General features: G+C 68.5%; 53 protein-coding genes and 1 tRNA gene. 33 read left to right on the top strand and 21 right to left on the bottom strand.

The window, feature by feature from the left end; genetic code table 11:
- The 4 genes from VGB75_01920 to VGB75_01905 form a co-directional block, all read right to left on the bottom strand.
- Positions 1-439 (bottom strand): hypothetical protein (locus VGB75_01920; GenBank protein HEY0165775.1); only part of this gene is annotated, 439 nt, incomplete at its 3' end.
- Positions 440-457: 18 nt separating this feature from the next.
- Positions 458-1,513, bottom strand: coding sequence for an NAD(P)-dependent oxidoreductase (locus VGB75_01915; GenBank protein HEY0165774.1), 1,056 nt, complete (start codon positions 1,511-1,513; stop codon positions 458-460).
- On the bottom strand, positions 1,510-2,289 hold the full coding sequence (locus VGB75_01910; GenBank protein HEY0165773.1) for a glycosyltransferase family 2 protein: 780 nt from the start codon (positions 2,287-2,289) through the stop codon (positions 1,510-1,512). The genes VGB75_01915 and VGB75_01910 overlap by 4 nt, the downstream gene beginning before the upstream one ends.
- Positions 2,290-2,459: 170 nt before the next feature.
- A complete protein-coding gene (locus tag VGB75_01905) occupies positions 2,460-3,674 on the bottom strand; it encodes a nucleotide sugar dehydrogenase (protein ID HEY0165772.1) in 1,215 nt (404 codons plus the stop codon).
- A 232-nt stretch (positions 3,675-3,906) separates the two neighbouring features.
- On the opposite strand from VGB75_01905, the gene VGB75_01900 reads away from it, so the two are divergent.
- From VGB75_01900 to VGB75_01885, 4 genes are all read left to right on the top strand, one after another.
- Positions 3,907-5,337, top strand: coding sequence for a gamma-aminobutyraldehyde dehydrogenase (locus tag VGB75_01900; protein HEY0165771.1), 1,431 nt, complete (start codon positions 3,907-3,909; stop codon positions 5,335-5,337).
- Between the two features lie 55 nt (positions 5,338-5,392).
- Positions 5,393-6,742 (top strand): 4-aminobutyrate--2-oxoglutarate transaminase, encoded by a 1,350-nt coding sequence (gene gabT / locus VGB75_01895; protein HEY0165770.1) that lies wholly within the window; start codon positions 5,393-5,395, stop codon positions 6,740-6,742.
- A 130-nt stretch (positions 6,743-6,872) separates the two neighbouring features.
- Positions 6,873-8,141, top strand: coding sequence for an aspartate kinase (locus tag VGB75_01890; protein ID HEY0165769.1), 1,269 nt, complete (start codon positions 6,873-6,875; stop codon positions 8,139-8,141).
- Positions 8,138-9,226, top strand: a complete 1,089-nt coding sequence (locus VGB75_01885; protein HEY0165768.1) for an aspartate-semialdehyde dehydrogenase — start codon at positions 8,138-8,140, stop codon at positions 9,224-9,226. The genes VGB75_01890 and VGB75_01885 overlap by 4 nt, the downstream gene beginning before the upstream one ends.
- Before the next feature lie 28 nt (positions 9,227-9,254).
- Here the strand turns inward: VGB75_01885 and def are convergent, their stop codons facing one another.
- A complete protein-coding gene (def, locus tag VGB75_01880) occupies positions 9,255-9,794 on the bottom strand; it encodes a peptide deformylase (GenBank protein HEY0165767.1) in 540 nt (179 codons plus the stop codon).
- Between the two features lie 199 nt (positions 9,795-9,993).
- Between def and VGB75_01875 the strand changes: the two genes are divergently transcribed.
- The 7 genes from VGB75_01875 to VGB75_01845 all read left to right on the top strand — a co-directional run bounded on the left by VGB75_01875 (position 9,994) and on the right by VGB75_01845 (position 17,923).
- Positions 9,994-10,701, top strand: a complete 708-nt coding sequence (locus VGB75_01875; protein ID HEY0165766.1) for an RraA family protein — start codon at positions 9,994-9,996, stop codon at positions 10,699-10,701.
- Positions 10,702-11,057: 356 nt separating this feature from the next.
- Positions 11,058-11,768 carry an iron-containing redox enzyme family protein gene (locus VGB75_01870; protein HEY0165765.1) on the top strand — a complete coding sequence of 237 codons (711 nt, stop codon included), beginning with the start codon at positions 11,058-11,060 and terminating at the stop codon, positions 11,766-11,768.
- Between the two features lie 60 nt (positions 11,769-11,828).
- Positions 11,829-13,073, top strand: a complete 1,245-nt coding sequence (locus VGB75_01865) for an ATP-grasp domain-containing protein (GenBank protein HEY0165764.1) — start codon at positions 11,829-11,831, stop codon at positions 13,071-13,073.
- Complete coding sequence (locus tag VGB75_01860) at positions 13,073-14,305, top strand: ATP-grasp domain-containing protein (protein ID HEY0165763.1); 1,233 nt, start codon at positions 13,073-13,075, stop codon at positions 14,303-14,305. Before VGB75_01865 ends, VGB75_01860 begins: the two co-directional genes overlap by 1 nt.
- Before the next feature lie 38 nt (positions 14,306-14,343).
- A complete protein-coding gene (locus tag VGB75_01855; GenBank protein HEY0165762.1) occupies positions 14,344-15,372 on the top strand; it encodes an arginine deiminase family protein in 1,029 nt (342 codons plus the stop codon).
- Between the two features lie 9 nt (positions 15,373-15,381).
- Positions 15,382-16,647, top strand: a complete 1,266-nt coding sequence (locus tag VGB75_01850) for an MFS transporter (protein HEY0165761.1) — start codon at positions 15,382-15,384, stop codon at positions 16,645-16,647.
- Between the two features lie 40 nt (positions 16,648-16,687).
- A complete protein-coding gene (locus VGB75_01845; protein HEY0165760.1) occupies positions 16,688-17,923 on the top strand; it encodes an ATP-grasp domain-containing protein in 1,236 nt (411 codons plus the stop codon).
- A gap of 42 nt (positions 17,924-17,965) precedes the next feature.
- Here the strand turns inward: VGB75_01845 and VGB75_01840 are convergent, their stop codons facing one another.
- Positions 17,966-18,616: a DUF899 family protein gene (locus tag VGB75_01840; GenBank protein ID HEY0165759.1), complete on the bottom strand. Its 651-nt coding sequence runs from the start codon at positions 18,614-18,616 to the stop codon at positions 17,966-17,968.
- 594 nt (positions 18,617-19,210) lie between these two features.
- Between VGB75_01840 and VGB75_01835 the strand changes: the two genes are divergently transcribed.
- Both VGB75_01835 and VGB75_01830 read left to right on the top strand, forming a co-directional pair.
- Positions 19,211-19,483: an AMP-binding protein gene (locus tag VGB75_01835; protein ID HEY0165758.1), complete on the top strand. Its 273-nt coding sequence runs from the start codon at positions 19,211-19,213 to the stop codon at positions 19,481-19,483.
- A gap of 399 nt (positions 19,484-19,882) precedes the next feature.
- On the top strand, positions 19,883-20,899 hold the full coding sequence (locus tag VGB75_01830; protein HEY0165757.1) for a DMT family transporter: 1,017 nt from the start codon (positions 19,883-19,885) through the stop codon (positions 20,897-20,899).
- An 8-nt stretch (positions 20,900-20,907) separates the two neighbouring features.
- On the opposite strand, the gene VGB75_01825 is transcribed toward VGB75_01830, so the two are convergent.
- Both VGB75_01825 and VGB75_01820 read right to left on the bottom strand, forming a co-directional pair.
- Positions 20,908-20,984, bottom strand: a tRNA-Pro gene (locus VGB75_01825).
- 71 nt (positions 20,985-21,055) lie between these two features.
- A complete protein-coding gene (locus tag VGB75_01820) occupies positions 21,056-21,961 on the bottom strand; it encodes a metallophosphoesterase (protein HEY0165756.1) in 906 nt (301 codons plus the stop codon).
- A 41-nt stretch (positions 21,962-22,002) separates the two neighbouring features.
- Here VGB75_01820 and VGB75_01815 point away from each other — a divergent pair, with 41 nt between their 5' ends.
- Positions 22,003-22,455 carry a GatB/YqeY domain-containing protein gene (locus VGB75_01815; protein HEY0165755.1) on the top strand — a complete coding sequence of 151 codons (453 nt, stop codon included), beginning with the start codon at positions 22,003-22,005 and terminating at the stop codon, positions 22,453-22,455.
- A 1-nt stretch (position 22,456) separates the two neighbouring features.
- Here VGB75_01815 and VGB75_01810 read toward each other — a convergent pair whose 3' ends face one another.
- Positions 22,457-24,979: a transglycosylase domain-containing protein gene (locus VGB75_01810; protein HEY0165754.1), complete on the bottom strand. Its 2,523-nt coding sequence runs from the start codon at positions 24,977-24,979 to the stop codon at positions 22,457-22,459.
- Positions 24,980-25,269: 290 nt separating this feature from the next.
- On the opposite strand from VGB75_01810, the gene VGB75_01805 reads away from it, so the two are divergent.
- Positions 25,270-25,614 (top strand): WhiB family transcriptional regulator, encoded by a 345-nt coding sequence (locus tag VGB75_01805; protein ID HEY0165753.1) that lies wholly within the window; start codon positions 25,270-25,272, stop codon positions 25,612-25,614.
- Between the two features lie 90 nt (positions 25,615-25,704).
- Here the strand turns inward: VGB75_01805 and VGB75_01800 are convergent, their stop codons facing one another.
- Together VGB75_01800 and VGB75_01795 are read right to left on the bottom strand one after the other, a co-directional pair.
- Positions 25,705-26,874, bottom strand: a complete 1,170-nt coding sequence (locus tag VGB75_01800; protein ID HEY0165752.1) for an ArsA-related P-loop ATPase — start codon at positions 26,872-26,874, stop codon at positions 25,705-25,707.
- Complete coding sequence (locus tag VGB75_01795; protein HEY0165751.1) at positions 26,871-27,824, bottom strand: ArsA-related P-loop ATPase; 954 nt, start codon at positions 27,822-27,824, stop codon at positions 26,871-26,873. Before VGB75_01795 ends, VGB75_01800 begins: the two co-directional genes overlap by 4 nt.
- 40 nt (positions 27,825-27,864) lie before the next feature.
- On the opposite strand from VGB75_01795, the gene VGB75_01790 reads away from it, so the two are divergent.
- The 3 genes from VGB75_01790 to VGB75_01780 are packed head-to-tail and all read left to right on the top strand — an operon-like array spanning position 27,865 to position 29,875.
- Positions 27,865-28,323, top strand: coding sequence for a RidA family protein (locus VGB75_01790; GenBank protein HEY0165750.1), 459 nt, complete (start codon positions 27,865-27,867; stop codon positions 28,321-28,323).
- A 2-nt stretch (positions 28,324-28,325) separates the two neighbouring features.
- Positions 28,326-29,072 (top strand): NUDIX hydrolase, encoded by a 747-nt coding sequence (locus VGB75_01785; protein HEY0165749.1) that lies wholly within the window; start codon positions 28,326-28,328, stop codon positions 29,070-29,072.
- Entirely contained in the window at positions 29,069-29,875 is an 807-nt protein-coding gene (locus VGB75_01780) for an MBL fold metallo-hydrolase (GenBank protein ID HEY0165748.1), read from the top strand. The genes VGB75_01785 and VGB75_01780 overlap by 4 nt, the downstream gene beginning before the upstream one ends.
- Positions 29,876-29,909: 34 nt before the next feature.
- Here the strand turns inward: VGB75_01780 and VGB75_01775 are convergent, their stop codons facing one another.
- Together VGB75_01775 and VGB75_01770 are read right to left on the bottom strand one after the other, a co-directional pair.
- Positions 29,910-30,584: a Crp/Fnr family transcriptional regulator gene (locus VGB75_01775; protein ID HEY0165747.1), complete on the bottom strand. Its 675-nt coding sequence runs from the start codon at positions 30,582-30,584 to the stop codon at positions 29,910-29,912.
- A gap of 165 nt (positions 30,585-30,749) precedes the next feature.
- Complete coding sequence (locus VGB75_01770) at positions 30,750-30,989, bottom strand: hypothetical protein (protein ID HEY0165746.1); 240 nt, start codon at positions 30,987-30,989, stop codon at positions 30,750-30,752.
- A gap of 34 nt (positions 30,990-31,023) precedes the next feature.
- On the opposite strand from VGB75_01770, the gene nth reads away from it, so the two are divergent.
- The 4 genes from nth to VGB75_01750 all read left to right on the top strand — a co-directional run bounded on the left by nth (position 31,024) and on the right by VGB75_01750 (position 34,109).
- A complete protein-coding gene (gene nth / locus VGB75_01765; GenBank protein HEY0165745.1) occupies positions 31,024-31,767 on the top strand; it encodes an endonuclease III in 744 nt (247 codons plus the stop codon).
- Entirely contained in the window at positions 31,764-32,441 is a 678-nt protein-coding gene (locus tag VGB75_01760; protein HEY0165744.1) for a CoA pyrophosphatase, read from the top strand. The genes nth and VGB75_01760 overlap by 4 nt, the downstream gene beginning before the upstream one ends.
- Positions 32,442-32,533: 92 nt before the next feature.
- Positions 32,534-32,908: a cupredoxin domain-containing protein gene (locus tag VGB75_01755; GenBank protein ID HEY0165743.1), complete on the top strand. Its 375-nt coding sequence runs from the start codon at positions 32,534-32,536 to the stop codon at positions 32,906-32,908.
- Positions 32,909-32,924: 16 nt separating this feature from the next.
- On the top strand, positions 32,925-34,109 hold the full coding sequence (locus VGB75_01750) for a MarP family serine protease (GenBank protein HEY0165742.1): 1,185 nt from the start codon (positions 32,925-32,927) through the stop codon (positions 34,107-34,109).
- A gap of 53 nt (positions 34,110-34,162) precedes the next feature.
- Here VGB75_01750 and VGB75_01745 read toward each other — a convergent pair whose 3' ends face one another.
- Both VGB75_01745 and VGB75_01740 read right to left on the bottom strand, forming a co-directional pair.
- On the bottom strand, positions 34,163-35,086 hold the full coding sequence (locus VGB75_01745; GenBank protein HEY0165741.1) for an alpha/beta hydrolase: 924 nt from the start codon (positions 35,084-35,086) through the stop codon (positions 34,163-34,165).
- A 9-nt stretch (positions 35,087-35,095) separates the two neighbouring features.
- Positions 35,096-35,527, bottom strand: coding sequence for a phage holin family protein (locus VGB75_01740; protein ID HEY0165740.1), 432 nt, complete (start codon positions 35,525-35,527; stop codon positions 35,096-35,098).
- 164 nt (positions 35,528-35,691) lie between these two features.
- Here VGB75_01740 and VGB75_01735 point away from each other — a divergent pair, with 164 nt between their 5' ends.
- Entirely contained in the window at positions 35,692-36,438 is a 747-nt protein-coding gene (locus tag VGB75_01735; GenBank protein HEY0165739.1) for an SDR family NAD(P)-dependent oxidoreductase, read from the top strand.
- A gap of 134 nt (positions 36,439-36,572) precedes the next feature.
- Here the strand turns inward: VGB75_01735 and VGB75_01730 are convergent, their stop codons facing one another.
- The 3 genes from VGB75_01730 to acs form a co-directional block, all read right to left on the bottom strand.
- A complete protein-coding gene (locus VGB75_01730) occupies positions 36,573-36,854 on the bottom strand; it encodes a type II toxin-antitoxin system RelE/ParE family toxin (GenBank protein HEY0165738.1) in 282 nt (93 codons plus the stop codon).
- On the bottom strand, positions 36,851-37,117 hold the full coding sequence (locus VGB75_01725; GenBank protein ID HEY0165737.1) for a type II toxin-antitoxin system Phd/YefM family antitoxin: 267 nt from the start codon (positions 37,115-37,117) through the stop codon (positions 36,851-36,853). The genes VGB75_01730 and VGB75_01725 overlap by 4 nt, the downstream gene beginning before the upstream one ends.
- 82 nt (positions 37,118-37,199) lie before the next feature.
- Positions 37,200-39,191: an acetate--CoA ligase gene (acs, locus tag VGB75_01720; protein HEY0165736.1), complete on the bottom strand. Its 1,992-nt coding sequence runs from the start codon at positions 39,189-39,191 to the stop codon at positions 37,200-37,202.
- Positions 39,192-39,555: 364 nt separating this feature from the next.
- Between acs and VGB75_01715 the strand changes: the two genes are divergently transcribed.
- From VGB75_01715 to VGB75_01695, 5 genes are all read left to right on the top strand, one after another.
- Positions 39,556-40,806: an extracellular solute-binding protein gene (locus VGB75_01715; protein HEY0165735.1), complete on the top strand. Its 1,251-nt coding sequence runs from the start codon at positions 39,556-39,558 to the stop codon at positions 40,804-40,806.
- Between the two features lie 72 nt (positions 40,807-40,878).
- Positions 40,879-41,826 (top strand): sugar ABC transporter permease, encoded by a 948-nt coding sequence (locus VGB75_01710; protein ID HEY0165734.1) that lies wholly within the window; start codon positions 40,879-40,881, stop codon positions 41,824-41,826.
- Position 41,827: 1 nt separating this feature from the next.
- Positions 41,828-42,718, top strand: a complete 891-nt coding sequence (locus VGB75_01705; protein HEY0165733.1) for a carbohydrate ABC transporter permease — start codon at positions 41,828-41,830, stop codon at positions 42,716-42,718.
- Positions 42,715-42,900 carry a hypothetical protein gene (locus VGB75_01700; GenBank protein HEY0165732.1) on the top strand — a complete coding sequence of 62 codons (186 nt, stop codon included), beginning with the start codon at positions 42,715-42,717 and terminating at the stop codon, positions 42,898-42,900. Before VGB75_01705 ends, VGB75_01700 begins: the two co-directional genes overlap by 4 nt.
- The gene (locus VGB75_01695) at positions 42,897-43,844 is read left to right on the top strand and encodes an ROK family protein (GenBank protein HEY0165731.1); all 948 of its coding nucleotides are present in this window, start codon (positions 42,897-42,899) and stop codon (positions 43,842-43,844) included. The genes VGB75_01700 and VGB75_01695 overlap by 4 nt, the downstream gene beginning before the upstream one ends.
- Here the strand turns inward: VGB75_01695 and nagA are convergent.
- Both nagA and VGB75_01685 read right to left on the bottom strand, forming a co-directional pair.
- On the bottom strand, positions 43,807-44,988 hold the full coding sequence (nagA, locus tag VGB75_01690) for an N-acetylglucosamine-6-phosphate deacetylase (GenBank protein HEY0165730.1): 1,182 nt from the start codon (positions 44,986-44,988) through the stop codon (positions 43,807-43,809). The two genes, VGB75_01695 and nagA, sit on opposite strands and share 38 nt — an antisense overlap.
- Entirely contained in the window at positions 44,985-45,719 is a 735-nt protein-coding gene (locus tag VGB75_01685; GenBank protein ID HEY0165729.1) for a GntR family transcriptional regulator, read from the bottom strand. Before VGB75_01685 ends, nagA begins: the two co-directional genes overlap by 4 nt.
- A 269-nt stretch (positions 45,720-45,988) precedes the next feature.
- Here VGB75_01685 and VGB75_01680 point away from each other — a divergent pair, with 269 nt between their 5' ends.
- From VGB75_01680 to VGB75_01665, 4 genes are all read left to right on the top strand, one after another.
- Positions 45,989-46,975 (top strand): SIS domain-containing protein, encoded by a 987-nt coding sequence (locus tag VGB75_01680; protein HEY0165728.1) that lies wholly within the window; start codon positions 45,989-45,991, stop codon positions 46,973-46,975.
- Positions 46,975-47,862, top strand: coding sequence for an N-acetylmuramic acid 6-phosphate etherase (locus VGB75_01675; protein HEY0165727.1), 888 nt, complete (start codon positions 46,975-46,977; stop codon positions 47,860-47,862). Before VGB75_01680 ends, VGB75_01675 begins: the two co-directional genes overlap by 1 nt.
- A 102-nt stretch (positions 47,863-47,964) precedes the next feature.
- Complete coding sequence (locus tag VGB75_01670) at positions 47,965-48,705, top strand: oxidoreductase (protein ID HEY0165726.1); 741 nt, start codon at positions 47,965-47,967, stop codon at positions 48,703-48,705.
- Positions 48,698-49,357: a DUF402 domain-containing protein gene (locus VGB75_01665; protein ID HEY0165725.1), complete on the top strand. Its 660-nt coding sequence runs from the start codon at positions 48,698-48,700 to the stop codon at positions 49,355-49,357. The genes VGB75_01670 and VGB75_01665 overlap by 8 nt, the downstream gene beginning before the upstream one ends.
- Before the next feature lie 329 nt (positions 49,358-49,686).
- On the opposite strand, the gene VGB75_01660 is transcribed toward VGB75_01665, so the two are convergent.
- On the bottom strand, positions 49,687-50,484 hold the full coding sequence (locus VGB75_01660; GenBank protein HEY0165724.1) for an HAD family hydrolase: 798 nt from the start codon (positions 50,482-50,484) through the stop codon (positions 49,687-49,689).
- A 142-nt stretch (positions 50,485-50,626) separates the two neighbouring features.
- On the opposite strand from VGB75_01660, the gene ssd reads away from it, so the two are divergent.
- Complete coding sequence (ssd, locus tag VGB75_01655; GenBank protein ID HEY0165723.1) at positions 50,627-51,379, top strand: septum site-determining protein Ssd; 753 nt, start codon at positions 50,627-50,629, stop codon at positions 51,377-51,379.
- Positions 51,380-51,474 lie beyond the last annotated feature (95 nt).

The following is a 51,474-nucleotide window of genomic DNA, read 5'->3' as shown; positions in this document are numbered from 1 at the left end:
GCAGCCAGTAGTCGAAGGCGTAGTGGCGCAGCGGGGTGTCGGGCACCAGGAAGTGCCACACGTAGTCGATGTTCGGGCCGCGTCCGGCGTGAATGCTCTGGGCCACCCCGAAGGTGAAGGCCGGGTCGGCGTGGCCCGGGTAGCGGGCGGTGCGCGCCACCGACACCCGGTAACCGCACACCAGCGCGGTGAATATCAACGCGCCGAGGGCTGCCAGCAGCTCGATGTGGCGGTGCGACAGCCGCGGTCGCCGCCGGCCGGACGCCGACCCGCCGGCATCGGCCTGAGCCGGTCGATCAGCCTCGACCGGCTTCAGATCCGCAGTTCCCACCAGCTGCGGATCGACCGGCTGCGGATCGACCGGCTGCGGCTCGGCCGGCTCGGCTTTCTCCGGATCAGCTGGGCGGCCTAACCGACCCGGAGCGTCGGCCGGGGGCACGACGGGGTGCGCGGGCGGTTACAGCCGGCCGTCATTTACGGCTTCGGTGACCCATGGGATGACCTCGTCCAGCATCACGTCCAGGCTGGTGGTGCACTCGAAACCGAGCACCTCCTTGGCCTTGGTCACGTCCGGAACCCGCTTCTGCACGTCGTACTCGTAGGCCTCGTCGCAGACCAGGTTCAGCGGGACGTCGCCCTTGATCTTCTTCCAGATCACCGCGGCCAACTCCCGGACACTGGTGCTCTCGGGAGTCGAGATGTTGAAGTCGTTGTTGAGCGCGGCGTCGGAGGACATGCACTCGACGATTCCCTTGGCCAGGTCGCCGCCGTAGGTGTAGTGCCTGATCTGGTTGCCCTCACCCAGGATGTGCAGCGGGTCCTGGCCCTTGACGATCTTCTGCACGAGGTCGGGGACCACGTGGCTCATCGCCAGCTTGACGTTGCCCGAGGCGATCTCGACGTCACCGAGCGCGCGGCCCTCGCCGATGCCCACGCAGTTGAACGGGCGGATCACCGTGTAAGGCAGCTGGTACTGGTCCCAGGCGGCCTTGGCGAAGTACTCCACGGCCAGCTTCTGGAAGCCGTAGGAGGACAGCGGCGGTGGGATCTTGCGCTCGTCGCCTTCCTTGGACGGCCAGTGCTCGGTGGACTCGAACACCATCGACGACGACAGGTAGGTGACCTTCTTGAGCTTGCCGTTCTGGTGGGCGGCGATCGCGGCGTCGCAGGAGGAGGCCATGATCCGCTCATTGGTCGCCAGCAGGTCATAGGCGTAGGCGTGGAAGTAGGAGATGCCGCCGATCAGGGCCGCTCCGGCGATAAAATGGTCGCAGTCAGACAGCAGCTCGGTCATCAACTCGACGTCGCGAGCGTCGCCCTCGACGAAGTGGTAGTCGGGGTGGTCGTCGTAGGACTTCTTCACCGGACCGTACTTGGAGTAGTTGTCGATACCGACCACCGAGTAGCCGCGGCGGAGCAGCTCCTCGACCACGTAACCACCGATGAATCCGGCTGAGCCGGAGACCATGACCTTCTGTTGTGCTGCCTGGTCCTGCGAGGAATTCGCGCTCACGAGTTCTGCTTTCCCTTTGTCGGTTTGTTGTTCTGCTGGGCGATGGCTGCCGCGGCGCGCGCGACCTGCTCCTTGGTCAGCGGCGGTCCGAAGGCGAACCGGTACCACCGCAGGTATCGCGGTATCCAGGCGGCCAGTTTGAAGTTCGACTCGCCGAGCGTCCGGTCGAGCCAGATGGTGGGCACCTCGGCGACCGGGCGGCGCAGCCTGCGGGCCTTGGCGGTCAACTCCAGGCCGATCTCGAAGCCGCTGCGGCTGTCGATGCCGACCTCGCGGATGAACTCGGTGGAGAAGGCCTTGAAGCTGTTGGTGGCGTCTCGGGTGCCGACCCGGCCCAGGGCGCCCAAGGACCGACCGGCGGTCTTGGACAGCAGCGACTTGAACATCGGGCCGCCGACCTGCTGTCCACCGGCGGAGTACCGGGAGGCCGCCGCCACCACCACGCCACGGTCCACCAGCCGAGCCAGCTCGTCGATCTGGCGGGGGTCGTCGCTGCCGTCGGCCATGGTGACCACCACGACGGGGGTCTTGACCTGGTCGATGCCGTAGCGGATCGCGTTCGCCGGCCCGCGGCCGTAGTCGCTGATCAGGGTGTGCAGCCGCGGCTCGCGCTCGGCGTAGTCCCGCAGCACCGGCACCGTGGTGTCCTCTTCGAAGTCGACCACGACCAGGATCTCGCACTCGGACTCGACCGCGTCGAAGATCCGGTCCAGCACCGGGATGATGTTCTCACCCTCGTTGTAGGCGGGGATGACAACCGAGATCGCCAAACTCATGCTTGCTCGCTCATGCTTGCCTGCTCTTCGCGCGAGCGCTCATCGCTGTCTTCGCTCCGCTCCTCGGCGCTGCGCGCCTGCGATGCTCGCTCATGCTTGCCTGCTCTTCGCGCGAGCGCTCATCGCTGTATTCGCTCCGCTCCTCGGCGCTGCGCGCCTGCGATGCTCGCTCATACGACGGTGCCCTGTCCGAGCAGGTTCCAGACGTCGGCCACCGGCAGGCTGGTGTCCAGGTCGCGGTACTGCTTGTGCGGCGCGCCGATGATCAACAGGTCGACATTGGCCAGCACATGCTCCAGCGACTCCAGGTTGGCGTCGACGGTGACGTACGGGTCGGTGCACAGCACCTGCTTGGCCCGGAACTCCAGGATCCGCTTGAGCTTGTAGGACAGGCTCGACCGGATGTCGTCGCTCTCGCCCTTGAACGCCATGCCCAGGATGCCGACCCGCAGGTTGTCCAGGTCGTACTTGGCCTCCAGCTTCGACACCAGGTAGAGCGGCAGGCCCTCATTCACCAGCATCGCCGAGTGGCCGAGGATGAAGGAGTTGTCGGTGAAGGCCGCCAGCTGCATGGTGTCCTTGAACAGGCACGGCCCGGCGGCGAAACCTGCGCCGGGCATGTCCGAGGCCCGCGGGTAGTCGTGCGCCAGCGCGCCGCGGATCCGGTCGAAGTCCAGTCCCTGGTCGTTGGCCATCACGTAGAACTGGTTCGCCGCGGCGAACTTGATGTAGCGCCAGGTGTTGGTGAACAGCTTGGCCAGCTCCGCCTCCTCCGGCGTGAGCTCGACGATGCTGCTGGTCAGGTTGGCGAACAGCGCGCCGGCCCGGGTGAGCACCTCGGGAGTGCGCGCCGAGACGATCTGGGGCAGTGAGAACAGCTCTTCCATCGCCTTGCCCTCGGCGATGCGCTCGGGGCAGAAGGCGACGTCGACGTCGATGCCCTCGGCGGCCAGCAACTTCTCGACCCGCTGGGTGACGCCGGGGTAGACGGTGCTGCGCAGCACCAGCAGCTGACCGGGCCGAAAGTGCTGCTTGCACTCGTCCAGCGCCCGCGGCACCGCATGCGGGTCGGGGTTCAGGTGCTCGTCGACCGGCGTGCCGATCACCACCACGATGTGCTCGCCGCGGCTGACCACGCTGGCGTCGACGGTGGCTTCGAGCCGGCCGGCCGCCAGCACCCGCTGCAGCACCTCGGTGGCGCCGTCCTCACGGAAGGGCAGCTCTCCGGAGAGGATGGTCTTGACCGCCAGCTCGTTCAGGTCGTAGATGCCGACTCGCAACCCCCGGTCGGCGAAGGCGATCGCGAGTGGCAGGCCCACGTGGCCGCCGCCGCCGACGACGACGACATCGAAGTCGAAGGCGCTGACGGGAGAGTCGGTTGACATTCGATAGATCCGATCCGGAGCAGTCTGGGCACATTCTTGGCGCCGTTTTTGCGGCGCTGTCGCCGACGAAGTGTATCCGGGCGGCGCGGCTGCGCCCTAAAGCGCGCCCGGTATGCCCTGCGCCGAGTGTCTGAGCCCGACCGCCACACCACTTGGCGTTCTCGTCGTGAAAAGGTAGAACAGGTACTGAAATCGTTGTCTCGCACGCTGGAAAGCCCTGGAAAGGTACGCAATGACGCGCTCGCTAACCAACTTCATCAACGGCGAGCAGGTTCCGGCCGCCGACGGACGCACCCTGGACGTGACCAATCCCGCCACCGGGCAGGTCTACCTCAACTCGCCGCTGTCGGGGCCTGAGGACGTCGACCGGGCCTACCGGGCGGCCGCCACGGCGTTTGAGACCTGGCGCGACACCACGCCCAGCGAGCGGCAGCAGGCGCTGCTGAAGTTCGCCGACGCGATCGAGTCGCGGGCCGAGGAGATCATCGCGGTGGAGAGCGAGAACACCGGCAAGCCCATCGCGATGACGCGTACCGAGGAGGTCCCGCCGATGGTGGACCAGATCCGGTTCTTCGCCGGCGCGGCCCGGGTGCTGGAGGGCCGCTCGGCGGGGGAGTACATGGCCGGCCACACCTCCTACGTCCGGCGCGAGCCGGTCGGGGTGTGCGGTCAGGTGGTCCCCTGGAACTACCCGATGATGATGGCGGTGTGGAAGTTCGCGCCGGCGCTGGCCGCGGGCAACACCGTGGTCCTCAAGCCGTCGGACACCACGCCGGCCTCGGCGGTGTTGATGGCCGAGATCGCGGCGGAGTTCTTCCCGCCCGGCGTGTTCAACGTCTTGTGCGGCGACCGGGACACCGGCCGGGCGCTGTTCTCACACCCCACGCCGGCGATGGTGTCGATCACCGGGTCGGTCCGGGCCGGCATCCAGGTCGCCGAGGAGGCGGCCCGCGACCTCAAGCGGGTGCACCTGGAGCTGGGCGGCAAGGCCCCGGTGCTGGTCTTCGACGACGTCGACGTCGAGGCCGCCGCCGAGGCGATCGCGATGGCCGGTTACTTCAACGCCGGCCAGGACTGCACGGCCGCGACCCGGGTGCTGGCCAGGGCCGGCTTCGCCGAGGAGTTCGCCGCGGCGCTGGCCGAGCAGGCCAAGTCGACCAAGACCGGCGCCGCCGATGACTCCGACGTGCTGTACGGGCCGTTGAACAACGCCAACCAGCTCAGCCACGTGTCCGGGCTGGTCGACCGGCTGCCCGACCACGCCTCGGTGCTGACCGGCGGCAGCCGGCAGGGCGAGGCCGGCTACTTCTACTCCCCGACGGTGCTGTCGGGGCTGCGCCAGGACGACGAGCAGATCCAGACCGAGATCTTCGGCCCGGTCATCACGGTGCAGTCCTTCACCGACGAGGACGAGGCGATCCGGTGGGCCAACGGCGTCGAGTACGGCCTGGCGTCCTCGGTGTGGACCCGCGACCATGGCCGCGCGATGCGGGTCTCGCGCCGGCTGGACTTCGGCTGCGTCTGGGTGAACACCCACATCCCGCTGGTGGCCGAGATGCCGCACGGCGGTTTCAAGCACTCCGGCTACGGCAAGGACCTGTCGATGTACGGCCTGGAGGACTACACCCGGATCAAGCACGTCATGCACAACATCGATTTCTGACCGAGCCCTCACCGCGGTCCTAGAATCAGCTAAGCCTCACCACCTGGAGACCGCGATGACCGAAGGCCGCCCCATGATCGAGCAGCGGCGAGTGCTCAAGACCGCGATTCCAGGGCCCCGGTCGGCCGAGCTGCACCGGCGCAAGCTCAGCGCGGTGTCGGCCGGGGTCAGCACCGGGCTGCCTGTCTACGTCGAGCGGGCCGCCGGCGGCGTCCTGGTCGACGTCGACGGCAACCAGCTGATCGACTTCGGCTCCGGCATCGCGGTGACCACGGTCGGCAACTCCGCGCCGCGGGTCGTCGAGCAGATCCGGGCCCAGGCCGCCGACTTCACCCACACCTGCTTCATGGTCACCCCGTACGAGGAGTACCTGGCGGTCGCCGAGGCGCTCAACGAGCTGACTCCGGGCAGCCATGACAAGCGCTCGGCGCTGTTCAACTCCGGCGCCGAGGCGGTCGAGAACGCGGTGAAGGTGGCCCGCTCGTTCACCGGCCGCCAGGCGGTGGTGGCCTTCGACCACGCCTACCACGGCCGGACGAACCTGACGATGGCCCTGACCGCGAAGAACATGCCGTACAAGCACCGGTTCGGCCCCTTCGCCAACGAGATCTACCGGGTGCCGATGGCCTATCCGTTCCGGTGGCCGACCGGGCCGGAGAACTGCGCCGACGAGGCTTTCGAGCAGTTCGTCAGCCAGGTGCACGCCCAGATCGGCGAGGACAACACCGCCGCGGTGCTCCTGGAGCCGATCCAGGGCGAGGGCGGCTTCATCGTGCCGGCGCCCGGCTTCGTCCGCCGGGTCGCGGACTGGTGCTCCGAGCACGGCATCCTGTTCATCGCCGATGAGATCCAGACCGGGTTCTGCCGCACCGGGGACTGGTTCGCCTCTGAGTTCGAGGGCGTGGCGCCCGACCTGGTCACCACCGCCAAGGGCATCGCCGGCGGGCTGCCGCTGTCAGGGCTGACCGGCCGGGCCGAGGTGATGGACTCGGTGCATGCCGGGGGCCTGGGCGGCACCTACGGCGGCAACCCGGTGGCCTGCGCCGCAGCGCTGGGCGCCATCGAGACCATGAAGGCCGATGACCTCAACGCCCGGGCCAGGCAGATCCAGGCGCTGGTGATGCCCCGGTTGCAGCAGCTGGCGGCCAAGTACGAGCAGATCGGCGACATCCGCGGCCGGGGCGCGATGCTGGCGATCGAACTGGTCGCCGGGGCCGGCGACCTGACTCCTGACAGCGCCCTGACCGGCAAGGTCAACGCCCACTGCCACTCGCAGGGGCTGGTGACGCTGACGGCCGGCACCTATGGCAACGTGTTGCGGCTGCTGCCGCCCCTGGCCATCGGCGACGAGCTGCTGAGCGAGGGCCTGGACATCGTGGAGCAGGCTTTCGCCGCGGCTCTCTGATCCATCGCGGTCCGCCGGTTTGACCTGATCGCCCAGAAACTGAGGCGGCTCAACGGGGGCAGGCGCTGTCTGCGCCCGATTAGACTTGCCCGGTCACCGTTCGCCGGGGACGCCTGTCTGGAGGAAGACGTTGGGACTGGTCGTGCAGAAGTACGGCGGCTCGTCCGTCGCCGACGCCGAGCGGATCAAGCGAGTCGCCGAGCGGATCGTGGCCACCCGGCGCGAGGGCCACGACGTCGTGGTCGTCGTCTCGGCGATGGGCGACACCACCGACGAGCTGATCGCGCTGGCCGAGCAGGTCACGCCGGTTCCCTCGGGCCGTGAGTTCGACATGCTGCTCACCGCCGGCGAGCGGATCTCGATGGCGCTGCTGGCCATGGCGATCCACTCGCTGGGTTACTCCGCGGAGTCCTTCACCGGCTCGCAGGCGGGGGTGCTGACGACCGCGGTGCACGGCAAGGCCCGGATCCAGAGCATCACCCCGGCCCGGGTGCAGCAGTCGGTGGCCCAGGGCAAGGTCGCGATCGTGGCCGGCTTCCAGGGCGTCTCGCCTGACACCAAGGACATCACCACCCTGGGTCGCGGCGGCTCGGACACCACCGCGGTCGCGCTGGCCGCAGCTCTGGACGCCGAGGTCTGCGAGATCTACACCGATGTGGACGGCGTGTTCACCGCCGATCCTCGAATAGTGCCCAATGCCCGCAAGCTGAATACCATCACCTACGAAGAGATGCTCGAGCTGGCCGCGTGCGGGGCGAAGGTGCTGGTCCTTCGCTGCGTTGAGTACGCCAGGCGCTACGGCGTCGCCATCCACGTCCGTTCGTCGTTCTCGAACCTGGCAGGCACGCTTGTCACCGGAGCTTTGGAGGATCTCACCGTGGAGCAAGCGATCATCTCTGGCGTCGCTCACGACCGCAGCGAGGCCAAGGTCACGGTGGTGGGCGTGCCGGACAAGCCGGGCCAGGCTGCGGCGCTGTTCAGGGTGCTGGCCGAGGCCGAGCTGAACCTGGACATGATCGTGCAGAACATCTCCACCAAGGGCACCGGCCGCACCGACGTGTCGTTCACGCTGCCCAAGACCGACGGCACGCTCGCGGTGCAGGCCTTGACCAAGGTGCAGGAGCAGGTCGGCTTCGAAGAGCTGCTCTATGACGATCATGTCGGCAAGCTGTCGCTGATCGGCGCCGGGATGCGCTCGCATCCTGGCACGTCGGCGAAGTTCTTCGCCGCGCTGGCCGACGCCGGGGTGAATGTGGAGATGATCTCGACTTCGGAGATCCGGATCTCGGTGGTCACTCGCGACACCGACCTCGACGTCGCGGTGCGCGCAGTGCACGACGCGTTCGAGCTGGGCAGCGCTGAGGCCGAAGCCGTCGTCTACGGAGGGACCGGCCGATGAGCTCGACTGCCCACCACCCAGCTGCCACCGCCGCGCCGCGTGGCGGTCTGCGGGTCGGCGTCGTCGGGGCCACCGGCCAGGTAGGCGTCGTGGTGCGTCAGATCCTGGCCGAGCGGAACTTCCCGGTCGCCGATATCCGGTTCTTCGCCTCGGCCCGCTCGGCCGGCACGACGTTGCCCTGGCAGGGCCGCGACATCGTCGTCGAGGACGCTGCCCTCGCCGACCCGGCCGGGCTGGACATCGCGATCTTCTCGGCCGGCGCCGCGACCTCGAAGCTGCTGGCGCCGAAGTTCGCCGCCGCCGGCGTCACGGTGATCGACAACTCCTCGGCCTGGCGGATGGATCCCGACGTCCCGCTGGTGGTCAGCGAGGTCAACCCGCAGGCGATCGGCCAGGCCCGCAAGGGCATCATCGCCAACCCGAACTGCACCACTATGGCGGCGATGCCGGTGCTGCAGCCGCTGCACGCCGAGGCCGGCCTGGTCCGGCTGATCGCCTCGACCTACCAGGCTGTCTCGGGCAGCGGGGTGGCCGGCGTGGACGAGCTGGACTCGCAGGTGCAGAAAGCCGGCTCCGGGGTGGCGGCGTTCACCCACGACGGCTCCGCGCTCGACCTGGGCGCGCCGGTGACCTACGAGCGCCCGATCGCGTTCAACGTGGTGCCGCTGGCCGGCTCGATCGTCGACGACGGCTCGTTGGAGACCAACGAGGAGCAGAAGCTTCGTGACGAGAGCCGCAAGATCCTGGGCATCGAGGACCTGAAGGTGTCGGGCACCTGCGTGCGGGTGCCGGTCTTCACCGGGCACTCGCTGTCGATCAACGCCGAGTTCGCCGCGCCGCTCTCGGTGTCCCGGGCGATCGAGCTGCTCAGCGGCGCGCCGGGCGTCGAGCTGAGCGAGATCCCCACGCCGCTGCAGGCCGCCGGTCGGGACCCCAGTTTCGTCGGCCGGATCCGGCAGGACCACAGCGTGCCGGACGGCCGCGGGCTGGCGCTGTTCGTCTCGAATGACAACCTGCGCAAGGGCGCCGCGCTCAACACCGTGCAGATCGCGGAGCTGATCTACGCTCAGCGGTCCGAGGCCTAGCCAGGCCGCTGTCCGGGCGCGGCGGCGCTCAGGATGGCAGCACCTCGGGAAGCGGCCCGTTCCACGGGAACGGCTCGATCTCTTGCAGCAGCCGGTTGCGCCGGCGCCTGTTCAGGTGGTCGATGTAGAGGGTGCCGGCCAGGTGCTCGGTCTCGTGCATCAGGCAGCGGGCCAGAAAGCCGGTGCCGGTGACCACGCTCGGCTCACCACGCAAATCCTGCCCGGCGACCGTGACCTGAAAGGGCCGGGCCACCGGGGCGTACGGGCCGGGCACCGACAGGCAGCCCTCGTCACTCTTGTCCTCGGGGCCGGCGGTTGCGATGACGCGGGGGTTCACCAGGTGACCCTTGTGCTGGACGTCCTCGTGGTCGTGGCAGTCATAGACGAACACCGCCAGCCCGACGCCGATCTGGGTCGCGGCCAGCCCGACCCCCTCGGCCACGTACATGGTGGCGAACATGTCCTCGATGAGGGCCGCCAGCGCCTGGTCGAACTCGGTGACCTGAGCGGCGGGAGCGTGCAGAACCGGGTTGCCGACGATGACCACTGGGCGGGCGCGACCTGACATGGTCGCTGATTCTAGGCGGGGCCCGAGGTGTCGCTGCCCGACGATCCCCCTCGCCGGGCACGAGGTGAGCCAGACGTCGCGGTGGGCGCCAGACGTCGCGGTAGGCGTCGGTGAGCTGCTTCGAGCCGCTCGAGGGCTATCGTCCTGGATCGAGCTGGGACGCGGCCAGAGTGGTCGGGTCAGCGGCTAGGAGACGCGCATGGTTGGGCAAGAGCTTGAGCAGCGGTTCGCGGGCTTGACCACCGCCCATCTGGCTGACGCGTGTGTGCGCACTCAGGTGCCGGTGCGGTGCGCGCCCGCCGGGATGAAGGCCGTGGTGGCCGGTGACCGGCTCGCCGGCCGGGTGCTGCCTGCCCGGCACGTCGGCAGCGTCGACATCTTCCTGGAGGCGCTGGAGAGGGCTACGCCGGGGCAGGTGCTGGTGGTCGATGACGGCGGCCGCCTTGACGCCTCGTGCGTCGGCGACCTGGTGGTGCTCGAGGCGGCCTCGGCGGGCCTGGCAGGCGTGGTGATCTGGGGGCTGCACCGTGACACCGTCGACATCACGGCCATCGGCTTGCCGGTCTTCAGCCTGGGTGCGATCCCGACCGGGCCGTTGAGCCCGGGCGTCCGGGCGCCGAACGCCCTGGAGTCGGCCGAAGTCGGCGAGTGGACCGTGGGCCCGGACGATCTCGTGCTGGGCGATGAGGACGGCGTGCTGTTCGTTCCGCTCAGCCGGGCTGAGGACGTCTTCGTCGTCGCTGAAGCGATCCGTGACACCGAGCGTGGCCAGGCCGACCAGATGCGCGGCGGCCGCTCGCTGCGCGAGCAGGTGGGGTTCGGTGACTACCTCGCCGCACGCGAGCAGAACCCCGCGCTCACGTTCCGGGAGCACCTGCGCGCCGTGCGCGGCGCTATCGAAGAGTGACTGCGATTAGGCTGCAGTCAGCTGAATCCCTTTATGCAGACGCAGTCTGACGGTTGACATAAAGCGTTTATGATGCTTTTGTTGTCATGCTGGCATCTTGGTTCATCCACAACGCAGGATGGTGAGCGATCTACGAAAGGGTGGATGTGATTCGCCTCTGTAGCCCGCGCCGCACGAGAACCTCAGCATAGTCGCGGAATGCCTTTGCGCGACGTGCCGCTGGCTGTCGCCTGTAAACATCAGTCGTAGTTATTCGCGCGTTGAATTCAACGCCATAAGAAGCCCAGTGCGGCGCGGCGCCGCTTATTTGACCACGCAATTTTATGACCATTGATCCAACTCAGGGAGCGAATAAAATGAGCCTTCAACGATCCGACCTGGACAACCAACTCACTGTGTGCCTTGAACGCCAGTTCGAGCGGGTGCCGATGATGCGAGAATTCCACAGCGGGCAGTGGATGCACCGGGAGTACTACGTTCGGCACCTGGTTGAGACCGTGCTGCGGATCCGGCTCAACAACGAGGTCGACGGTTACGCGTTGTACCGAGTCGGCTCGACAGACGACCACCTGGCGGCCACCCTGGCTCAGTACCTCGCCGAGGAGTACGGGCACGAGCACATGTTCATGCGAGACATCAAGCAGCTGGGATGGACGCAGGAGCAGGTCAACGCGACCAAGCCGTTCTTCTCCACCGAGCTTCTGATGGGCTACCTGTACCTCTGTGTCAACAAGGAGGGCCCGGCTGCCACGACTGTGTGGAACTACTTCGTCGAGTGGTACTCCGACCAGTTCAACCAGGTCATCACCAACAACGCTCGGGGCCAGTACGGCGAGGACGCCCTTCGCGGCTCCCAGGCGCATCTGGACTTCGACGAGGGCCACGATCACGACGAGCTGATGTGGAAGGTCGTGGACCGGGCGGTCTCGCGCTGGAGCACGCCCGAGACCGCGCTCTCCTACGCCGAACATTTCGTCACGCTCATCGGTGACTACTTCATGGAGCTCTACGAGTCCACGGTCACCGTTGGCGCCGACGAGACCGCGTCAGCCAGCACGGCTAGTTGATGCGCGGGGTGGGCCAGCGGCCCGGCGCCATGCCCCGCGCACGGCGTTAGCGATCACGCGATGATCCGGCCCAGTGTGGTGATCGTCGAGCCCTCATCCTCGGGCCTGGACCTCATCGCCGCGGTGACCAGAGCGGGCTACCAGGCGTTGGTCTTCTCGCACAACGCGGCGGACCGAATCGTGCCGGCGGAGGTCCTGGCCCGGTGGGGGGCCGAGCTGGTGGTCCTGGACACCAACGATCCGGCGGCGGTGCTGCAGGGCGCACGCGACCTGCCTGCCCAGTGGCAGGTCCTCGGCATCCTTCCCGGGTTCGAGTTCTACGTTCCGGCAGCCGCTCAACTGGCCGCGCACCTCGGCTTGCCCGGTCTCGACCCCGCTGTGTGCCAGCGGGTTCGAGACAAGGCTCTGATGCGTCAAGCGCTCGCGGGCGCAGGCATCACAGGGCCGAAGTTCCGGCTGGTCTCCACCGCCGCGGAGCTGGATGAGGCGGCCGCCGAGGTGGGCTACCCGCTGGTCATAAAACCGACTCGCTCCGCCGGCAGCGTGCACGTCTCGCTGGCGTCCTGCCTCTCCGAGCTTCGATCGGCCTATTCAGCGATCGCCTTCGACCCCACCCTGGACCTCGGAATCCGGCTGGGCGCGGACGTGCTCGTGGAGGAGTTCATTCCCGGCCCGGAATTCAGTGTTGAAGGGTTCGTCCAGGACGGCCGGGTCGTGGTCGTGTCCATCACCGAGAAGCTGGTCTCCGAGCCGCCTCACTTCGTCGAGCTGGGGCACACAGTCCCCGCCGCGATCGAGCCGGCGTGTGAGCGCCTCATCGCCGGCTGGACAGCGGACGTGGCCCGAGCGCTTGGCATCGATGACACCGTGTTCCACCTGGAACTGCGGCTGCGCAACGGCGTTCCGCACGTGATCGAACTCGGCGCCCGTTTACCGGGGGACTCCATCGGCTCGCTGATCGAGATGAGCAAGGGGGTGAACCTGTCCGACATCTTCGTCCAGCTCGCCACGGGGCAGCGGGTGGATGACCCAGCGGTGGGAGCCACCGGCTCAGCGTCCTGCGTGGCCGCGATCAGGTTCTTCTACGAGCCGGGCCTGGACGTCGTGACCAGCGCGCCCGCCGACTCTGACCTGCACACGTTGCCCAACGTCGTCAACGGCGCCGTCACGGTCAGCCCGGGGGACCGTCCGAACTGCCGGGCCGACTTCCGCTCAAGGCTGGGATGGGTCCTGATGACCGGCGCCGACCGGCGAAGCGTCGACCGATCATGGAAAGCGGTCAAGGAGACAGCGAGATTCACCTAATGACTACCCCAGTAGTTCTCATCATCAACAGATTCAACGATGACTATTCGCGGTACGCGTCGTATCTGGACGATGTCGACGTCCAGCTGTGGCTGATCACCACGAAAGTCGACGGCCTGCCCGGCTTTCGCCCTCACGAGTACAGCAGGATCGATCTGGTCGAGCAGCTGGACCTGCCTGCTATCGCGCAGCTACTCGAGTCCGATCCCGCGGCAGCCGCTGCTATCCGGCACGTGGTCGCTATTTCCGAGTACGACCTGGAACTGGGCGCGGCGGTACGGGAGCACGTGGGGGTCAAGGGGTATTCCGTCGAGTACATTCGCCGGTTCCGGGACAAGGGCTACAGCAAAAGCCTGGCGGCCGGCGCCGGTGTTCGAACACCGGAGTGGGTGGCTGTGGGGCCGGGCATAAGCGCGGATGTGATCGAGAAGGCCTGGAACTACCCGGTGGTGGTGAAACCGATCTCCGGCGCGGCCAGCTCCGGGGTGCAGGTGTGCGGCAACCGCGAAGAACTCGAGGAGAAGCTCAGCAGCCTCGATCCCAGCGTGGAGTGGGAGGCGGAGACCTTCATCCCCGGTCCCCTCTACCACTGTGACGGCTACGCCGAGAACGGGGCGGTGGGGTACCTCTCGACTTCCAGATACGTCGGCAGCTGCGCTGCTTTCAACGACGGTCAGCCGCTTGGCTCGGTGAGCATTCAGCACACCGAGGAGGCGCAGATCCTGGCTGAGGGCGTTGAGCGGACGCTGCGAGCTCTCGGACTGGAGAACGGGGTCTTTCACCTCGAGGCTTTTCTCGACCGCGGGGAGTTCGTGTTCCTCGAGATCGGGCACCGGCCCGGCGGCGGGGAGATCCTCTGGGTGACCCACCGCCACGGTGGGGTGGACCTGATGTCGGCCGCCGTACGGCTGTCCTGTGACCTCCCGGCTCTGCACGCCGGAACGGCGCCGCGATCACCGGCGGGAAGCTACGGCTGGGTGATGTGCTCAGCAATCGGGCAAAGCGGCAAAGTCGTGCGTAGCATCTCCTCTCGTGGGATCCTGCCGCAGTGCGTCACCGTCGTCCGCGCGGCCTTTCCAGGCCAAATCGTCCCCGAGGAGCCGGAATACGACTTCACCGGCCTGTCAGCCCACGTGCACGCCGCATCGCCGGCCGAGGCGGCAGCGGCCATCGAGCAGGTGTTCGCAGACGTGAGGATCGAGTACGTCGACAGCTGCGCGGTCGATTCGTGATCCTGGTTCAGGACCCTCGCCTGGTGCATCCGGCTTGCATGTCAGTGTTCAACAACGGCCCCTCGGCCTTCTCGACGACCCGTGCCTATGAGGAGTTCACCGCGCTCACCGGCGTGCTCCTGGAGTTGGGCTCGCAACCGCTGCACGTGCTGGACCTGACCGCCCGGATAGCCGTCGAACGACTGCGGGTGATGGCTGCCGCCGCCGTGACGCAGCCCTCGAGTCGCGCCGAGGAGGTGCGGGGGAACCTGGCGGCCATGCCCAGCCGCGAGTTGGTTCAGCTCCTGGTGGAGCGGCCCACGCTGACGCTCACCCCGGACGCTGGACTCCAGGAGATCAGCCCTGACTCGGCGACGGAGTCCTACACCCTGGCGCCGCTGTACGGATTGATGTTTCCGCGCGACCACCTGCTGCAGATCGAGGATCTCTGCTTCATCGCCAGCTTCCGACGCGACCAGCGTCAGGCCGAGGCCGAGCTGGTCGCGCTGAGCGTCGAGGCGGCCATGCCGCAGCTTGACCTCGTTCGACTCGACTCCTTCTTCGAAGGAGGTGACGCCGTGGCCTGCCGTGAACGCCGTGTCCTGTTCCTGAGCCACGGGCACCGCTCCGACCGCCGTTCGGCTCTGCGCATCGCCGCCATGATCGCCGGCCACGGATGGTCGACGGTGCTGCTCGCCGACCGTCACCGGTCCCAGGAGGAGTTTCACCTCGACCATTGGGCGGCGGTCGTCGGGGACGCCCTGCTGTGCGAGGAGGGCCGGGTGGCGGGCCTGCGCGAGGTCGAGTGGGTGGCGCCGGTTGGTGACGGGTCGCCGGCCGGGGCTCGCCTGGATGAGGTCCTGAAGTCGCACGGCATGACTCTGCTGCCGGTGCCGCGCCGGGTTGCCGGCCCTTACGGCTTCAACGTGCTGGACCTCGCCGACGCCGGCGCCGTGGTCTGCAGCGATTCGGCGCCGGCGATGGCGGCTGTGTTGCGCGAGCTCGGAAGAGGGGTCGTGAGCGTGGAGTTCTCCACGTTCGAGAGCAACTTCGGCAGCGTCCATTGCGCCACCAACGAGTTGCTGTAAGAAGCTGTGATGCTGAGCGCCTCCAGGAGCAACGGGTTCGCCCCGGTCTTCCTTGACCGGTCGATCAACTTCTTCGTGAACGAGGCGTTCCAGTTCGCGATTCCCGCCGCGGTGTTCATCGTGACCGGAGAGCCGGCGTTGTCGGCGGTCGTCTTCGGTCTGGAATGGGTCTCGCGATTGGCCTTCCTGTTCTTCGGTGGGACGATCATCGACCGCCTGGGCCCGGTGACCTCGGCGAAGGCGGCATGGCTCATCCGATCCGCGACCGGGTTGCTCAGCTTTGTCGGGGTCCTGCTCAGCCACAACTCAGACACCCTCACCGCGGCGATCTTGGCTGCGTGCGGCGTCATCAGCGCCGGTTTCTTCGAGATCAACTTCGTGGCGAACGAGCGGCTCGCGGCCGAAGTCGTGGATCGGGGGTCGAGGGCTGAGGTAGTCCAGTCCCGGCTGGGCGCCGTTGACCAGGCGGCGCTCATCGGCGGCCCGGCGCTGGGTGGCGCCGTCCTGCTCCTCGGCATCCCGGCGCTGCTCGCCGGGTACTCCCTGGCCATGGCGATCGGCCTGGTCACCACCAGGTCGTCCCAGGCGCACCCGCCGCCGGCCGGGTCGGCGAAGTCCGACTCCTCAGCGATGCGGGACTCTGTCAAGGCCGTCAGGATGGTGCTGGCTCACCGACTGCTACGCATCACGATGCTCAGCGCCATGGCCGCGAACCTCGTCCTGGCGGCCGTCTTCTCCACGCTTGCCTCGGTCGTGGGCCTGATCTATGGCCACGACCCCCGGGCAGCGTCACTGATCACGTCCGCGGGCGGGGCGATCTCGCTGGTCACGATCCTGCTCACGCCCGTGGTGACACGAAGGTTCGGCTATGCGCGGTGCCTCTGGACGATGACCGCCGCGACGGTCGCGGCCGGCGCCTTGGCCACTTTCTCACCGGGCATACTGCTGTTCGCCACGCTGCTGACAGTGGTGTACATCGGTGACTCCGTCATCGCCATGGTGGCGAGGTCGGTCAGGATCCGGGTCATTCCGCGAGACAGGTACTCATCCATGATGTCGGCCACGGTTTTCTTGAATTACCTGCCGATGCCTTTTGCCGGACTTATGATCGGCGGCTTGGTGGGATGGTTCGGGCTCAGGACCGCGTGGGTCGCCGTGTCGATGATCGCGCTCGCCTTAGGAGTCGCCGCGTGGTTGACGGCGCGACGTAGCCCTGCTGAACGCCACGGAGTCGAAGACGGGCTGGAGATCTTTTACGAGAAGACGCTGCGTTGAACGTCCCTACCCCTCGCCCAGATTGGAAGACGAAGTAGTCATGTCTGCTCTCCTCATCATTCAGCCGGTGTCGGCGGGACTCGGATTGGTCGAGGCCGCGCTCCGGCAAGGGCTGCGGCCTGTGGTGCTGTCCTTCGAGCAGGAGGACCGCACGGTTCCGGCGAGCATGATCGAAGACGACGCCGTCGAGGTCTACCAGGTGGACACCAACGACCGCGCCGCCGTCATCGCCGCTGCCGAGCGCTTGGCCGAAAGCCATGACATCTCCGGCGTCGTCCCAGGCTTTGAGTACTTCGTTCCGGTGGCGGCCGAGGTCGCGGCCAGGCTGGGGCTGCCCGGCCTGCCGCCGGAGGTCGCCAAACGGGTTCGCGACAAGACGTTGATGCGCCAGGCGCTCGAGGCCGCCGGCCTGGCCATCCCGCAGTTCCGGGTGGCCCGCTCCGGCGCCGAGGTCGAGGCGGCCGCCGAGGAGATCGGCTACCCGGTGGTCATCAAACCGCCGCGCGCGGCGGGCAGCGTGCACGTCAGCCGCGTGGAGAGGGCTGAAGACCTTCGTGCTGCCTATGACTTGCTCTGCTCTGAGACCGACCTCGACCTCGGCAACGACCTGGGACAGGAAGTGCTGGTCGAGAGCTACCTCGACGGGCCCGAGTACAGCGCCGAGGGCTACGTCGTGGGAGGCGTCGCGACGGTCGTCTCGATCACCGAGAAGCTGCTCTCGGACCCGCCCAGCTTTGTGGAGCTCGGCCACACCGTTCCCGCTGACCTGCCGGCGGCCCGCTTGGGCGAGCTCGCTGACTGGGCTGCGACAGTCGCCGAGGCGCTGGGGGTGGACAACGCGCTCTTTCACCTGGAGTTCCGGATCTGCGCTGGTAAACCCTTCGTCATCGAGCTCGGAGCGCGGATGCCGGGCGATCAGATCGCGAACCTGGTCGCGCTGAGCACCGGGGTGTCCCTGGCCGAGGTGTTCATCCAGATCGTCACCGGCGCGCGGAGCAGCGGCAATCGCGGGCTCGATGTCGACTTCGCGCGCACGGCGGCCATCCGCTTCTTCAGGGACCCTCAGCTGGACGTGGTCACCCGCGTTCCGGAGATCGCGCAGCTGCGCGCCGGCAAGAACGTCGAGAACGCCGGCCTGACCGCCTCGGTCGGTGACAGGCCGAACAGCCATTCCGACTTTCGGTCACGACTGGGCTGGGTGGTGCTGACAGCCTCGGACCGGCTGTCCTTGGAGGACGCCTGGGCCGAGGTCGGCGGCAAGGCCCAGTTCGGCTGAGCGGCTGGTGCTGCTTGGCCCAAGGGCTTCTCCGTGCCGCGTCTACCCGTACGTGGGGTGCTGCGGCCAGCCGGGCGGGGAGTCCTCCCAGTCCTCCTGCCGGCCGTAGGGCGTGTGATCGAGCAGGTGGTTGGCGAAGACCAGCCGGTCCACGCCGCGCGAGGTGGTGCTGTAGGTGCGGTAGACGTCCTCGCCGTCGCGCAGGAACACGCTCAGCAGAAAGCCGCCACCCGCCCCGCAGTCCTCGGCGAACGTGGTCGCGTGCGATGACACGAACGGCAGCGTCCAGCCCATCTGCTTCTTGTACGCCTCGATCTGGGCGAGTGGCATGTTCGACACCGTCACCCAGCTGACCCCGCGCTGGGCGAGCCCGGGCAGCGCGGTGACGGGGACGTTGTTGGTGAACCAGGTGCAACCGGGGCAGTAGTGGTCGGGGCCGTTGTCCATGAACTGGTAGACGATCAACTCGCCTCGCCCCTGGAACAGGTCGAGCAGGCTCTTCGGGCCGGTCGGGGTGTCAAAGGTGTAGTCGTTGTCGAACTTCACCATCGGCAGGCGGCGACGCTGGGCGGCCAGCGCGTCCTCGGCGCGGGTGACTTCTTTCTCGGCCCTGAGCAGCGCGTCGCGAGCCTGCTGCCACTGTTCGGCCGAGACGATGTCGGGCTTCGCGGTCACCGTGCTCGAGTGCTCCATGGGTTGATTGTGCACCCGGGCACCGACAACTGCTCCAGCGTCCCGAGCCTGGGCGCACTGCGCTGAACGCCGGTGTCTAGCCGGCTCGAATCACGCCACGCGGCTGGCTCTAGGAGGTGCCGGGAGCCCCATGTCCCCCGTTTGTGAAATCCCCAGCCGGTAAGCGGTGAATCCCCATCGAGGACCGGTCAAGGTGCTTTCACCGGTGCCGTGCCTGACGTCCTGTGGTTTTCTGAAGGCTTATTAAAAGGATGTTGGAGTATCTGACATTTCTAGATGAAAACCCTTTAAAGCCGAGCAAGGTCTTGACACTCCTAAATCCGCGTACGTACATTCTGCGCGAACCGGACAACTAGGAGGACTGTGGTCGTGACATCGACAAGACCCCACTCTCGTCAGCGTGTTTCAGGACGCCGCGCGGCATCACGCCGATCGGGTGGCTATCACCACCAGCAGCAGCGAGCTGACCTATCGCGAACTCGACGAGTGGTCTAACAATGTGGCGTAGCTCTTGCGCGGCCGAGGGGTTATTAAGGGCCGGGTGGCGCTGCGCGTCCTGCCGAGCGCGGAGGCGATCGCCGCCATCCTGGGGATTTGAAGTGCGGCGCCGCCTATATCCCCCTGGATATCCGCAACCCAGTCGCAAGGACCGCGTTCATTCTGACCGACAGTCAGTGCACGGCTGTCGTCGGAGACGCAGTGGCTGAATTCGACGGCATCACGGCGGTCACCGCTACCGAGATCGCCGCGTTGCTCGGAGCAGGCGCCGCCGCGCCAAGTGTGAAACCGGAGCCGGCGGCGCCGGACACCGCCTATTACATCTACACCTCGGGCACACCACGGGAAATCCCAAGGGCGTGGGCGTGAGTCATGGCAATGTAGTGGCCCGTATCTGGGTAAGGAGGAGAACACCGTCACGGAGGCGGACATAGTCGTGTGCTGCGGTGACAAAGATATCTTCAAGTTTCAGAGCTTGAGGATTGGAGAGTGAGCTCTAAGGCGCGGACAGAGATACTTCGCTTTCCTGGTGGCCACTTCTACCTAGAAGAGCACGCAGGAAGCTTGGCAGAAGCCATCACAGCTCGTTTGAGGGAGGCTGGTTGAGCGCTATTCACCTCATTGCGCAGCCGTCTAACCGCTGCTGAGAATTGCGACCCAGTAAGTTAATGCCGTGGTATCCGGCAGCAAGGTCGGGTGCGGCGCGGCCCTGGAGGAGGAAACATGTCTGAGGCACGCGCGCAGAGCGGCTGGCGCAGCCCGTACCTGTTGCTCGCCGCGACCATGTTGTTCTGGGGTAGCGGATTCAGCAGTTCAGAGTTGATGGTCGATCACATGCCGCATGCGGTGGCAGCGCTTCTTCGCTTCGGTGGCGGGGCTGTGGCGCTTCTGGTGGTGATGTCGTTTCTGAGCCGGTCCGGCCGCACCTCCGCACGAGATTGGTCGAGGGCGGCGATCGCGGGATTCCTCGAGGTCTTCGCTTACAACCTCTTCTTCTTTTGGGGTCTTTCGCTGGCGCCAGCCGTCGATGCCAGCATCATCGTGCCGGTGATGAGCCCCATCCTGACCACGGCGTTCATGCTGCTCACGCGAAAGGAGGCCGCGTCAGCGTCCCGAGTCACGGGCTTGACCATCGGCCTGATAGGGGCAGCGATCTTCTTCCTCGGCGCGAGTGAGGGCAGCGGTGGAAGCACCCGGCTGGTGGGTGACCTCTTGTTCCTGCTCAGCGCCGCGTGCTGGGCCGCTTACTCCGTGTACGGCGCTCGCGTCCTCGGTGGGATGGAACCGCTGAAAGCGACCACGTACGCCATGCTGACAGGCACGATAATGCTCGGCTTCTATGCAAGTCCGGGCATCGACGACGTGGACTGGAGCGGGCTCTCACATGTGGTGTGGCTCAACGTCGCCTACGTCGCCATCGGGCCGACCGCCGTGGCCTATCTGTTTTACTACCGGGGCGTGCAGGCTGTCGGGCCCTCAGCCGCGACGACGATGATGTTCCTGGTTCCGGTCATCGGCACTTTCTGCTCGGTGGTGCTTCTGGGCGAGTCCTTCGGACTGTTGCAGGCCGTGGGCGCGGTGGTGCTGCTCGCCGGAGCGTTCCTGGCGGTCACCGGCGGCCGGGTGCTTGAACGGCTGCGTGGCCGACCGGAGCGGCCGACTGCTCACGATGAGGCTGAGGTTGAACGCGCCCTAGCTGACGGTGGGGCGTCGAATGCCGGTCAGGCAAGGCTCGGCGCAGCGGGGCCGGGCTTGACCGAGGGCGCGGACCGAGGCGCTGAATAGAACTATCGTGGTCGGGGTGGCGGGATTTGAACCCACGGCCTCTTCGTCCCGAACGAAGCGCGCTACCAAGCTGCGCCACACCCCGGCTGCAACCGCTCCAGCATAGCCGAGCCGGCCGCGGGCCAGAACCGGGGGATAGGAGCCCCTCGGACTGATTCAGCGGCGCACCACGTCCCTGGGCAGCAACGTGAGCAGCACCGCCTCCGGTCGGCACCCGATCCGGAACGGCATAAACGGGTTAGTGCCCAGTCCCGCGCACACGTTGAACCACATCCGGTCATCCCAGGCGTGCAGCCAGCGGGCCCGGTGCACGTCGATGCCGCAGTTGGTGACGATCGCCGGCCCGAACGGCACCCGTACCTGGCCGCCGTGGGTGTGCCCGGCCAGCACCAGGTCATAGCCGTCGCCGGCGAAGGCGCCAAGCAGCGCCGGCTCCGGCGAGTGGATGACCCCGATCCGGACGGCGGCGGCGGGGTCAGCCGGCCCGGCGATCTTGGAATACCGGGCTCGACGCAGATGCGGGTCGTCGGTGCCGGCCAGCGCCACCGGCAGGCCGGCGACCTGCACGGTGGTGCGGACGTGGGTCAGGTCGAGCCAGCCGCGAACCGTCATCGCGGCCGCCAGCTCGTCCCAGGGCATCCGGCGCCGGCCCTGCAGGTCGCCCACCTTGTTCGGCAGGAAGTACCGGGCCGGGTTCTTCGGCGCCGGCACGTAGTAGTCATTGTTGCCGGGCACGAACGCGCCCGGGAAGTCGAACAACGGCCCCAGCGCCCGCAGGATCGCCGGAATGCCCTCCGGGTCCGAGCTGGTGTCACCGGTGTTGATCACGTAGTCCGGCCGCAGCCTGGCCAGCTGCGACACCCAGGCCTGCTTGCGCTGCTGTGCGGCGGTGAGGTGCAGGTCCGACAGGTGCAGCACCCGCAGCGCAGGGCTGCCCGGATCGAGCACCGGCGCCGCGAACCGGCGCAGGGTGAACAGGTTGCGCTCGATCAGCCCGCCGTAGCCGGCCGTCGCCACACCGGCCACGGCGGTGGCCATCAGGCTGCGGCGCAGTGCGGACATGCCGATCAGACTACGGGCGGCCCACAACTAGCCTGAGACCCATGACCGAGCTCAAGGCACAGCTGAAGGCAGACCTGACCACCGCGATGAAGGGCCGCGACGAGCTGAGCACCGCAACGCTGCGGATGCTGCTCACCGCGGTGAGCACCGAGGAGGTCTCGGGCTCCAGCGCTCGCGAGCTCACCGACGACGAGGTGCTCAAGGTGATCGGCCGCGAGGCCAAGAAGCGCCGGGAGGCCGCCGAGGCGTTCGGGTCGGCCGGGCGCGCCGAGCAGGCTGCTCGCGAGCTGGCCGAGGAGACGGTGCTCAACCGCTACTTGCCCCGCCAGCTCGCCGACGCCGAGCTGGCGACGCTGGTGACCGAGGCGGTGCGCGAGTCCGGCGCCACCGAGGCGCGCCAGATGGGTCAGGTGATGAAGCTGCTGACCCCCAAGGTGGCCGGCCGGGCCGACGGCAAGCGCCTCTCGGACGAGGTGCGCCGCCAGCTCTCCTGACCTAGCGAGGCTTGGGTGGCTTGCTGGCGGCCGGCTTGGACGGCTGAGGCGCTGGCTGTGTCGGCGTCGGGTCGGGTGACGGCGCTGTGGAGGTCTGCGGCGGCGGTGGGGGCGTGTAGGACTGCTGCGGCGGCACATACGGCCGGTACGGGACGTAGGGCGGCACGTACACGTCGGCCGGCACCCCGGTGGAGATGCAGAGCGAGATGGTCGCGCCCGGCTCGGCGATCTTCGGGGAGTAGAACGCCACGTCGCCCGGCTGTTCGCGGCTGCCGCACGGCACCGCCAGCGGCTTGCCGACGAAGCCCTGCGATTTCAGGAACTCGATCGCCTCGCCCTGGCCCATGCCGACCACCGAGGGCACCGGGTTGCCCGGCGTGGAGTCGACCGTCGGCCAGGTCCACTCCTGGGCGCTGAGCGTCGGGCCGAAGGCCATCTTCCAGAACTTCGACGCGGCCGCGCCGAAGGTGTCGGTGCCGGAGTTGAACTCGGTGATGCCCGGCACGTCCGAGATCCGCTGGGTGGGCCGCTCGGGATTGACCACGGCAGCCGCGGACACCAGGTTCGGGGTGATCCCGACGAACCACAGCGCCGAGTTGCCCTCGTCGTCGACGAACTTCTTGGTCACCGGGTCGAACTTGCTGCTGTTGTTGGTGCCGGTCTTGCCGGCGACCTCGCTGCCGCCGTTGTTGTACCAGTCGTAGAAGAACCGGCTCGCGGTGCCGTAGCCGCTCTTGGTGTCGTTGGTCATGATGTTGACCAGAGTGCGCGCGACGTAAGGGCTGAACTGCCGGCTACAGCCCGGGTGCGCCTTGAGCGTGACCGGCTTGCCGGTGCTGTCGGTGATCGAGCGGACCGGCTTCGGCGGGCAGAACACCCCCTCGTTGGCCAGCGCGGCGAACGCCCCGGTCAGCTCCAGCACCGAGGTCGAGTCCTGGCCCAGGGTGAAGGTCGGCTGCCGGCTGGCGATGATCGACTGCGCGATGGTCCGGCCGGTCGGCTTGCCGTCGGAGTCCAGATGGGGGCCGTTGAGGTAGTTCATGCCCAGACTGGTCGCGGTGTTGACGATTGGCGAGATGTCGCAGCCGAAAAGCTGATCCTCCATCGCCACGAAGTAGGTGTTCGACGAGGCGGGCAGCGCCCGCTCCAGAGCCGAGGTGGAGGGAAAATTGCCCACGTTGTGCGAGACATAGGGCTTGTTGTCGTCCTGCAGCGGGCAGTTCTTGGTGGTCCACTCGTTGTTCGAGGTGGTCAGCGTGTAACTCGGCGGGACGCCGGCCTTCAGCGCGGCCAGCGCGGTGAAGTACTTGTAGGTAGAGCCGGCGCCGGCGTAGGCCTTAGTGAACAGCTTGTCGACCGAATAGCCGCTATCGCCTTTCTTCACACCGTATTTGACGTCGGTGATCATCGAGGTGACCGCACCGGTGCTCGGCGTGACGGACGGCATCGCCAGCAGGTAGCCGTGGCCCTTGGAGGGGTTCAGCCCGCTTTGCGTCCAGATCGCGTCCTGGCCCTGGTTCTGCAGCTGTGGGTCCAAAGTGGTGACGATCTTGAAACCGCTGGTGTTCACCTTCGACTCGTTGAGCCCGCCGACCTTGGTCAGCCAGTCCGTCACGTAGTCGCAGAAGAATCCGACGTTCTTGATCGCCGGGTTGGCGAACGAGCAGCCGCGCGGCACCGGCGCTCGCGGGGCCAGCCGGATGGGGCTCGCTTTCGCTCGGGCCGCCTCAGCCTCGGAGATGTACTTCTGGTTGGCCATATTGGCGATGACCAGGTCACGCCGGTCCCGGGCCGCCTGTGGATGGTTGAACGGGTCCAGGTCGGTCGGCGCCTTGACCAGGCCCACCAGCAGCGCGGCCTGCGGCACCGTCAACTTGCCGACGTCGACTCCGAAGAAGGTCTGAGCAGCGGTCTGGATTCCGTAGGAATTCTGTCCGAAAGACGCGATGTTGAGGTATTTCTCCAGAATCTGAGGCTTGCTGTTCTCCTGCTCGAGCTTCAGCGCGCACTGGGCGTCCAGGATCTTGCGGTCGATGTTCTGGTCGATCGCAGCGGCCCGCTCGGAGTCAGTGTTGGCCTGGTAGAACCGGACCTGCTTGACGTACTGCTCAGTAAGGGTCGACGCGCCCTGGGTGTCACCGCTGGAAGTCTTGAGCGCGCCTCGCATCAGACCGCGCAGATCGACGCCGTGGTGGGAGTAGAAGCGCCGGTCCTCGGTGGCGATGAGCGCGTTGGTGACGGACTTCGGAATCCGCGACAGCGCGACGACCTGCCGGTTCTGGTCGAACAGGGTGGCGATCACGGTCTTGCCGTCATTGGCGTAGATGGTGGTGCGCTGCTGCACAGGCTCTTCGATCAGGCTGCACTGGGTGCCGAGGAACTTGTCGGCGCCGGCCTTGGCGGCCACACCCACACCACCGATGTAGGGCAGCAGTAAACCGGCTGCCAGGACGCCGACGATCACCAGCAGGCCTGCCAACCTGCCCAGTTTGGAGATGACAGTCAGCCCAGATGCACGCGCCATGAGCGCTAAGACTACGCGAGTCCGATACGAGCTCTGGCATTCCGGCCATTGCAGCATTTAGGTTGGCCAGCGCGTTGCCGATTGTCCTTGTGAGGCCGCAGTTGATCACTGGCTGTGGCACACCCATCACATCGTGACATTGCACTTTTACCCATACTCACTGGGAAAAGACTCAATCTCATATCAGACTCTTGCCCATCGGTTGGTGATCACCTACCGTCCGGGTTGGTAGTCGACATTTTGTTCGTGTGAAGTATCCAGAAGCTGAAGTATCAAGAAGCGGGGCATGCATGAGCGCATCACGTATGACCGAGCGGCCTAGAGTCACCGGTGACCCGGAATGGGCATCGCGCGGAGCTTGCCGGGATGTCGACCCAGAGACCTTGTTCGTCGTCGGCGCGGCGCAGCACAAAGCCAAGACCATTTGCATGGGTTGCCCCGTGCGGGTGGATTGTCTTGCTGACGCGCTGGACAGCCGGGCCGAGTTCGGGGTGTGGGGTGGTATGACCGAGCGCGAACGGCGCACCTTGCTGCGCCGCCGGCCTGACGTCGGCTCATGGCGGGCGTTCCTGCAGACCGTGCAGCGGTCGGAGGAGTTCGCCGCGATCCCGCCGGTGGCCATGCGAGCCCGCTAGCTCTGTGACTGGTCGTTGGCTGGTCCGGCTGACTGATCTGGTTGACGTCGGCTGAGCCAGCCCAACGCTTGAGCCAGCCCGACGCCTGACTTACCCGGGCACTCCGGCCAGTGCCTGGCCGACCGCCCGCAGACCCACCAGGTCATGCACGTCGGTGGCCAGCGCAGGCACCTGCTGCTGAGCCACATCCGGATGCGCCGCGCCGAATCGGGCCACCATCGACCGGTCGTACTTCGCGGCCTCAGCGCCTTCGGCGTGCATCAGCAGCGCGGCCGCCGTCAAGCGCACGGCCTTGCTCTGATCCGGCGACTCGGCCAGCCGCTCGGCGGCTTCGGCCGCACGCGAGGCGCTCAGGTCCAGGCCGGTGCGCCGCATCCGGTTGAGCACCACGCCGGCCAGCGGCATGTCGTCCTGCTGCAGCCGCTCTACGAAGAAGGACGCCTCGCGCAGGGCGTCGGGCTCAGGCGATGCCACCACCACGAAAGCGGTCCCGGGAGCTTTGAGCAGCTGATAGGTCTGCTCGGCCCGTTCCCGGAAGCCGCCGAACATCGTCTCCAGCGAGGCTATGAAGGCCGAGACGTTGATCAGCAGGTCATTGCCCAGGATCTTGTTCAAAACCTTGGTGAACATCGAGAACGACGCCGAGACCATTTTCAGGTACGCCTTGCCGCTGGCCCTGGCCGGCGCGGTCAGCAACTTGATCATCCGGCCGTCCAGGAAACGGCCCAGCCGTTGCGGCGCGTCCAGGAAGTCCAGCGCCGAGCGTGACGGCGGAGTGTCGACCACGATCAGGTCCCACCCGCCGTGCTCGACCAGTTGAGCGCGCAGCTGGGACAGCTTCTCCATCGCCATGTACTCCTGCGTGCCGGCGAAGGAGGCCGACAGCGTTTGGTAGAACGGGTTGGCGAAGATCTGCTCGGCCTTGGCCGGGGTGGTGTTGGCGCTGACGACCTCGTCAAAGGTCCGCTTCATGTCCAGCATCATGGCCAGCAGCGCTCCCGAGCCGCCCGCGCCGACGCCCTTGACCAGTCGCGGGGTGTTGTCCAGCTCGGTCAGCCCGAGCGCTTGAGCCAGCCGGCGGGCCGGGTCGATGGTCAGCACCACCACTCGGCGGCCCTGCTCGGCGGCCCGCAGCGCCAGCGCGGCGGCCGTGGTGGTCTTGCCGACCCCGCCGCTGCCGCAGGTCACCAGCACCTTGAGCTCCGGGTCCTTGAGCAGCCTGTCGACGTCGAGCACCGGAGGGCCGGTCCGCGGGCTCACGCCGACCACGCCCGGACGTCGAGGGCTTCGGCTAGCTCGAACAGGCTGCCCAGGTCCAGCGGCGGCGGCAGCTCGGGCAACCTGGTGATCGGCACGCCGGCTCGCTCGAGCTCTGCCCCGGCCCGGGCCTGCACTTCCTGGCGCTGGCCGTAGACATCGACCTCGGCCGCCAGCGCGGGGGCCAGAGCCGGGTCCAGGCCGGCTGCCGTGAGCCCCTTGGCCAGGGACGCCACCTCCGGCCGGCCGGCCGAGATCAGCGCCGGCCTGGCCCGGTTCACCAGCAACCGGCCGATCCGGTAGCCGGCCGCGCGCAACTCCACGGCGGCGTCCAGGGTCTCTTGCACCGGCATCTCCTCCAGCAGTGTCACGATGTGCACCTGGGTCTGGGCCGAGTGCAGCAGCTCGATGACACCCTGGCTCTGCCGGTGGATCGGACCCATCCTGGCCAGCCCGGCGACCTCGTGGGTGGCCTGCAGGAACGGGGTGATCCGTCCGGTCGGCGGGGCGTCGAGCACCACGGCGTCGAAGCTCGGCCGGCCGGTGCGCTCGGTGCGGGTCACGGCCTCCTTGACCTTGCCGGTGAGCAGCACGTCCCGAAGCCCCGGCGCGATGGTGGTCACGAAGTCGATGGCGCCCATCTTGCGCAGCACCGAGCCGGCCCGTTTGATCGAGTAGAACATCTCCAGGTACTCCAGCATCGCGGCCTCGGCGTCGATCGCCAGGCCCACCACCTCGCCGCGGCCGGCCGCGGCCAGCCGGGTCTCGGAGTACGGCAGCGGAGGCGTGTCGAACAGCTGCGCCAGGCCCTGCCGACCCTCGACCTCGACCAGCAGCACCCGTTGGGCCTGGCCCGCCAGCGCCAGGGCCAGCGCGCCGGCGACCGTGGTCTTGCCGGTGCCGCCCTTGCCGGTGACGACGTGCAGGCGGGGCGCTCGATCATCTGTGGGCACGAACCCAGCCTACAAACTCCCCAGAGGGTAGGTTGCGCGTATGAACTCCGTATCCCAAAGGCTGGCCGAGCTGGGTATCGAGCTGCCGTCGGTGCCCCCGCCCGCGGCCAAGTACATCCCCGCGATCCGCACCGGCCAACTCGTGTACACCTCCGGGCAGCTGCCCACGGTCGATGACGTGCTGCCGGCCGCCGGCAAGGTCGGCGCCGAGGTCACCGCCGAGGACGCAGCCGGCTACGCCAGGACCTGCGCTCTGAACGCGCTGGCGGCGGTGCACGACCTGGTCGGCATCGACTCCGTCGTCCGGGTGGTGAAGCTGCTCGGCTTCGTCGCCTCGACCCCCGACTTCACCGAGCAGCCGGCCGTCATCAACGGCGCGTCCGAACTGCTCGTCGAGGTGTTCGGCGAGGCCGGGGCGCACGCCCGGTCCGCGGTCGGGGTGGCGGTCCTGCCGCTGAACGCGCCGGTCGAGATCGAGATGATCGTCGAGATCCGCTAGCCGTGACAGGACCGGGCAGCGCCGGGCCTGGTGCGTCCGGACAGCCAGGATCCCAGCAGGGCGCGAGCACAGGCGCCGCCGTCCGCGAGGCGGCCACGGTGATGCTGCTGCGCGACGGCCCTGACGGGTTGCAGACCTGGATGCTGCGCCGGGTCCCCAAGATGGCCTTCGCGCCTGGCATGTCGGTGTTCCCCGGCGGCGGTGTCGACGCCGCGGACGCCGCTGGCCCGGTTCCAGCCACTGCCGCCGCGGTCGCCGAGCAGTTCAGCACCACCGTCGAGCACGCCGCGGTGCTGCTGCGGGCGGCCGGCCGCGAGCTGATGGAAGAGACCGACGTCCAGCTGCCACTGGAGGCGCTGCGGCCGTGGGCGCGCTGGATCACCCCGGAGGTGGAGCCGCGCCGCTACGACACCTACTTCTTCGTCGCCGCCGTCCCGGACGGGGCCACCGCGGCCGCGGTCACCGGTGAGGCCTCGCATGCGGACTGGATCTCGGTGGCCCAGGCGCTGGCCGAGTACGAGCGCGACGAGCGCCCGATGCTGCCGCCCACCGTGGTGAACCTGAGCGAACTGGCGAGCATGCCGAGCGCGTCGGCGGTGCTGGACTCGGCCGCGGCCCGGGTGGTGCGCCCCATCCAGCCGACGTTCCGGCGCGACGAGTCCGGCGTCTGGTGCGCCGACCTCGGCGATGACCGGCTGCTGCCGCTGCCGGCCTCCTTCCGGCGCTCGTCGGGCGGGTTCCTGCCGTGAGCCTGGCCTACGAGCAGCTGCGGCAGGTGACCCCGCTGGCCGGGGTGGTGCTGGCGGACAACCCGTCGGCGATGACCCTGGACGGCACGAACACCTGGCTGCTGCGTGATGAGCCGAGCCGTCGGCAGGCGGTGGTGGTGGACCCGGGGCCCGACGACGACAGGCACCTGTCCAGCGTGCTGCAGGCGGCGGGCTCCGTGCCGCTGATCCTGCTCACCCACGGCCACGCCGACCACTCCGAGGGCGCCCGGCGGTTGCACGAGCTCACCGGAGCGCCGGTGCTGGCCCTGGACCCGGCGCACCGCTACGGCGCGGAAGGACTGGCCGAAGGCGCGGTGCTGGACGGGGCCGGCGTGCAGATCCAGGTGTGGGCCACCCCCGGTCACACGGCCGACTCGCTGTCGTTCGTGATACCCGGCCAGGTCCCCGGTGAAGGCCATACGGTGGCGGTGCTGACCGGTGACACCATCCTGGGCCGCGGCAGCACGGTGGTGGCCCATCCCGACGGCGTGCTCGCCGACTACCTCGACTCGCTGCGCCGGCTGGCCACTCTGGACGGTGTCGCGGTGCTGCCCGGCCACGGCCCGGAGCTGGCCGACGCGGGGACGGCAGCTCGGGGCTATCTGGCGCACCGGGAGCAGCGCCTGGCCCAGGTGCGCCAGGCGCTGGCCCAGGGCGGTCCCGAGCTGAGCGCGATGGACGTGGTGCGGCGGGTGTACGCCGACGTCGACCCGGTGCTGTGGCCGGCTGCCGAGTGGTCGGTCAAGGCTCAGCTGGCCTATCTGCGGGCCGAGGGCTTCTAGCAGCTCACCCAGCCAGCTTTCGCCCGCCGCTTCGTCAGCGGGCTCGGCGGGCCAGCCGCTCGCGGTCCAGGATGACCACGCTCTTGCCCTCGAGCCGCAGCCAGCCACGCTGGGCGAAGTCGGCCAGGGCCTTGTTCACGGTCTCGCGAGAGGCCCCGACCAGTTGCGCCAGCTCTTCCTGGGTGAGGTCGTGGGTCACCCGCAGCTGCCCGCCGTCCACCGAACCGAACCGCTGCGCCAGTTGCAGCAACTGCTTGGCGACCCGGCCCGGCACGTCGACGAAGATCAGGTCGGCGAGCATGGTGTTGGTCCGCCGCAGCCGGCGAGCCACCACCCGCAGCAGTTGCAGGGCGATCTGGGGCCGCTCGGTGATCCAGTCGGTCAGCGCGGCTTTGGGCAGCCGGGCGACCCGGGCGTCGGTGACGACCACCGCGGTGGCGGTGCGCGGGCCGGGGTCGAACAACGACAGCTCTCCGAACTGGTCTGCCGGGCCCATCACCGCCACCAGGTTCTCGCGGCCGTCGGATGACTTGCGGCCCAGCTTCACCTTGCCGGTGAGCACGATGTAGAGGCTGTCACCTGCTTCGCCCTCATTGAAGAGGATGGTGCCCCGGGGCGCGTCGAAAATCTCGAACTGGCTGCCCAGCGCCTCGACATCTGCCGGGTCGACGCCCTGGAACAATCCGGCCCTGCGGAGCACCTCGTCCACGCCAGCTCCCTCTCATCGCTTTCGCGCCTCGCGCGCGCACGTCTTGCCGGATTGTAGGGGGTGACGCCGGTCGCAGACCGGCGACCCGCGACCGGCGCCACGATCGGATCGTGAGCAAGCCGGCCAGGCTCACCGGGCTGGGTGCGGGCCAGGCCGCGGAAAGGCCTACTGGCCGCGGTTTCTCCGGCCGGGGCGGTTCAGCCGCAACCGGGACCGGAATCGGGACAGCGCGGTCTCGGGCCCCTCACGCACGAGGGCGCCGAACTCCTCGGGATTGGCGTTCTCCAAGAAATCCTCGACGTCGCGCTCAAGGGCGACCCGGGTCAGCGGCTCCTCGATGCGCTCCATGACGAGCATGAAGATCAGCAGAAGCACCGGAAACAGCAACACCAGAAATCCGATCATGGTGTTGTCATTGTGCCCCAATAAGCTAGCGGGTGTGGGAACCACTACGGCCACGGCCGAACGCCAGGAATCTCGGCTCGCTCTCACCCGGCGAGCACGACGGATCAACAAGGAGTTGGGCGAGCTTTACCCGAACGCGCACTGCGAGCTGAACTTCAGCAATCCCTTGCAGCTGTCGGTCGCGACGATCCTCTCGGCGCAGTGCACCGACAAGAAGGTCAACGAGGTGACGCCGGCCGTCTTCGCCGCCTACCCCGACGCGGCCGCCTACGCAGGCGCGGTGCGAGAGGAGCTGGAGGCGCTGATCCGCCCGACCGGCTTCTTCCGCGCCAAGACCAACAGCTTGATCACCCTGGGCCAGCAGCTCGTCGAGCGCTATGACGGCCAGGTGCCGGCCAGCCTTGAAGAACTGGTCACGCTGCCCGGCTTCGGCCGCAAGACCGCCAACGTGGTGCTCGGCAACGCCTTCGGCATCCCCGGAATCACCGTCGACACCCATCTGGGCCGGCTGGCCCAACGTTGGCAGTGGACGGCCAACACCGACCCGGTGAAGATCGAGGCCGAGATCGCGGTGCTGATTCCACGCCAGGACTGGACGATCATGTCGCACCGGGTGATCTGGCACGGCCGACGGATGTGCCATGCCCGCCGGCCCGCGTGCGGGGTCTGCCCGATCGCCCGGCTCTGCCCGTCGTCGGGCATCGGAGAGCAAGATCCGGTGGCGGCGGCCAAGTTGGTCAAGAGCCCGTCCCAGGTGGATTCCGAGCTGACCGGGTGAGCCGGCCGGGTGAGCCGGCCGGCTGGTCCGCAGTGAGCGCGGTGACGCCGCCGCCCTGGCTGAGCCCCATGGTGCTGGCCTTGGAGTCAGCCCCGGCGCTTGAGCTGTCCCGCTTCAGCCCGCCCCGCGACGGCAGCGGCAGGCACTCGGCGGTGCTGATCCTGTTCGCCTCGCCCGACGCGGCCGCCGAAGGCGACGTGCTGCTGATCCAGCGCTCGGCCACCATGCGCAACCATGCCGGCCAGGTGGCCTTTCCCGGCGGGGCCACCGATCCGCAGGACAGCTCTCCGGCCGCCACGGCGCTACGCGAGGCGGCCGAGGAGGTGGGGCTGCGGCCTGACACCGTGGACGTGCTGGGGGCGTTGCAGGCGGTGTGGCTGCCGCCCTCGGGCTTCGTGGTGACCCCGGTGCTCGGCTACTGGCGTAGCCCGCATCCGGTTGGGGTGGTCGATGAGGCCGAGGTGGCCAGCGTGCACCGGGTGCGGTTGAGCGAGCTGTTGCTGCCTGCCAACCGGTTCACCGCCCGGCACCCGTCCGGCTACAGCGGGCCGGCCTTCGCCGCCGACGGCTTGTTCATCTGGGGATTCACCGCCAACCTGCTGGACCGTTTGCTACGCCTGGCCGGCTGGGAGCAACCCTGGGATCGCGAGCAGGTTCGGCCACTGCCTGTCTAGCCCGCACAGCCGCGCCGGGTACGGTCGCGGGTGTGCTGATGCTTGGACCGGCCCGACTGGGCGCGCGCGGCAGCCGCGTCGCGGCGCTGCTGATGGTATTGACGCTGCTGGCCGGCTGCCAGACCAAGTCGGCGATCGAGCAGGGCCCGCACACCGGCTCGACCACCGCCGCGGTGACCGCGGGAGTGCAGGAGGTGGTGATCACCACCGACGAGGACTACCGGTTCACGCCCTCCACCATCACCGTGCATCGGGGCAAGGTCCGCATCACCCTCAAGCATGTCGGCACCGGCGCTCCGCACGACTGGTCGTTGCAGGACTTTCCGGCCGACTACGTCCCGCTGGTGTCAGCCGGTCAGACCAAATCGGTGGAATTCACCGCACCCGAGCCAGGTGCGTATAAGTTCGTCTGCACCATTCACATCAAGCAGGGACAGACAGGCACCTTGATCGTGCTGCCGAACTGAGGAGGTCCGCCCCCCGGTGAAGCCGGACCTGCTCGACCTGATCCTGGTGGTGGCGATCCTCTGCTACGCCGTCGGCGGCTATCGCAACGGCGCGGTGCTGGCCGGCCTGTCCTTCACCGGTTTCTTCGGCGGGGCCGCGCTCGGCGCCCAGTTGGCCAGACCGCTGGGCCGGACGCTGGCCGACGGCGCGGCCCAGGTGCCGGTCGCGATCGTCTGCGTGCTGTTCTTCGCCATGCTCGGCCAGTTGATCGCGATCTGGGTGGGCGGCCGGCTGCGCTCGAGGGTGACCTGGAACCCGGCCCGCCACGTGGACCGGGTGATCGGGTCGCTGTTCTCCATGCTGGCGGTGCTGCTGGTCGCCTGGATGGTGGCCCTTCCGCTGGCGTTCGCGCCGTTTCCGGCGCTGTCGGACCAGGTGCGCCGCTCGGTGACGATCCGGGCGGTGGACGACACGCTGCCCGACAGCGTCCGCAACCTCTACAGCTCGCTGCGCAGGTTCGTCGACCGCAGCGGTTTTCCGCAGGTCTTCGGCGCCCTGCAGCCGACCCGCATCGTCGACGTGCCGCCTGCCGATCCGGCGTTGTTGCGGTCGAAGTCGGTCGCGATGGCCCGGGACGCGGTGCTCAAGGTGCGCGCGGTGGCGCTGTCCTGTGACCGCGGAATGGAGGGCTCCAGCGTCGTCTACGCCCCCGAACGGGTGATGACCAACGCCCACGTGGTGGCCGGGGCCGACCAGGTCAAGGTCGAGACCAGCCGCGGCCCGCTGAGCGCTCACGTGGTGGTGTTCGACCCCGGGCGTGACATCGCGGTGCTGTGGGTGCCCGGGCTGAAGGTGCGGCCGTTGCGGCTGGCCGCCGTTCCCGCCGGCTCAGGCCAGGACGCCATCGTGCTCGGCTACCCCGAGGACGGCCCGTTCGACGTGCGCCCGGCCCGCGTCAGGGACCGGGCACGGATCTCCGGCCGCGACATCTACGGTCGGCTCTCGGTCGACCGCGACATCTACTCGATCAGGTCGGTGGTGCGCTCGGGCAACTCCGGAGGCCCGCTGATCGCCACCGACGGCTCGATCCTGGGAATCGTGTTCGCCTCCGCGCTGGACTCCGCCGACACCGCCTTCGTGCTGACCGCCGGCGAGGTCACCGATTCGGCCAACGCGGGCCGGCACGTCACCAGGACGGTCAGCACGTCGGCCTGCAGCTAGCGCCGCCGGGCCCGCTCAGCCGGGCGCGGGCCGCTCAGCCGGGCGCGGGCCGCTCAGCCGAGTTTCGCCCACCGGATCAGCTCGTCGGAGACCCGTTCGGGGCTCTCGTGCTGCGGGAAGTGCCCGACCCCGGCCAGCAACCGCCACTCGTAGTCGGCCGAGACGTGCCGCGAGGAGCCCTGCGCGGTGGAGGGCAGCACGCACCGGTCAAGCTCGCCGTGCAACTGCAGGACGGGCGTGCCGATGGGTTGCCGCATCGAGCGGGCGTAGGCGCGGCCGTCGGGGCGGGGCAGCGACCGCACCATCCAGCGAAAGAACTCCAGCGAGCAGTGCGCCACCGGGTGGATCCGCATCGCCTCGGCGTAACGGCTGATCGCGGTGAGCTGACTCGGGGTGCCGCGCCAGAGCGGGCCCGACCAGGTGTCGAACAGCCGCTCCAGGAACAGCGAGTCCTGGGTGAGCAACCGCTCCCCGAGCCGGGGCACCTGGAATGTGCCCAGCGCGTAGGCCGAGGCGTGCCGCTGCCCTTTGCGGTCATAGAGCACCGCCTGCCGCAGCCGCAGCGGGTGAGCAGCGCCCAGCACCGCGATCCGGCGCACCACCTGCGGATGCTGGGCGGCCATCGTCCAGGCCAGCAGGCCGCCCACGTCGTGGCCGACGACCACCGCGTCCCGCTCTCCGAGCGCGGTCACCAGCTGGGCGATGTCGGCGGCCATGGTGGTGGCGTCATAGCCGCGTGGCGGCTTGTCGGAGGCGCCGTAGCCGCGCAGGTCCACCGCGACGGCGCGATAACCGGCGTCAGCGAGGTCGAGTAGCTGCGCCGACCAGGTCCACCAGAAGGTCGGCATCCCGTGCAGCAGCAACACCAGCGGGCCGGTGCCGGCCTCGGTGACGTGCAGAGCGATGCCGTTGGCCCGGATGGTGCGGTGCGTCCACGGCCCGTCGATCAGGACGACGGACTCGTCGGGTCTATTCAACTTCTAGAACTAGGCCCGGTGACCCGGCTGGTGCGTAGTCGCCTGGCGCAACGCCTGCACGGTGCTCTTGGTCGTGTCGATCGTCTGTTGCGGCGCCTTGACCCGCTTGACCTTGCGCCAGCCCAGCAGCCCGAACAGGCCGGACAGGCCCAGGAGCAGCAGGAAGACGATCAGGTAGGCGACCCAGCGCCACAGGTGCAGCGCCACCAGGCCCTCGGCCAGGGCGATAAAGCCGAAGATCGATGCGAAGACCGTCAGCACGGCGGCCACGGAGAACCATCCCGCTCCGGTGCCGGCGTTCTTGACCGAGTCCTTGATCTCGAGCTTGGCCAGCTCGATCTCACCGTGGAGCAGGGTGCTGAAGCTGGAATGCGCTTCGGCGACCAGGGTTCCGATGGAGGGCGGCCCAGACGCCTGCGTCGAGGTGTGGTTCACGGTCACCCGCCGATATCCCTTCCCTAGCGCTGCCGGTCGGAGCTGACCGGTGGCACGAACTTGAAGATCTTGGATCCATCTCAAACCCTACCGCGCCTGACGGGCGCCGATTCAGGTCGTGTGCGCCGACGCAGGCCGTGCCGCTCAGGGCTTGTGGTTAAGGTCTGGGTGTGCCGAGCTATCTGATCACCGGAGTCTCCCGTGGGATCGGCCGAACGCTGTCCGAGCGGTTGATCGCCGCCGGACATCAGGTGTTCGGCCTGGTCCGAACCGTCCCGACCGCGGAGTCGGCCGCCGGGCCGGGCTCACCCGGACTGGGCGCAGCCGGGCTGGGCTTAGCCGGGGTGCTGAGCGCAGACCTGTCGGCGCCGCACTCCTTGGAATCGGCGCTGGCGCCGTGGCTGGCGAGGCTGACCGCACTCGACGGGGTGGTGCACTGCGCCGGCGTGGTGCGGCCGGGCACGTTGACCGGCTCGAGGCCGGTTGACTTCGAGGAGCAGTTCGCCGTCAACGTCACCGCGGTCGCCGAGCTGACCCGGCTGCTGCTGCCGGCGTTGCGGGCCGCGGCCGGCGCGGTGGTGTTGGTCAACTCCGGTTCCGGCCTCAACGCCCGCTCGCCGCTGACCAGTTACGGGGCCTCGAAACACGCCTTGCGCGCCTATGCCGAGGGGCTGCGTCAGGAGGAGCCCGGCCTGCGGGTCAGCACGCTCTACCCCGGCCGGACCGCCACCAGCATGCAGCGCACCGTCCGGGCCGCCGAGGCCGGGGAGTACGAGGAGTCGGACTACCTGCAGCCGGCCACCGTCGCGCAGGTCATAGAGCTGATCCTCGCGCTGCCGGCCGACGGGGTGATCACCGACCTGACCCTGCGGCCGTCGGGGGTGCCCGGACTGGCCTCCCCGGACGCCCCGCGCTGAGTCTGGCGCACCGGTTGACCCGCGCGCCCACGTAGGTCCGAGGCGTTGTAGTTACGTTGAACGAGAATGGGGCTACTCGCCGAGCCGCCGGGTGTGATAGCTGCTCACAATGCACCAGCGCGGTTTCCGCCCCATTAAGTCAGGCGGTAGGAGTCTCGGCGGTGTTCGATCCGCAAGACGACGACTTCCCGTAGCTCGTCGTTGATGCGGTACAGCACCCGGTACGTGCCTCGCCGTGCGGAGAAGATGCCCGCAAGGTCATTCCGAAGTTCCTTGCCGACCCGATGCGGGTTCTCGATCAAGGCCGTGGTCAGGAAGTCGATCACCGCGGTCGCAACCGCTTCGGGCAGCTTGCTGGCGAGTGCGCGCTGGGCAGGCGGGGCGACAACCAGCTCGTAGAACTCAGGCGCGCTCACCCCCGCAGGCCACGAACCGCGTCTACTCCGCGCACCGTGTCGCCTCGTGCGTAGGCCGCGTCCGCCTCGCGGATGTCGGCCAGCGCCTCCGAGTCGCTGAGGACCTCGATCGTCTCCTCCAACTGTGCCAGGTCCTCCGGGCTGATCAAGACCGCGGCCGGGCGGCCGTTGCGGGTCACGATCAACCGCTCGTGGTGACGCTCGACCCGGTCCACCATCTCACTGAGGTGATCCCGGACGGTCCGCAGTGACTCAGTGCTCATGGCTACAATTGTGGCGCTCCGGCGACGACCTGTCGAGTCGGTCGGAGACGCGCACTCAAAAGTCGGTCCACCGGCAGGGCGCTCAGTCCTCGGCGGCCTTGTCGCCCTTCGCGGCCAGCCCTTCGGAGATCAGATCCATCACCGTCGAGTCGGCCAACGTGGTGACGTCGCCGATCGATCGGTGTTCGGCGACGTCGCGCAGCAGCCGGCGCATGATCTTGCCGGACCGGGTCTTGGGCAGCTCGGCCACCACCATGATCTGCCGGGGCTTGGCGATCGCGCCGATCTCCTTGGCGACGTGATTGCGCAGCTCGGTGACCATCTCGGCGCCGCCGTCGGCGGCCGACCCGCGCAGGATCACGAACGCGACGATCGCCTGGCCGGTGGTCGGGTCGGTGGCGCCGACCACCGCGGCCTCGGCGACCGAGGGATGTGACACCAGCGCCGACTCGACCTCGGTGGTGGAGATCCGGTGCCCGGCCACGTTCATCACGTCATCGACGCGGCCCAACAGCCACAGGTCGCCGTCGGAGTCCTTCTTGGCGCCGTCGCCGGCGAAGTAGTAGCCCTGCTCGGCGAAGCGCGACCAGTAGGTCTCGCGATAGCGCTGCTCGTCGCCCCAGATGCCGCGCAGCATGCCCGGCCAGGGTTGGGTCAGCACCAGCAGCCCGCCACCGCCGTTGGGCACCGGCTGGCCCTGGTCATCGACCACGTCGGCCTCGATGCCCGGCAGCGCCCGCATCGCCGAGCCGGGCTTGGCCGCGGTCACCCCCGGCAGCGGGCTGATCATGATCGCGCCGGTCTCGGTCTGCCACCAGGTGTCCACGACGGGCGCCCGGTCGCCGCCGATCACCCGCCGGTACCACATCCAGGCCTCGGGATTGATCGGCTCGCCCACCGAGCCCAGCACCCGCAGCGAGGACAGGTCGAACTTGTCCGGGAACTCCTCGCCCCACTTCATGAACGTCCGGATCGCGGTGGGAGCGGTGTACAGGATCGTCACCCCGTACTTCTCGGCGATCTCCCAGAACCGGCCTTTGTGCGGGGTGTCCGGCGTGCCCTCGTAGATCACCTGAGTGGCGCCGTTGGCCAGCGGGCCGTAGACGATGTAGGAGTGCCCGGTGACCCAGCCGATGTCGGCGGTGCACCAGTAGACGTCGGAGTCGGCGTGCAGGTCGAAGGCGGCGTGGTGGGTGTAGGCCGCCTGGGTCAGGTAGCCGCCGGTGGTGTGCAGGATTCCCTTCGGCTTACCGGTGGTCCCCGAGGTGTAGAGGATGAACAGCGGCGTCTCGGCGTCGAAGGACTCCGGCTCGTGCCACTCAGGTTGACCGGCCACCGCATCCTCCCACCACAGGTCGCGGCCCTCGGTCAGCTGGACCTCGTTGCCGCCGCGCTTGACGACCAGCACGTGCCGGACCGGTGAGCTGTCGCCGGAGAACTTGGCCAGCGCCTCGTCCACCACCGGCTTGAGCGCGAAGACCGAGCCCCGGCGGTAGCCGCCGTCGGCGGTGATCACCAGCGCGGCGTCGGCGTCGAGCACCCGGTCATAGATGGCCTGGGCGGAGAAGCCGCCGAAGATCACCGAGTGGATGGCGCCGATCCGGGCGCAGGCCAGCATCGACACCACCGCCTCGACGATCATCGGCAGGTAGATCGCGACCCGGTCGCCCTTGCCGATCCCCAGTTCGGTCAGCGCGTTCGCGGCCTGGCACACCAGCTTCTGCAGCTCGGCGTAGCTGACCGTCCGGGTGTCACCCGGCTCACCCTCGAAGTGCAAGGCGACCTTCTCGCCCCGGCCGGCGCTGACATGGCGGTCCACGCAGTTGACCGCGGCGTTGAGCCGGCCGCCGACGAACCACTTCGCGAACGGGGCGCCTGACCAGTCCAGGACCTGGCTCCACTCCGTTTCCCAGTCCAGCCGGCGGGCCTGGGACTCCCAGAACTTCAGCCGGTCAGTCGCCGCCTGCTCGTAAGCCTGGGCCGAGTAGTTCGCCGCGGCCGCGAACTCCTCCGACGGCGGGAACCGGCGCTCCTCGTGCAGCAGGTTGGACAGGCCTTCATTCGACTCGCTCATCTGGCTCCCTCCGGCTTGTCTTCAGTGCCGATGTCTGATGCCGACGTTATCGTCCGGCGCCGATCTGCAGAAGGCGGGAGGCGGTTTTCGATCCTGCGGGCGCCGCTACCGGACCGCTGATCCAGCACTACGGCGCCGGGCGCCGGGTGGGTGTCGCGCATGACGGCTGCCAGGCCAGCAGCGCAACTGGTCCAGACAAGTCTGTCAGCTGGTCTAGACCACTGCTGCTTGATCGCGTAGCGTTCGTGAATCGGGAGAAGGTGCCGCAAGGGGCGATATGCCTAACCTAGGCGAATAACTTATTGGCGGCCATTCGCCCCCCTTGCGCGTACCGCATGAAACTGTGAGAACGAAGGGGTTGGATATGAGACGAGGCCCAGCCGCGGTCGTGGCACTCTCGGCTGCCGCGGTGCTTGCACTCGGCGCCTGCGGTAGCTCGAATAGCAGCGGGAGCAGCGACGGCAGCACCACGTTGAAGTTGGTCGCGGCCGACTACGGAACGGGTCCGGATAACTCGAGTAAGAAGTACTGGCAGGACATCGCCGACGCCTTCCACACCGCGAATCCGACCATCACCGTCAAGGTTCAGGTGATCAACTGGAACGACTTCGACAACCAGGTCCAGACGATGGTCCAGAACAAGCAGTACCCGGACATCACCGAGGGTGACTACTTCGCCAACTATGCGCAGGAGGGTCTGCTCTACAAGGCAACCGAGGTGATGAGCCAGACGAGCAACCTGCTGCCGGCGTTCTCGAAGCTGGGCAGCTACCAGGGCGAACAGTACGGCCTGCCGTTCACGACCAGTTCTCGCGCGCTGTTCTACAACAAGAAGCTCTTCGCGCAAGCCGGCATCAGCGGGCCGCCGCAGACTTGGGACGAGCTCAAGGAAGACGCCGCAAAGATCAAGGCACTCGGCAAGATCGGCTTCGGCCTGCCCCTCGGTTCTGAGGAGGCACAGGCGGAATCGCTGCTCTGGATGCTCGGCAACGGCGGCAACTACCAGGACAGCAGTGGAAGCTGGACGATCGACAGCGAGCAGAACGTGGCGTCCTTCCAGTTCCTCAAGGACCTCGTCAGCGCCGGCGACACCGAGCCGAACCCGGGGACCAAGAACCGCACCGACCTGTGGAAGCAGTTCGCCCAGGGCCAGATCGGCATGATCAACGGCTCGCCGGCGCTCATCCCGATCATCCGCCAGGGCAAGGTGCTCGCCGACTCGGACTGGGGCTCGGCGCCGATCGCCGGTCAGAGCGGGCCGCTGAAGAGCACTCTCGGGGTCTGCGACTTCGTCGCGGCGTTCAAGAACGGCGGCACGTCCAAGCAGGCTGCGATCAAGAGCTTCCTGGATTTCGCCTACCAGGACAAGTACCAGTTGCAGTTCGACAAGGAGTATCACCTGCTGCCTGCGACCTCCTCGGCGTCCAAGGCCCTAGCATCCGACCCGACCTTCGGACCGTTCCTCAAGGCGCTTCCGAATGCGGTGCAGTACCCGAACAGCCCCAGTTGGGCCAACGTCAAGACCCAGATCCAGCACACGATCGGCACCGCGGTCACTGGTGACCCGAAGAAGGTTCTCAGCAGGATTCAGCAGACAGCCCGAAAGGGCAGCTGATCAGATGCCGTTCCGGCGCGGCATGCATCGCTGCTGCCGCGCCGGATGTGATCGCGGGGAGTGAGCCGAGACATGGCAGCACAGAGCGTGGTGAGCGCCGACCGGCCTGGGCCCGCTAGGAACGGCAAGCCGCTACGTCGGCTGGCCCGGGCGGCGGCCCCGCTTGTCTGGATCGGCCCGGCGATATGCCTGATCGCAGTCGTGGTGCTGTGGCCGGTCGTGGTGATGTTTCGGACCTCGTTCCAGCACATCAGCCCCGACGGTTTCATTCTCGGCTCGGCCGGCGGAGAGAACTACGCGGACCTGTTCGACGAGCCAGACCTGGGCGGCGTGCTGATCCGGACCGGTGTGTGGGTGGTCGCCGTGGTCACCGTGACGATGATGATCTCGCTCGTGCTCGCGCAGCTGTTCAACGAGCGCTTTCCGGGCAGGCGGGTGGCCCGCTGGGCGCTGATCGCCCCGTGGGCAGCGTCGGTCATGATGACCGCGCTCGTGTTCCGCTGGGCGTTGGACGCCAATAACGGTGTTGTCAACGTCTTCTTGCAGGACCTCGGCCTGCTGGAGTCGTTCAATTCCAACCAGTCCGACTGGCTCGGTCGCCCGGTCGCCGCCTTCGTCTGGATGATGGTGGTGGCGGTGTTCGTTTCGGTGCCGTTCTCCACCTACGCACTTCTCGCGGGCCTGCAGTCGCTGCCTGAAGACGTCTACGAAGCAGCCCGGGTGGACGGGGCGTCGCGCTGGCGTTCATACCTGTCGATCACGCTCCCGCTGCTGCGACCGGCCTTTCTGGTCGCGGCGCTCATCAACATCATCAACGTGTTCAACTCGTTCCCGATCATCTGGGAGATGACCCGCGGTGGACCGGGCTACCAGACCAGTACGACGACCACCTTCATGTTCCTGCTCAAGCAGAGCTACATCGGTGAGTCGGCCGTCATGTCGGTGCTCAACTTCGGCCTTGTCGTTCTGCTTGTCCTGCTCTTCCTCAGGGCAACCCGCTGGAAAGATCAGGTGAAGTGAGATGACCGTCGTCGCCGCGGCGCAGGCCGCGCCGGAACAGGCCCGCACCGCTGGAAAATCGCGCCGCCGAGCCGGCCGGGGTCCAAGCCGGATCCTGCTCTCACTCGCCGCGTACGCCGTTGCGTTGATCTTTGTCCTGCCGTATGCCGAGATGGTGATCTCGGCGCTGCGGCCGCCGGAGGAACTGCTGGCTCGTGGCTACCTGCCCAAGCACTACGACCTGTCGAACTTCACCTCGATCTGGAAGACCGGCTTCGGGAGCAACCTCGGTTCGAGCTTGAAGATCGCCGGCGGCGCGACGGTACTGGTGTTGATCGTCGCGATGCCCGCGGCGTACTACACCGCTCGCCGCCGGTTCCGCGGTCGGACGCTGTTTCTGGTGCTGGTACTGGCCACCCAGATGTTCCAGCCGGCCGCGATGCTGGTCGGTGTCGAGCGTGAGTTCATCAGCTTCAACCTGCCGAGCCCGATCCTTTCGCTGATCCTGGTCAATGCCGGCTTCAACCTCGCCTTTGCGGTCTGGATCCTCAACGCCTACTTCTCATCGATCCCGGCAGAGCTGGAAGAGGCGGCCATGGTCGACGGCGCCACCCGGCTCGGGGCGCTGCGGCGGGTCACGTTGCCGCTGGCAGTTCCGGGCATGGTGACCGCGCTGATCTTCACCTTCATCGGCGCCTGGAACGAGTTGTTGGTCGGGCTCACCCTCACCCTCGGGGCTCCCGAGGGCCAGCGCCCGATCACCGTCGAGATCAACAACTACATCGGGCAGTACTCGATCGACTGGGGGCACCTGTTCGCCGGGTCGGTGATCGCCACCATTCCGGTCATCATTCTGTTCGCGCTCATCGAAGGAAAGGTCGTCGGCGGGTTGACCGCAGGATCGATCAAGTGACCACGGCCATCCGGGTCGCGGGCGGAGAGGATCCCACCCGCATGTCGTTCGTTTCCGTCGAGATCGCCGGTTTGCCGGAATCGCAGCGTTCGACGGTGGTCACCACCGCCGCCGAGCCCAAGGGGCTGGACCCGGACAAGCCCCGCGACCTCACCCGCTCGATCGTCCTGCCGAACCCGTGACGGCGCTGCCGGCCGTACTCGCCGTCGACGTCGGCGGCACCACTATCAAGGCGGCAGTGATCGACCAGGCCGGCGCCGTCCTGGATCAGGCGCAGCGCCCGACGTCGCCGGCGAACGGGCCGGCATCGGTGGTCGAGGCGGTGCGGGCTGCCACCAGCGAGCTTGTCCGGCCGGGGGTGGTGGCCGCCGGGGTGGTGATCCCAGGATCGGTCGAGGTCGCCACCGGGATCGCGCGCTACTCGGCCAACCTCGGCTGGCGCGACGTCCCGCTGCGTGATCTTCTCGCTGCCGACCTCGGCATCCCCGTCACCATCGAGCACGACGTGCGGGCGGCGGGACTGGCCGAGGCCGCCCTCGGCGCTGCCCACGGGGTCACCGATTGCCTGGTCGTCGTGATCGGCACCGGCATCGCCGGCGTCATCCGGTCCGCCGGGGTAACGCTGCGTGGGGCGACCGACCTGGCAGGCGAGATCGGCCACATCCCGGTGTACCCCAACGGTGAACCGTGCGCCTGCGGTCAGCGGGGTTGCCTGGAGACCTACGCTTCGGCGGCCGCCATCGCTCGCCGCTACCGGGCCTTGGGCGGGGATGCCGGCGCCCTCGATGCGCGTGAGATCGCGGCTCGGGAGGCGACCGATGCCACTGCGAGGCAGATCTGGGCAGAGGCCACCGACGCCCTGGGGGTGGCACTGGCGACCTACACGTTGCTGCTCGATCCGGGTTCGATCGTGCTGGGCGGCGGTCTTGCCGAAGCCGGCGATCGGCTGCTGGTTCCGGTCCGCGCCGCCCTCACCGAGCGGCTGACCTGGCGCGAGCCGCCGTCGGTGTCGGTGTCGGCACTCGGGTCGCGCGCCGGGCAACTGGGAGCAGCCATCCTCGCCTGGCAGGCGGTCGGGTTCGCCGAGTTCAGTTCGTGGTCGGCGCCGAGGTCGCCATGCCGTTGAACTGAGGCGCTTCAACGCCACACCATTGGCCGCCGGCCATCACCCGCACGACTCGCAGGTCGTCGTCGAGCACGACCAGATCGGCGTCGAGCCCGACGGCGATCGAGCCGCACAGGTTGTCCAGACCCAGTACCCGTGCCGGGTTGGTGGCGGCAGCCGCCGCCGCGATCTCGATCGACAGGCCGCAGTCGATGACGGCCCGGCGTAGCGCGTCGTCCATCGTCAGGGTCGAGCCCGCCAGCGTTGCGCTGCCCGCCAGTCGGGCCTGCCCGTCCTGAACCCGAACCTGCTGGCCGCCCAGCTCGAACTCGCCATCGCCGACGCCGGTCGCGTCGATGGCGTCGGTGACCAGCACCAGGCTCTCGGGGCTGCGGGCGACCAGCGCTGTGATCGCGGGATGGACGTGGATGCCGTCGTTGATCACCTCGCAGGCCAGGCCGGAGTCGAGCGCGGCGCCGATGATCCCCGGCTCCCGATGGTGCATCGGCCGCATGCCGTTGAACAGATGGGTGGCAAGCGCCGCGCCGGCATCAATGGCCGCCCTGGCCTCTGTGTAGACGGCGTCGCTGTGTCCGATGGCGGCAACCGCTCCGGCGGCGCGCACGTCGGAGATGAGGGCGAGCGCGCCCGGCAGCTCGGGTGCGATGGTGACGCTGCGCAGCGAGTCGGCCGCCGACTCGACCAGGCGGGCGAACGCGCTGCGGTCGGGCAGCAACAGGTGTGCGGGATTCTGGGCGCCACAGCGTGCCTGCGACAGGAACGGCCCCTCGAGGTGCGCGCCGACGGCGCCGATGGCGCCCGAAGGCCCGGCGGCGACGAGGTCGGCGACCCAGCGGAGCTGCCGGGCGAGCGCGTCCAGCGGCGCGGACACCAGGGAGATGAGGCTGCGGGTGGTGCCATGCCGGCGGTGGAAGGCAAGCGCCGCCGCCATGTCGTCGGCGGACGCGGCAACGGAGTGCCCACCCCCGCCGTGCATGTGCAGGTCGATGAAGCCGGGCAACAACCAGGCGCCGGCCAGGTCCAGCGCCGGAGCCGGAGGGTCGCCGGTGCCGACGGCGGTGATCGTGCCGTGCCCGATCACCAGGTAGCCGCATGCCAGGACGCCGCCCGGCGTCACTATCCGCGCATTGCTCAGAACTGTCATCGGCGCGGGGAACTTAGTCGAGCCACGAACGTGACCCGATCACCCCGATACCAGCTCGTCACCCACTCCACCGGCTGCCCGGACTCGTCGAGGCTGTGCCGCCCGAGCACCAGCATCGGTGCGCCGGCATCGGTGTTGAGCAGCCGGGCCTCACGGGTCGAGGCCGGTGCCGTGGCGATCGATTCCTCGGCGCTGACCGGTACCACGCTGTACACCCGGTCGAGCACCGCGTACAGCGACTGCTCCTTCTTCATGTGCCGGGTCAGCCTCGGAAAGCGGGTGGCCGACAGGTGCGATGTCTCGACAGCCATCGGACGGTCATCGGCCAGCCGCAGCCGCTCGATTCGGCAGACCGGCTCACCCACCTCAATGCCCAGGCGTGCCGCGACGATCTGGTCCGCCTTGATGCGTTCGGCCGCCAGCAGCTGGGTCGAGGCGGTGAACCCGTTGGCGGCGGCCTGTTCGGTGAAGCTGGTCAGGTGCAGCGGCCAGGTCATCTTCGGTTCGGCGACATAGGTACCCGAGCCCTGCCGCCGGACCAGACGGCCTTCGGCCACCAGCTCGACCAGGGCTTGACGCACCGTGGTGCGCGAGGTGTTGAGATCGGCGGCGAGCACCCGTTCGGTCGGCACCGCGCTGCCGGGTTCCAGAGATTCGATGTTCTGCATGAGGTGCCGCTTGACTGTGTAGTACTTCGGTTCCCGTGTGGCTTGGACGGCGGCGCTGCTCACCGGATCTCCCCGATTGCTTCTCGATGTTCTTGTCGCTGGCGCGATGTCAGTGCTCGGTCTACTTCGTTGACATGCTCAAGTGAAGCATGCAGGATCACAGTGGTCTAGTCCATTGCATGGTGAATGGGGGCAGGTTGGGCGTCCGCTCATTCATCGGACGTCTCGCGAACCACTAGGACCGACCGCGCTTGGTGGCCCGGCGGTGACGCGAACCAGCCAACCGGAGGTCAGCTTTGACGACGCAGGTCGCACCGCCCCCAGGCCAGTTGATGGCGGCCGAGATCGCTGAGCAGCCCGCCGTGCTGGCCGGGCTGCTGTCCGAAGGGGCCGCCGGGATTGCGGCGTTAGGAACACGGATCGCGGCGTTCGGGCCGCGGTTCGTCCTGATCGCCGCCCGCGGGACCAGCGATCACGCCGCGCTGTATGCGAAGTACCTCGTCGAGGTGCGGTTGCAGTTGCCGGCCGGCCTGGTGTCGCCCTCGACGCTGACCCTGTATGGCTCCCGGCCGGACCTGTCCAACGTGCTGTTCCTCGCAATCAGCCAGTCCGGTGGTTCGCCGGACCTGGTCGGATCGGTGGAAGCCGCGCGCTCCTGCGGCGCCATGACGGTGGCTGTCACCAACAACCTGTCGTCGGCCCTGGTAGCGGCAGCCGCGCACCACGTTGACATCCGGGCCGGCCGCGAACTGGCCGTCGCCGCTACCAAGACCTATACCGCCGAATTGTTGGCGTTGTACCTGCTGCTGTGCGGAGGTGACGCGGCCGCGGTGCCCGAGGCGGCCGACCGCACGCTTGCCGGTGCGCCGCTTGCATACGCGGCGGCCGAACGCTATCGCTCGGTTCAGCGGCTGGTCACGATCGCGCGCGGATTCTCCTATCCAACCGCGCGCGAGGCGGCGCTGAAGGTGATGGAAACCTCCTACCTGTCGGCGCAGGCGTTCTCCGGTGCTGATCTATTGCACGGCCCGTTCGCGATGATCGGTCCGGAACTGCCGGTGATCGCGATAGTCACGCCCGGGGTCGGGGGCGCGGCGATGCGACAGGTGCTGGCACGGTTGGAAGCCGCCGATGCCGACATCCTCCGCGTCGGCGCCGAGTCCGGCGGCCTGCCGGTGGCGTCGGCCGGCGTCGCCGAGGAACTGCATCCGATACTGGAAATCCTGCCGCTGCAGCAACTGGCCTGGCGGCTGGCGTTGGACCGCGGTGGCGATCCGGACCGACCGCGCGGATTGTCGAAGGTGACCCAGACATGGTGATGGAGAGAATGGATACCGGGCCGAATACCGATGCCCCGCGGCTCGACCTGCTCGACACCGAAGCGGTCGTCGAACTGTTGTTGTGCGCCGAGGAGCGTGTCGTGCCGGCGGTACGCGCGAGTGCCACGACGATCGCCGAGGGCGCCGTGCTGCTCGGCGACTGCATCCGCGACGGTGGCCGAGTGGTGCTGATCGGGGCGGGTACGTCCGGGCGGCTCGCTGTCTGTGAGGCGGCGGAGCTTCCCGGAACCTTCGGCCTGGCGCCCCAGCGGTGCGTCGGGATCATGGCGGGCGGTGACCACAGCCTGGCGGGAACTGACTACGACGAGGACGACGTGGAGGCCGGCGCCCGTGCGGTGGCCGCCGAGGGCCTGAGCGCCGGGGATGTGGTCGTGGCGGTCGCGGCGAGCGGCCGCACGCCCTACGCCGTGGCCGCCGCCGAGACCGCTCGCGCGGCCGGTGCGACGGTGATCGCGGTCGTTGCCGCCGCAGGGTCACCGCTGGCCGCGCTGGCCAACGTCGCCATCGAGGTGCCGACGGGTGAGGAGGTGCTGCGCGGCTCGACCCGGCTCACCGCCGGCACCGCGCAGAAGATCGTGCTGAACGCGTTGACGACCAGCGCCATGGCGCGGGCGGGCCGGGTGCACGGCGACCTGATGATCGACGTGGTTGCCGCCAACGCGAAGTTGCGCAAGCGCTCGGTCGCGATCGTCGCCGAGATCGCAGGCTGCCCGGCTGAGGCCGCGTACGAGGCGTTGACGGCCTGCGCGTGGAACGGGCGCGCTGCCGTCCTGCAGCTGGTGGCAGGCCTTAGCCCGGCGCTTGCCACCGAAAGCGCCGCCGCGCACCACTCGCTGCGAGAGGCGCTTGTCGCGCTTGAGGGCTGACCTCGGCCCAGTCCCCGACCCAGCTGCTTCGACCCTGGCTGGGGGTGTTGTTTCGGGCGCCGGGCGCCGGCGACGGCGCAGCGTTGGCTAGCGTGTGGCTGCGTGCAAACCGATCCGCTGGCCCCGCTGCTGGAAATGCCCGGCATCGCCGACTCCGTGGCCGTGAGCAGGCAGGCGGTCGACAAGCTGCTCGGGCACCGCGTGCTGCGCCGGCGTTCGGCCGACGTCTCGGCGGAGTCGCTGCTGCGCGGAGCGTGGGCTTCGGCAGCGCTGGCCGGTTCGGCGGCCAGCCTGGAGGAGGTGCGCAACGGGCAGGCCGACGACCCGATCGTGCAAGGGGCGTTGCGGGTCTCCACCGAGCTGGCCCTGCTGTCCGGGCCCTGGACGAGCGCGCAACGGCAGGTGCTGGCCCGGCTGCACGCGCTGGCAGCGACCGACCTGCTGCCGGCTGAGAAGCTCGGCCGTCCCCGTCCGGACCGGGAGGTGGCGCACCGGCTCGACACCCTGGCCGAGGTGCTGGCGCAGACCAAGGCGCCGGCTGTGGTGATCGCGGCGATCGTGCAGGGCGAGGTGCTGAGCCTGGACGCCTTCGCGCCGGCCTCGTCGGTGGTGGCTCGCGCGGCGGCCCGGCTGACGTTGATCGAGCGCGGGCTGGATCCCAAGTCGCTGGTCGCGCTGGAAGTCGGGCACCTGGAGCTGGCCGAGCAGGAGCAGGCAGCGCTGGCCGGCTACCGCGGCGGTGAGCCGGCCGGGGTGGTGGGCTGGATCGAGCACTGCAGCCGGGCGATCCAGCTCGGCGCCCGGGAGTCGCTGGCCATCTGCGAGGCGATCCAGCGTGGTTGAGCCGGTCGAACCCGGTGTGATCGCCGCCGGCCGGCCGTTGCTGCGCAGGTACCGCCGAGGCACGAGCACATCCTGGCTGCAGGCCTGCCGGGTGGTCTCGGCTGACCCGGAGGGCGTGCTGGGCTGGCTTCCGGTGGGCGCCGGCTTCGGCTACCGGCAGCGGCCCGACGGATCGCCGGTGCGCGCCGCCCCGATCGCCGACTTCGGCGCCGCTGAGCTGCGGACCGGCGGCTGGCAGGGACGCTCGGCGCTGATCTTGATGCCGGCCGGCCGCGCGCACTCGGTGTGGTGGTTCTTCGACGGCGCGGACTTCAGCGGCTGGTACGTCAACCTCGAGGCGCGCTCGCGGTTCTGGCTGCACGACGGGTTGTTCGGGGTCGACGTGCAGGACCACGAGCTGGACATCACGGTCGCCCCGGACCGGAGCTGGCAGTGGAAGGACGAGGCTGAGCTGGTCGCCGTCACCGGCCTGCCCGGCTACTGGGACTCGCGCGGCAGTGACGAGATCCGCGCCGAAGGCCGGCGGGTGATCGCCGACATCGAAGCCGCCCGCTTTCCCTTCGACGGCGCGTGGTGCGATTTCCGTCCCGAGCCGTCCTGGCCGGCGCCGCGACTGCCCGAGCCGCTGCCGGACTTCCGGTGGCCGAGCTGACTGCTCAGAGGCCCGCCGCCGTGGCCTTGGGCTGGATGGGCTGGGCTGGATGGGCTGTGGTGACATGGCGAGGGCGCCGTGCTGAGCACGGCGCCCTCTGCGGTCAATCAGGTTACCAAGCGTGCACCTGGACTCAGGCGCGAGCCGATCACGGTCCGCGTCGACAGCCCTTAGCGTGGCTTAGTCGCCCGCGTGGGTACCCGGTTGCCCACTGGCGGAATCCACGACTGGTGGGGGCGGACCGCCATAGCCACTCAAGGACTCCGTAAGAGCATTCCTACTCCAGAAACCCCTTACATTGCAAGGAATCCGCTGACATCGGCGCCGTGTCAGCCGCGCTGGGACTTGCGCGCGTGCCCATACCACAACAATGCCGCCAGGCCGGCCGCGCTCGCGGCCATCACGGCGCTGGTAGCCGGCTGCGGCGCCTTGAGGCCGGAGAGCCGCTCGCGCAGCGGCACCGCGTTGGTGAAGGCCAGCGCCGGCCAGTGGTTGTCGGCTGCCACTCTGCGTAGCGCCTTGTCCGGGTTCACCACGTAGGGATGACCGACCGCCTCCAGCATCGGGACATCGGTGATCGAGTCGGAGTAGGCGTAGCTGTCGGCCAGGTCATAGCCTCGCTCGGCGGCCAGCTCACGCAGCCCGTCGGCCTTGTTCGGGCCGTAGGCGTAGTACTCGATCTCGCCGGTGTAGCGGCCCTCGTGGACCACCATCCGGGTCGCGATGACGTGATCGGCGCCGACCATCTCGCCGATCGGGCGCACCACCTCGTCGCCGGAGGAGGAGATGATCACCACGTCACGGCCGGCCGCCTTGTGCTCGAGGATCAGCTCGACGGCCTCGTTGTAGACCAGCGGGTCGATGATCTCGTGCAGCGTCTCGTTGACGATGTCGCGGATCTGCTGGACGTCCCAGCCGGTGCACATGGCCGTCAGGTACTTGCGCATCCGGTCCATCTGGTCCTCGTCAGCGCCGGACAGGGCGAAGACGAACTGGGCGAAGGCGCTGCGCAGAACCGCTCGGCGGTTGATCAGCCCGCCCTGGTAGAAGGACCTGCCGAACGCCAGCGTGCTGGACTTGGCGATGATCGTCTTGTCCAGATCGAAGAACGCCGCTGAGCTAGCCATCCCGCGAGGATAACCAGGACGGGCCCGCGCGGCGCGCTGCCGGTCCGCTCGGGCACCCGGTCGCTGTCCACAGCCGGAGGCGGCGTCCACATCTTTGACCGGGTGACCGCTGGCGTCAGCGCCCGAGGCCAGGGTGGTGGTCATGACAGCGCAACCGATCATCGGCGTGCTCGCCGGCTGCGGCGGAGCGGGCGCCAGTGTGTTCGCAGCCGTGCTCGCCGGCTGCGCGGCGGCCCAGTCCGGCCAGGCCTTCCTGATCGACTGCGACCCGGTCGGCGGCGGTGTCGACGTGCTGCTGGGCTGCGAGCGCGCGGCCGGCTCCCGGTGGAGCCAGGTTCGGCTGCGCGGCGGCCGGCTGGACCCGGCGGTGCTGCGCGACTGCCTGCCCAGCTGGCACCAGGTGTCAGTGCTCGCTGTTGACGCCCCGGCCGCGCTGGACCCGGCCGCGCTGGGTCCGATCACCGCCGCGGCGGCCGTGGCCGGCCCGGTCGTCCTCGACATCGCCAGGTGGCCCTCGCCGATCCGGGCGGCGGCGTTGAGCTGCTGCGATCTGACGATCCTGATCACACCGGCCCAGGTGCGTGCGGTCACCGCCGCCGCAGCCATCGCCGCGGACCTGGAGCGCGAGCGGACCGCGCTGGTGATCCGGGGGTCCGCGCCCACGCTGCCGGCTGGCCGGATCGGCGAGTTGCTCGGACTGCCGGTGCTCGGAGAGCTTGGGCACGATCGGGCCAGCCGGCAGCCAGGAGGGCTGAACCCGCGTCGGATCAGGCGGAGCGCCAGGCGGGTGGCCGAGGCGGTGCTGAGCCAGGCAGCCGTGGTCGCCGGGCCGGCTTCGGAGGCGGCATTCGATCCGCCAGCCGCCGGGGCGGCTGAGACGGTGGCCGCGACATGAGCGGCGACCTGGTCGACCGGGTGCGGCAGCGGTTGGCAGCCGGCGCCGGCCCGCGTGATCTCGGCGAGCTGGTCGGACAGGAATCGGCGCTGCTG

Origin of the sequence: Jatrophihabitans sp., assembly GCA_036399055.1 — a bacterium.
Taxonomy (GTDB): Bacteria; Actinomycetota; Actinomycetes; order Mycobacteriales; family Jatrophihabitantaceae; genus Jatrophihabitans_A.
The sequence above is the reverse complement of the archived record's forward strand: the minus strand, read 5'-3'. Positions and strand labels throughout refer to the sequence as shown.

Bases quoted from the DNA above. Each gene is read 5' to 3' on its own strand.
- VGB75_01910 (HEY0165773.1), bottom strand. From the start codon at position 2,289: ATGAGTTTGGCGATCTCGGTTGTCATCCCCGCCTACAACGAGGGTGAG.
- VGB75_01905 (HEY0165772.1), bottom strand. From the start codon at position 3,674: ATGTCAACCGACTCTCCCGTCAGCGCCTTCGACTTCGATGTCGTCGTC.
- VGB75_01900 (HEY0165771.1), top strand. From the start codon at position 3,907: ATGACGCGCTCGCTAACCAACTTCATCAACGGCGAGCAGGTTCCGGCC.
- gabT (HEY0165770.1), top strand. From the start codon at position 5,393: ATGACCGAAGGCCGCCCCATGATCGAGCAGCGGCGAGTGCTCAAGACC.
- VGB75_01885 (HEY0165768.1), top strand. From the start codon at position 8,138: ATGAGCTCGACTGCCCACCACCCAGCTGCCACCGCCGCGCCGCGTGGC.
- def (HEY0165767.1), bottom strand. From the start codon at position 9,794: ATGTCAGGTCGCGCCCGCCCAGTGGTCATCGTCGGCAACCCGGTTCTG.
- VGB75_01875 (HEY0165766.1), top strand. From the start codon at position 9,994: ATGGTTGGGCAAGAGCTTGAGCAGCGGTTCGCGGGCTTGACCACCGCC.
- VGB75_01870 (HEY0165765.1), top strand. From the start codon at position 11,058: ATGAGCCTTCAACGATCCGACCTGGACAACCAACTCACTGTGTGCCTT.
- VGB75_01865 (HEY0165764.1), top strand. From the start codon at position 11,829: ATGATCCGGCCCAGTGTGGTGATCGTCGAGCCCTCATCCTCGGGCCTG.
- VGB75_01860 (HEY0165763.1), top strand. From the start codon at position 13,073: ATGACTACCCCAGTAGTTCTCATCATCAACAGATTCAACGATGACTAT.
- VGB75_01855 (HEY0165762.1), top strand. From the start codon at position 14,344: ATGTCAGTGTTCAACAACGGCCCCTCGGCCTTCTCGACGACCCGTGCC.
- VGB75_01850 (HEY0165761.1), top strand. From the start codon at position 15,382: ATGCTGAGCGCCTCCAGGAGCAACGGGTTCGCCCCGGTCTTCCTTGAC.
- VGB75_01845 (HEY0165760.1), top strand. From the start codon at position 16,688: ATGTCTGCTCTCCTCATCATTCAGCCGGTGTCGGCGGGACTCGGATTG.
- VGB75_01840 (HEY0165759.1), bottom strand. From the start codon at position 18,616: ATGGAGCACTCGAGCACGGTGACCGCGAAGCCCGACATCGTCTCGGCC.
- VGB75_01820 (HEY0165756.1), bottom strand. From the start codon at position 21,961: ATGTCCGCACTGCGCCGCAGCCTGATGGCCACCGCCGTGGCCGGTGTG.
- VGB75_01815 (HEY0165755.1), top strand. From the start codon at position 22,003: ATGACCGAGCTCAAGGCACAGCTGAAGGCAGACCTGACCACCGCGATG.
- VGB75_01810 (HEY0165754.1), bottom strand. From the start codon at position 24,979: ATGGCGCGTGCATCTGGGCTGACTGTCATCTCCAAACTGGGCAGGTTG.
- VGB75_01805 (HEY0165753.1), top strand. From the start codon at position 25,270: ATGAGCGCATCACGTATGACCGAGCGGCCTAGAGTCACCGGTGACCCG.
- VGB75_01790 (HEY0165750.1), top strand. From the start codon at position 27,865: ATGAACTCCGTATCCCAAAGGCTGGCCGAGCTGGGTATCGAGCTGCCG.
- VGB75_01770 (HEY0165746.1), bottom strand. From the start codon at position 30,989: ATGATCGGATTTCTGGTGTTGCTGTTTCCGGTGCTTCTGCTGATCTTC.
- VGB75_01755 (HEY0165743.1), top strand. From the start codon at position 32,534: ATGGTATTGACGCTGCTGGCCGGCTGCCAGACCAAGTCGGCGATCGAG.
- VGB75_01725 (HEY0165737.1), bottom strand. From the start codon at position 37,117: ATGAGCACTGAGTCACTGCGGACCGTCCGGGATCACCTCAGTGAGATG.
- acs (HEY0165736.1), bottom strand. From the start codon at position 39,191: ATGAGCGAGTCGAATGAAGGCCTGTCCAACCTGCTGCACGAGGAGCGC.
- VGB75_01715 (HEY0165735.1), top strand. From the start codon at position 39,556: ATGAGACGAGGCCCAGCCGCGGTCGTGGCACTCTCGGCTGCCGCGGTG.
- VGB75_01710 (HEY0165734.1), top strand. From the start codon at position 40,879: ATGGCAGCACAGAGCGTGGTGAGCGCCGACCGGCCTGGGCCCGCTAGG.
- VGB75_01705 (HEY0165733.1), top strand. From the start codon at position 41,828: ATGACCGTCGTCGCCGCGGCGCAGGCCGCGCCGGAACAGGCCCGCACC.
- nagA (HEY0165730.1), bottom strand. From the start codon at position 44,988: ATGACAGTTCTGAGCAATGCGCGGATAGTGACGCCGGGCGGCGTCCTG.
- VGB75_01680 (HEY0165728.1), top strand. From the start codon at position 45,989: ATGGCGGCCGAGATCGCTGAGCAGCCCGCCGTGCTGGCCGGGCTGCTG.
- VGB75_01675 (HEY0165727.1), top strand. From the start codon at position 46,975: ATGGAGAGAATGGATACCGGGCCGAATACCGATGCCCCGCGGCTCGAC.
- VGB75_01660 (HEY0165724.1), bottom strand. From the start codon at position 50,484: ATGGCTAGCTCAGCGGCGTTCTTCGATCTGGACAAGACGATCATCGCC.
- ssd (HEY0165723.1), top strand. From the start codon at position 50,627: ATGACAGCGCAACCGATCATCGGCGTGCTCGCCGGCTGCGGCGGAGCG.